Source organism: Microbacterium sp. M28 (genome assembly GCF_025836995.1).
Lineage (GTDB): Bacteria > Actinomycetota > Actinomycetes > Actinomycetales > Microbacteriaceae > Microbacterium.
This window is the reverse complement of sequence record NZ_CP107546.1, coordinates 1-56,060: the sequence shown is the minus strand read 5'-3', so window position 1 is coordinate 56,060 and position 56,060 is coordinate 1. Positions and strand designations below refer to the sequence as shown.

Annotated in this window: 57 protein-coding genes and 3 tRNA genes (1 of these 60 running past the window's edge); 27 read left to right on the top strand and 33 right to left on the bottom strand. The window is 68.5% G+C overall.

Going from position 1 to position 56,060, the window contains the following annotated elements; translation table 11 throughout:
- Window positions 1-279 carry the beginning of a pyruvate dehydrogenase (acetyl-transferring) E1 component subunit alpha gene (pdhA, locus tag OED01_RS00300; RefSeq protein ID WP_264156397.1) on the bottom strand. 849 nt of this gene lie to the left of the window's left edge, so 279 of the gene's 1,128 nt are visible here — the first part of the coding sequence; the start codon lies at window positions 277-279; its stop codon lies beyond the left edge, outside the window.
- Between the two features lie 164 nt (window positions 280-443).
- Window positions 444-1,511, bottom strand: a complete 1,068-nt coding sequence (locus tag OED01_RS00295; protein WP_264156396.1) for a histidinol-phosphate transaminase — start codon at window positions 1,509-1,511, stop codon at window positions 444-446.
- Window positions 1,512-1,635: 124 nt separating this feature from the next.
- Between OED01_RS00295 and OED01_RS00290 the strand changes: the two genes are divergently transcribed.
- Window positions 1,636-3,138, top strand: coding sequence for a hypothetical protein (locus tag OED01_RS00290; RefSeq protein WP_264156395.1), 1,503 nt, complete (start codon window positions 1,636-1,638; stop codon window positions 3,136-3,138).
- A gap of 188 nt (window positions 3,139-3,326) precedes the next feature.
- Here the strand turns inward: OED01_RS00290 and OED01_RS00285 are convergent, their stop codons facing one another.
- Window positions 3,327-4,385 carry a LacI family DNA-binding transcriptional regulator gene (locus OED01_RS00285; protein WP_264156394.1) on the bottom strand — a complete coding sequence of 353 codons (1,059 nt, stop codon included), beginning with the start codon at window positions 4,383-4,385 and terminating at the stop codon, window positions 3,327-3,329.
- Between the two features lie 59 nt (window positions 4,386-4,444).
- Here OED01_RS00285 and OED01_RS00280 point away from each other — a divergent pair, with 59 nt between their 5' ends.
- From OED01_RS00280 to OED01_RS00255, 6 genes are all read left to right on the top strand, one after another.
- Window positions 4,445-5,671, top strand: a complete 1,227-nt coding sequence (locus OED01_RS00280) for an MFS transporter (RefSeq protein ID WP_264156393.1) — start codon at window positions 4,445-4,447, stop codon at window positions 5,669-5,671.
- 103 nt (window positions 5,672-5,774) lie between these two features.
- Window positions 5,775-6,803, top strand: coding sequence for a LacI family DNA-binding transcriptional regulator (locus OED01_RS00275; protein WP_264156392.1), 1,029 nt, complete (start codon window positions 5,775-5,777; stop codon window positions 6,801-6,803).
- Window positions 6,804-6,842: 39 nt separating this feature from the next.
- Window positions 6,843-8,216: a serine hydrolase domain-containing protein gene (locus OED01_RS00270; RefSeq protein WP_264156391.1), complete on the top strand. Its 1,374-nt coding sequence runs from the start codon at window positions 6,843-6,845 to the stop codon at window positions 8,214-8,216.
- A gap of 20 nt (window positions 8,217-8,236) precedes the next feature.
- A complete protein-coding gene (nucS, locus tag OED01_RS00265) occupies window positions 8,237-8,932 on the top strand; it encodes an endonuclease NucS (RefSeq protein ID WP_264156390.1) in 696 nt (231 codons plus the stop codon).
- 124 nt (window positions 8,933-9,056) lie between these two features.
- Complete coding sequence (locus OED01_RS00260; protein ID WP_264156389.1) at window positions 9,057-10,019, top strand: DUF389 domain-containing protein; 963 nt, start codon at window positions 9,057-9,059, stop codon at window positions 10,017-10,019.
- A 23-nt stretch (window positions 10,020-10,042) separates the two neighbouring features.
- On the top strand, window positions 10,043-10,714 hold the full coding sequence (locus OED01_RS00255; RefSeq protein WP_264156388.1) for an HAD hydrolase-like protein: 672 nt from the start codon (window positions 10,043-10,045) through the stop codon (window positions 10,712-10,714).
- Between the two features lie 81 nt (window positions 10,715-10,795).
- On the opposite strand, the gene OED01_RS00250 is transcribed toward OED01_RS00255, so the two are convergent.
- Complete coding sequence (locus OED01_RS00250) at window positions 10,796-11,002, bottom strand: cold-shock protein (RefSeq protein WP_046014597.1); 207 nt, start codon at window positions 11,000-11,002, stop codon at window positions 10,796-10,798.
- Window positions 11,003-11,684: 682 nt separating this feature from the next.
- Between OED01_RS00250 and OED01_RS00245 the strand changes: the two genes are divergently transcribed.
- Entirely contained in the window at window positions 11,685-11,858 is a 174-nt protein-coding gene (locus OED01_RS00245) for a CsbD family protein (protein WP_264156387.1), read from the top strand.
- A 22-nt stretch (window positions 11,859-11,880) separates the two neighbouring features.
- Entirely contained in the window at window positions 11,881-12,960 is a 1,080-nt protein-coding gene (locus OED01_RS00240) for a carboxylate-amine ligase (RefSeq protein WP_264156386.1), read from the top strand.
- A gap of 1 nt (window position 12,961) precedes the next feature.
- On the opposite strand, the gene OED01_RS00235 is transcribed toward OED01_RS00240, so the two are convergent.
- Window positions 12,962-13,525: a small multidrug efflux protein gene (locus OED01_RS00235; RefSeq protein WP_264156385.1), complete on the bottom strand. Its 564-nt coding sequence runs from the start codon at window positions 13,523-13,525 to the stop codon at window positions 12,962-12,964.
- A 156-nt stretch (window positions 13,526-13,681) separates the two neighbouring features.
- Between OED01_RS00235 and OED01_RS00230 the strand changes: the two genes are divergently transcribed.
- Window positions 13,682-14,887, top strand: a complete 1,206-nt coding sequence (locus tag OED01_RS00230) for a sensor histidine kinase (RefSeq protein WP_264156384.1) — start codon at window positions 13,682-13,684, stop codon at window positions 14,885-14,887.
- The gene (locus OED01_RS00225; protein ID WP_264156383.1) at window positions 14,884-15,486 is read left to right on the top strand and encodes a response regulator transcription factor; all 603 of its coding nucleotides are present in this window, start codon (window positions 14,884-14,886) and stop codon (window positions 15,484-15,486) included. Before OED01_RS00230 ends, OED01_RS00225 begins: the two co-directional genes overlap by 4 nt.
- 72 nt (window positions 15,487-15,558) lie before the next feature.
- Here OED01_RS00225 and OED01_RS00220 read toward each other — a convergent pair whose 3' ends face one another.
- From OED01_RS00220 to OED01_RS00190, 7 genes are all read right to left on the bottom strand, one after another.
- Window positions 15,559-17,631: a heavy metal translocating P-type ATPase gene (locus tag OED01_RS00220; RefSeq protein WP_413231595.1), complete on the bottom strand. Its 2,073-nt coding sequence runs from the start codon at window positions 17,629-17,631 to the stop codon at window positions 15,559-15,561.
- Window positions 17,632-17,711: 80 nt separating this feature from the next.
- Complete coding sequence (locus OED01_RS00215) at window positions 17,712-17,969, bottom strand: YHS domain-containing protein (protein WP_264156381.1); 258 nt, start codon at window positions 17,967-17,969, stop codon at window positions 17,712-17,714.
- A 46-nt stretch (window positions 17,970-18,015) separates the two neighbouring features.
- Window positions 18,016-20,274: a heavy metal translocating P-type ATPase gene (locus OED01_RS00210; RefSeq protein ID WP_264156380.1), complete on the bottom strand. Its 2,259-nt coding sequence runs from the start codon at window positions 20,272-20,274 to the stop codon at window positions 18,016-18,018.
- 94 nt (window positions 20,275-20,368) lie between these two features.
- Complete coding sequence (locus tag OED01_RS00205) at window positions 20,369-21,325, bottom strand: heavy-metal-associated domain-containing protein (protein ID WP_264156379.1); 957 nt, start codon at window positions 21,323-21,325, stop codon at window positions 20,369-20,371.
- Window positions 21,325-21,534, bottom strand: coding sequence for a heavy-metal-associated domain-containing protein (locus tag OED01_RS00200; protein ID WP_264156378.1), 210 nt, complete (start codon window positions 21,532-21,534; stop codon window positions 21,325-21,327). The genes OED01_RS00205 and OED01_RS00200 overlap by 1 nt, the downstream gene beginning before the upstream one ends.
- A 146-nt stretch (window positions 21,535-21,680) precedes the next feature.
- Window positions 21,681-22,067 carry a hypothetical protein gene (locus OED01_RS00195; protein ID WP_264156377.1) on the bottom strand — a complete coding sequence of 129 codons (387 nt, stop codon included), beginning with the start codon at window positions 22,065-22,067 and terminating at the stop codon, window positions 21,681-21,683.
- Window positions 22,068-22,177: 110 nt separating this feature from the next.
- A tRNA-Leu gene (locus tag OED01_RS00190) sits at window positions 22,178-22,264 on the bottom strand.
- A 320-nt stretch (window positions 22,265-22,584) separates the two neighbouring features.
- Between OED01_RS00190 and OED01_RS00185 the strand changes: the two genes are divergently transcribed.
- The 7 genes from OED01_RS00185 to pknB are packed head-to-tail and all read left to right on the top strand — an operon-like array spanning window position 22,585 to window position 31,435.
- Complete coding sequence (locus OED01_RS00185) at window positions 22,585-23,301, top strand: FhaA domain-containing protein (protein WP_264156376.1); 717 nt, start codon at window positions 22,585-22,587, stop codon at window positions 23,299-23,301.
- Window positions 23,298-23,831 (top strand): FHA domain-containing protein FhaB/FipA, encoded by a 534-nt coding sequence (locus OED01_RS00180; RefSeq protein WP_264156375.1) that lies wholly within the window; start codon window positions 23,298-23,300, stop codon window positions 23,829-23,831. Before OED01_RS00185 ends, OED01_RS00180 begins: the two co-directional genes overlap by 4 nt.
- Window positions 23,832-23,838: 7 nt before the next feature.
- On the top strand, window positions 23,839-25,137 hold the full coding sequence (locus OED01_RS00175; RefSeq protein ID WP_264156374.1) for a PP2C family protein-serine/threonine phosphatase: 1,299 nt from the start codon (window positions 23,839-23,841) through the stop codon (window positions 25,135-25,137).
- Window positions 25,134-26,519, top strand: coding sequence for an FtsW/RodA/SpoVE family cell cycle protein (locus OED01_RS00170; RefSeq protein WP_264156373.1), 1,386 nt, complete (start codon window positions 25,134-25,136; stop codon window positions 26,517-26,519). Before OED01_RS00175 ends, OED01_RS00170 begins: the two co-directional genes overlap by 4 nt.
- Window positions 26,516-27,979 carry a peptidoglycan D,D-transpeptidase FtsI family protein gene (locus OED01_RS00165; protein ID WP_264156372.1) on the top strand — a complete coding sequence of 488 codons (1,464 nt, stop codon included), beginning with the start codon at window positions 26,516-26,518 and terminating at the stop codon, window positions 27,977-27,979. Before OED01_RS00170 ends, OED01_RS00165 begins: the two co-directional genes overlap by 4 nt.
- Window positions 27,976-29,718: a protein kinase domain-containing protein gene (locus OED01_RS00160; protein ID WP_264156371.1), complete on the top strand. Its 1,743-nt coding sequence runs from the start codon at window positions 27,976-27,978 to the stop codon at window positions 29,716-29,718. Before OED01_RS00165 ends, OED01_RS00160 begins: the two co-directional genes overlap by 4 nt.
- A gap of 40 nt (window positions 29,719-29,758) precedes the next feature.
- Window positions 29,759-31,435: a Stk1 family PASTA domain-containing Ser/Thr kinase gene (pknB, locus tag OED01_RS00155; RefSeq protein ID WP_264156370.1), complete on the top strand. Its 1,677-nt coding sequence runs from the start codon at window positions 29,759-29,761 to the stop codon at window positions 31,433-31,435.
- Here pknB and OED01_RS00150 read toward each other — a convergent pair.
- From OED01_RS00150 to OED01_RS00140, 3 genes are read right to left on the bottom strand one after another with little or no spacing between them, the layout of a single operon-like run.
- Window positions 31,417-32,067, bottom strand: coding sequence for an anthranilate synthase component II (locus OED01_RS00150; protein ID WP_264156369.1), 651 nt, complete (start codon window positions 32,065-32,067; stop codon window positions 31,417-31,419). The genes pknB and OED01_RS00150 overlap by 19 nt on opposite strands.
- Window positions 32,064-32,219 (bottom strand): hypothetical protein, encoded by a 156-nt coding sequence (locus tag OED01_RS00145; RefSeq protein ID WP_264156368.1) that lies wholly within the window; start codon window positions 32,217-32,219, stop codon window positions 32,064-32,066. The genes OED01_RS00150 and OED01_RS00145 overlap by 4 nt, the downstream gene beginning before the upstream one ends.
- Window positions 32,220-32,229: 10 nt before the next feature.
- Complete coding sequence (locus tag OED01_RS00140) at window positions 32,230-33,012, bottom strand: class E sortase (RefSeq protein ID WP_264156367.1); 783 nt, start codon at window positions 33,010-33,012, stop codon at window positions 32,230-32,232.
- An 80-nt stretch (window positions 33,013-33,092) separates the two neighbouring features.
- On the opposite strand from OED01_RS00140, the gene OED01_RS00135 reads away from it, so the two are divergent.
- Window positions 33,093-33,332 carry a cell division protein CrgA gene (locus OED01_RS00135; RefSeq protein ID WP_264156366.1) on the top strand — a complete coding sequence of 80 codons (240 nt, stop codon included), beginning with the start codon at window positions 33,093-33,095 and terminating at the stop codon, window positions 33,330-33,332.
- A gap of 144 nt (window positions 33,333-33,476) precedes the next feature.
- On the opposite strand, the gene OED01_RS00130 is transcribed toward OED01_RS00135, so the two are convergent.
- Complete coding sequence (locus OED01_RS00130; protein WP_264156365.1) at window positions 33,477-34,370, bottom strand: rhomboid family intramembrane serine protease; 894 nt, start codon at window positions 34,368-34,370, stop codon at window positions 33,477-33,479.
- Between the two features lie 22 nt (window positions 34,371-34,392).
- Entirely contained in the window at window positions 34,393-34,950 is a 558-nt protein-coding gene (locus tag OED01_RS00125; protein ID WP_264156364.1) for a peptidylprolyl isomerase, read from the bottom strand.
- A gap of 160 nt (window positions 34,951-35,110) precedes the next feature.
- Here OED01_RS00125 and OED01_RS00120 point away from each other — a divergent pair, with 160 nt between their 5' ends.
- Both OED01_RS00120 and OED01_RS00115 read left to right on the top strand, forming a co-directional pair.
- Complete coding sequence (locus OED01_RS00120) at window positions 35,111-35,596, top strand: DNA helicase (protein ID WP_264156363.1); 486 nt, start codon at window positions 35,111-35,113, stop codon at window positions 35,594-35,596.
- Window positions 35,593-36,075: an aminoacyl-tRNA deacylase gene (locus OED01_RS00115; RefSeq protein WP_264156362.1), complete on the top strand. Its 483-nt coding sequence runs from the start codon at window positions 35,593-35,595 to the stop codon at window positions 36,073-36,075. The genes OED01_RS00120 and OED01_RS00115 overlap by 4 nt, the downstream gene beginning before the upstream one ends.
- A 4-nt stretch (window positions 36,076-36,079) precedes the next feature.
- Here the strand turns inward: OED01_RS00115 and OED01_RS00110 are convergent, their stop codons facing one another.
- A complete protein-coding gene (locus tag OED01_RS00110) occupies window positions 36,080-36,502 on the bottom strand; it encodes an NUDIX hydrolase (protein ID WP_264156361.1) in 423 nt (140 codons plus the stop codon).
- A gap of 58 nt (window positions 36,503-36,560) precedes the next feature.
- On the opposite strand from OED01_RS00110, the gene OED01_RS00105 reads away from it, so the two are divergent.
- The 3 genes from OED01_RS00105 to OED01_RS00095 all read left to right on the top strand — a co-directional run bounded on the left by OED01_RS00105 (window position 36,561) and on the right by OED01_RS00095 (window position 38,656).
- Complete coding sequence (locus OED01_RS00105; RefSeq protein WP_264156360.1) at window positions 36,561-36,791, top strand: tautomerase family protein; 231 nt, start codon at window positions 36,561-36,563, stop codon at window positions 36,789-36,791.
- Between the two features lie 103 nt (window positions 36,792-36,894).
- Window positions 36,895-37,338, top strand: a complete 444-nt coding sequence (locus OED01_RS00100) for an iron chaperone (RefSeq protein ID WP_264156359.1) — start codon at window positions 36,895-36,897, stop codon at window positions 37,336-37,338.
- Window positions 37,339-37,576: 238 nt separating this feature from the next.
- A complete protein-coding gene (locus tag OED01_RS00095; RefSeq protein ID WP_264156358.1) occupies window positions 37,577-38,656 on the top strand; it encodes a 3-deoxy-7-phosphoheptulonate synthase in 1,080 nt (359 codons plus the stop codon).
- Between the two features lie 168 nt (window positions 38,657-38,824).
- Here OED01_RS00095 and OED01_RS00090 read toward each other — a convergent pair whose 3' ends face one another.
- Window positions 38,825-39,100, bottom strand: coding sequence for a hypothetical protein (locus OED01_RS00090; RefSeq protein WP_264156357.1), 276 nt, complete (start codon window positions 39,098-39,100; stop codon window positions 38,825-38,827).
- Between the two features lie 66 nt (window positions 39,101-39,166).
- On the opposite strand from OED01_RS00090, the gene OED01_RS00085 reads away from it, so the two are divergent.
- Window positions 39,167-39,655 carry a GNAT family N-acetyltransferase gene (locus tag OED01_RS00085; protein WP_264156356.1) on the top strand — a complete coding sequence of 163 codons (489 nt, stop codon included), beginning with the start codon at window positions 39,167-39,169 and terminating at the stop codon, window positions 39,653-39,655.
- 216 nt (window positions 39,656-39,871) lie between these two features.
- Window positions 39,872-40,282, top strand: a complete 411-nt coding sequence (locus OED01_RS00080; RefSeq protein ID WP_264156355.1) for a hypothetical protein — start codon at window positions 39,872-39,874, stop codon at window positions 40,280-40,282.
- Here the strand turns inward: OED01_RS00080 and OED01_RS00075 are convergent.
- Entirely contained in the window at window positions 40,279-40,809 is a 531-nt protein-coding gene (locus OED01_RS00075) for a dihydrofolate reductase family protein (protein ID WP_264156354.1), read from the bottom strand. The two genes, OED01_RS00080 and OED01_RS00075, sit on opposite strands and share 4 nt — an antisense overlap.
- A gap of 117 nt (window positions 40,810-40,926) precedes the next feature.
- Here OED01_RS00075 and OED01_RS00070 point away from each other — a divergent pair, with 117 nt between their 5' ends.
- Window positions 40,927-41,568, top strand: coding sequence for a TetR/AcrR family transcriptional regulator (locus tag OED01_RS00070; protein WP_264156353.1), 642 nt, complete (start codon window positions 40,927-40,929; stop codon window positions 41,566-41,568).
- Between the two features lie 21 nt (window positions 41,569-41,589).
- Here the strand turns inward: OED01_RS00070 and OED01_RS00065 are convergent.
- The 13 genes from OED01_RS00065 to dnaA all read right to left on the bottom strand — a co-directional run bounded on the left by OED01_RS00065 (window position 41,590) and on the right by dnaA (window position 55,960).
- A tRNA-Ala gene (locus OED01_RS00065) sits at window positions 41,590-41,662 on the bottom strand.
- Window positions 41,663-41,689: 27 nt separating this feature from the next.
- Window positions 41,690-41,763: transfer RNA gene (locus OED01_RS00060), tRNA-Ile, on the bottom strand.
- A gap of 53 nt (window positions 41,764-41,816) precedes the next feature.
- Window positions 41,817-42,758, bottom strand: a complete 942-nt coding sequence (locus tag OED01_RS00055) for a DUF4097 family beta strand repeat-containing protein (protein ID WP_264156352.1) — start codon at window positions 42,756-42,758, stop codon at window positions 41,817-41,819.
- A complete protein-coding gene (locus OED01_RS00050; RefSeq protein WP_264156351.1) occupies window positions 42,755-43,438 on the bottom strand; it encodes a LuxR C-terminal-related transcriptional regulator in 684 nt (227 codons plus the stop codon). Before OED01_RS00050 ends, OED01_RS00055 begins: the two co-directional genes overlap by 4 nt.
- Window positions 43,426-44,691 carry a sensor histidine kinase gene (locus OED01_RS00045; protein WP_264156350.1) on the bottom strand — a complete coding sequence of 422 codons (1,266 nt, stop codon included), beginning with the start codon at window positions 44,689-44,691 and terminating at the stop codon, window positions 43,426-43,428. Before OED01_RS00045 ends, OED01_RS00050 begins: the two co-directional genes overlap by 13 nt.
- Window positions 44,692-44,842: 151 nt before the next feature.
- On the bottom strand, window positions 44,843-45,247 hold the full coding sequence (locus tag OED01_RS00040) for a DUF3566 domain-containing protein (RefSeq protein ID WP_264156349.1): 405 nt from the start codon (window positions 45,245-45,247) through the stop codon (window positions 44,843-44,845).
- 5 nt (window positions 45,248-45,252) lie between these two features.
- Window positions 45,253-47,802, bottom strand: coding sequence for a DNA gyrase subunit A (gene gyrA / locus OED01_RS00035; protein WP_264156348.1), 2,550 nt, complete (start codon window positions 47,800-47,802; stop codon window positions 45,253-45,255).
- Window positions 47,803-47,859: 57 nt separating this feature from the next.
- Entirely contained in the window at window positions 47,860-49,929 is a 2,070-nt protein-coding gene (gyrB, locus tag OED01_RS00030; protein WP_264156347.1) for a DNA topoisomerase (ATP-hydrolyzing) subunit B, read from the bottom strand.
- A 118-nt stretch (window positions 49,930-50,047) separates the two neighbouring features.
- Window positions 50,048-50,551, bottom strand: a complete 504-nt coding sequence (locus tag OED01_RS00025; protein ID WP_264156346.1) for a DciA family protein — start codon at window positions 50,549-50,551, stop codon at window positions 50,048-50,050.
- The gene (recF, locus tag OED01_RS00020; protein WP_264156345.1) at window positions 50,548-51,762 is read right to left on the bottom strand and encodes a DNA replication/repair protein RecF; all 1,215 of its coding nucleotides are present in this window, start codon (window positions 51,760-51,762) and stop codon (window positions 50,548-50,550) included. Before recF ends, OED01_RS00025 begins: the two co-directional genes overlap by 4 nt.
- A gap of 380 nt (window positions 51,763-52,142) precedes the next feature.
- Window positions 52,143-52,607: a GNAT family N-acetyltransferase gene (locus tag OED01_RS00015; protein WP_264156344.1), complete on the bottom strand. Its 465-nt coding sequence runs from the start codon at window positions 52,605-52,607 to the stop codon at window positions 52,143-52,145.
- A gap of 2 nt (window positions 52,608-52,609) precedes the next feature.
- Window positions 52,610-53,752, bottom strand: a complete 1,143-nt coding sequence (gene dnaN / locus OED01_RS00010) for a DNA polymerase III subunit beta (protein WP_264156343.1) — start codon at window positions 53,750-53,752, stop codon at window positions 52,610-52,612.
- A gap of 816 nt (window positions 53,753-54,568) precedes the next feature.
- Complete coding sequence (gene dnaA, locus OED01_RS00005; protein WP_264156342.1) at window positions 54,569-55,960, bottom strand: chromosomal replication initiator protein DnaA; 1,392 nt, start codon at window positions 55,958-55,960, stop codon at window positions 54,569-54,571.
- Window positions 55,961-56,060: the final 100 nt, after the last annotated feature.

The following is a 56,060-nucleotide window of genomic DNA, read 5'->3' as shown; positions in this document are numbered from 1 at the left end:
CGGGAAGATCGTGTCCTGCGTGCGGGCGGCGCGGGCGGAGCCGACCTGTGCGGCCTCCTGGCCGCGGCTCGGCGGCCAGAGCGCGAGCTGTCCCTGACGCTGCAGGTTCGTGGCCTGGGTGTCGATGGCGCGGATGACGACCATGTCGCGGTAGAACTGCTCGAGCTCCGCGTCGCTGATCGCGTCGATCAGCGACAGGTACGGCTCGGCGGCGGCGCTCGGTGCGAAGCTGCCGTCCGCCTCGAGGACGCGGACGAGAGGGGTCTCAGATGAGGTCACCCGCCCCACGCTACCCGCGCTCGCATGCCCCGTCACGCATAGCTAGGGGGTCCTTGTTTCTGCCTGGAATACGCAGAATCACCGCCGCGAGACGTGGGTTGCGACGTGACACTTGGCTGGGCTGACTACGTCTCACGGCACAAACCAAGTCGCGGTCAGGGACGTCAGCGGACGGATGCCGCGAGGGCCAGCACGCGCTCGACGGACGCGTCTTCCCCGACCGAGATCCGGATGCCGTCGCCGGAGAACGGCCGCACGATCAGGTCGGCCTCGACGAACGCCGCCGCGACCTGGTCGGTCCGCTCGCCGGTGGGCAGCCAGACGAAGTTGCCCTGGGCATCCGGCACGTCCCAGCCCTGTGCACGCAGACCGTCGCGCAGACGCGTGCGGCGCTCGACGATCACGGCGACGCGCTCGCGCAGTTCGGTCTCGGCATCCAGGCTCGCGATCGCGGCCCGCTCGGCCGCCGAGGTGACGGACAGCGGGATGCCGGTGCTGCGCGCCGCATCCAGAACCCGCGGGTGACCGATCGCGTAGCCGATGCGGAGCCCGGCGAGGCCGAACGCCTTCGAGAACGTCCGCAGCACCACGACGTTGGGGTGCGTCTCGAAGACGCGCTCGGCCAGGCCGTCCACGGCGCCGGGCGCCGTGACGAACTCGGCGTACGCCTCGTCGAGGATGATGAGGACGTCGGAGGGGACGCGTGCGACGAATGCCGCGAACTCGCTGCTGGTGACGATCGGGCCCGTGGGGTTGTTCGGGGTGCAGACGATGATCGCTCGGGTGCGGTCGGTGACGGCATCCGCCATCGCGTCGAGGTCGTGGGTCGCGTCGGCGCGCAGCGGCACGGGCACCGACATGGCGCCGGCGATCAGCGGGATGCCGGGGTACGCCTCGAACGAACGCCAGGCGTAGATCACCTCATCGCCGGCGGATGCCGCGGCCACCACGAGCTGATACAGGATCGACACGGAACCGGCTGCGACGTGCACGGCATCGGGCTCGACGCCGTACCGCTCCCCCAGCCGGTCGCGGAGGGCGCCGGCGGAGGCATCAGGGTAGCGGTTGACGGGGACCGTGCTCTGCATCGCCGCGACGACGGACGGCAGCGGGTCGAACGGGTTCTCGTTGCTGGAGAGCTTGAACGCGTCGGCGCCGGCCTGCTTCCCCTGCCTATACGGCGGAAGAGCGGCGATCTCTGGGCGGATGCGGGGCAGCTGGGGCTCGGTCACGCTCTGAAGTCTACGAGCGACGCGAGAGTCCGAGTGGTCCCACTTGGACTTGGTGCGCCCGTCGCGCACACCCGCCCGGTCTGATCGGACGGCCTGCACAGGGCCGCATGCGAGAGTTGATGCCGTGAAACACGGATGGGTGCGCGAACTCCTCGGCTGGCTGAGTGCGGCGGCGATCGCGGTGATCGTCACGGGGCAGGTCGCGTCGACCGCCCGGGCCGACCTGCTGCTGAGGGACGGCGACTCGCTGGTCGTGCCGATGTTCGTTCGCTCGATCCTGGAGGGCCAGGGCTGGGACTGGGCGATGTCGACGGTCCTGTTCCTGCCGGAGTCCGCGATGTTCGCGCTGCTGCGGCTCGCTCTGCCGATCGGCATCGACGCACTGCTGCTCGTGAACGCGGTCGTCAACGTCCTCGCCCTGTACGGCGCCGTGCGGCTCGTCGCGGGTCGCCGCGGCCCTGAGAGGGCGCCGGTCGCGTGGTCGGTGACGGCTGTCGCCGCGTTCGGCGTGATCGCCGTCACCGAGCTGAGCGCGTCGCGTGAATCGTTGGAGCTGGCATCGCTGCTGCTCACCACCACGTACTACTCCGCCACGGTGATCGCGGTGATCTGCTCGATCGGCATCGCGCGACGCGTGTGCGATCGCCCTGGTCGCCGACGAGGCATGCTGATCGTGCTCGGCGTCGTGGCCGCGCTGACGACGCTCTCCAACCCGCTGTATCTGGTCTGGGCGACTGTGCCCATCGGCGTCGTCCTGGGGTTCGCGGCTCTGCGCGCGAACGACCGTCCCCGCATGCTCGCGCTGCTCTGGTGGCTCGTGGGCGGCACGATCGTGGGCCTCCTCGGTCGTATTCCGCTCACGGCATGGATCGAGAACTCCGGTCTCGGGTACGCGAAACCGCAGCTCTGGCCCGAGTCGGCGGCGTACTACGGAGGCCTGGTCGTCGAGCGGCTGTCGACGCCGCTGGGCTGGGTCGGTGCGGTCGTCATCGCCGGCCTTCTGGTGCTCGCCGTTCGCCGCACCGTGCGGGCGTCGACACGAGGGCAGCGCCTGGTCGCGGCATCCGCCTGGATGCTGCCGCTGCTGGTCGTGATCGGCGCGATCGCGCTCGGCACCAACGCGGCGCGCTATCTTGAGCCGGTCGTGTTCGCTCCGCTTCTCGCCCTCGTCGCCGACCCGAAGACGCTGCGCCTCCTCTCCCCCGCCATGGCGCGGATCGCGACCGCGATCGTCGCGGTCCTCCTGCTCGTCGGGGCCGGCCTCAGCGTCCCCCGGATCGTCCACGCCGCGACGGCGCCCGACGAAGACCTCGCCTGCGTCGTCTCCTGGATCGACGAGTCGGATCAGGTCGGCGCCGGTCAGTTCTGGACAGCGCGGCTGCCGAAGTTGCATCTCGAGGACCCCTCGCAGCTCGTGCAGGTCGACCATCGCCTCAACGGCTACTCGTGGCTCGTGAACCGTCGCGATTTCGACAGCACGGCGGTGAGCTTCCTCCTCGCCGACGACCAGACCGTGAATTGGCAGCTGTCGCTCGGGGCCATGCAGGTCGACGTCGTCGAATGCGGTCGCTACGTGATCTACGACCTCGCCCCCGAGGAGGTCCCGCTCGGGTTCCCGCACTCCTGACGGAGCATCCGCGGATGCCAGCAGGGGGCGCAATCGGCCGCATCCGCACCGCTGAGGCGACCACGTGCGCCACCTGCACCTCGTCCGGCACGCAGCGCACCTCCGCAGGAATCGCGATCGGCCGCGTCACGCCCGCCGAAGCGACCAATCGCGCCACCCCGCGAGCCGTTTCGATGCCCGACGCGGGTTCAGCGCGCGGCGGGCATCGCCGTCGTCGTGCCGACGCGGAAGCGGCAGGTCAGGTGCTGTGATGCCGCACCCTCGCCGCGCAGCATCCGGGTGACCTGCTCCCCCGCCGCCCGACCCTTCTGAGTCGCCGGTTGGACGGACGTCGTGAGGATGTGCGGCCCGAGCCCGTCGACCGTGACTCCGTCGAAACCGGTGACCGAGATGTCCTGCGGCACCCGCAGGCCGCGCTCCTCGGCGGCGCGGATGACGCCGGCGGCCAACAGATCGCTCTGCGCGAGCACGGCGGTCGGGCGCGACTCGGGGCCGGCGAGCAGAGCGCGGCCGGCGATGAGCCCCTCATCGATCGAACTGTGCGCCGCCGAGACGGCCGGGGCGTCGGGGAACACCTCGCGCACGCCGTCGAGTCGGTCGATGGTGACCTCGACGGTCGCCGACGCGAGGCGCTCCGGCGTCACCGGTCCGCGTCCGTGCGAACTGTCCAGCGGCAGCGTGAGCACTGCGACGTCGCGATGCCCGAGGCCGTGGACGTGTCGCGCGACGTCGCGCGCGGCATCCCGGTTATCAAGTGTGATCTGGGGAATTCCCTCCCCCGCATCGCCTTCGATGACGACGACCGGGATGCCGCGGCCGCGTACGATCTCGACCGAGGCCATCGTCCGACCGGACCACCCGATCAGCACGACGGCGTCGACCGGAGCATTGGTCAGGTTGGCGGCCGCGGCCGTCGCGTCCTCCCGGAGCAGCAGCACGGCGGCGCCGAGTTCCGCGAGCCCGTCGGTGATGCCGTCCATCATGGCGATCGTCACCGGATCCAGGAAGACGGTCCGCAGCGGACCCTCAAGCACCACAGCGACGATGCCGCTGCGTCCGGTGCGCAGCGATGCGGCGCGGGGATCGGGTCCCGCATAGCCGAGGGAGGCCGCGGCGGCCAGCACCTTCTCGCGCGTGGCCTGAGCCACCTGGGCCTTGCCGCTGAACACCACGGATGCCGTGGACGGCGCGACCCCGGCGGCGCGTGCGACATCGGCGATCGTCGCGCGACGGGGGGCAGGGTCCATGCTTCGAGGATATATGGACCGCGTTTCCACCGCTCGAATCGATTCGATACGCTGGAGCCATGGATGCCGAACTGATCCGGTCGCAGTACGTGCGGTGGCGCAATGCGATCTTCGCGATCTTCCTCGCCAGCGGTGTGTCGATCGCGACCTGGGCGGCCCGCGTCCCGGACATCAAGGTCGCGCTCGACATCGACAACGCCCAGATCGGTCTGCTCCTGCTCGGCATGGGCATCGCCTCGATCCTCGGCATCTCCACGAGTCCCGCTGTGATGGCGCGCACGGGTGCGCGCCGCGGCATGCTGGGCCTGTTGATCATGCTGTCGGTCGGCATCGCACTCGTCGGCCTCGGTACGACCGTGCTCGGTTCGTTCCCCGTGGTCATCGTCGGGCTCGCGCTGTTCGGCTTCGGCAACGGATGCCTCGACGTCATGATGAACGTCGAAGCCACCGCCATCGAGCAGCACGCGGGAAAGACCATCCTGCCGCTGTTCCACGCGTTCTTCAGCTTCGGCACCGTGATCGGCGCCGGCGTGGCCTGGGCGGCGGCCAGCCTGCACGTGACCGTCGCACCGCACGCGGGCCTGGTGGCGGCGCTGATCCTCATCACCGCCTTCGTCAGCATCGCGAACGTGCCGAACCGCGAGGAGACCCTCGATCCCGCCGAGCCGGGGGAGAAGCCGCACTGGCGCGAGCGGATGCACGTCGCACTGTCCGCCTGGCGCGAGCCGCGCACCTATGTCCTCGGCGTCGTGATGCTCGGCATGGCCTTCGCGGAGGGCGGCGCGAACGACTGGCTCGCGCTCGGCGTGAGCGAAGATCACGGTGCCGGGCCCGGCACCGGAGCGGCCGCTCTCACCGTCTTCTCTGTCGCCATGACAACAGTGCGCGTCTTCGGCGGCCCGCTCGTCGACCGCTTCGGCCGGGTGGCCGTGCTGCGCGTGCTCGCCGTGTCGGCCACGGCCGGCATCGTGCTGTTCATCCTGGCGCCGACGCTGCCGCTGGTCTTCGTGGGCGCAGCGCTCTGGGGGATCGGCGCCTCCCTCGGCTTCCCGCTCGGGATGTCGGCTGCCGCGGATGACCCGGCCAAGGCCGCCGCCCGCGTGAGTGCCGCGGCGACGATCGGCTACGCCGCGTTCCTGTGCGGCCCGCCGATCCTGGGTCTGATCAGCGAACAGATCGGGTTGCTGAACACGCTGTACATCCTGGCCGTCCTGGTCGCGGCATCCGGCCTGGCATCGGGCGCGGCCCGTCCGCTGACCGATGCCGAGAAGACTCCGGTGCGCTGACCTCGACGGCCCTCCCGGCGAAACTTTCGACTTCCGGTCGACCACTGGTCCGCACGGACTCGCGAAATCCGACTACGCTTGCCGATAGTTTCGAAGGAGCGACATGGTCAAAGCGCGTGCGACGATCGCCGACATCGCCGCGGAGGTGGGCGTCTCCGTCCCGACCGTGTCGAAGGTGCTCAACGGCCGCGCCGACGTCGCGGAGGCGACCCGCATCCGGGTGGAGCAGGCGCTGTCGCGTCACGAGTACCGCAAACCGGTCAGCTCGCGTCCGACGGGCTCGCGGGCGAGCGCACCGCGTCTGCTCGATCTCGTGTTCCACGAGGGCGACAACCTCTGGGCGCAGGAGATCATCAACGGCGTCGAGCGCATCTCGGGACCGGAGCGCGTCGGCGTCGTGCTCTCGGGTCTCGGCGGACAGCATCGGCCCCCGCAGGAGTGGATCGACGACGTGATGGCCCGCCGGCCGCTCGGGGTGCTTCTCGTGCTCTCCGGGCTCGACGCGACCCAGCGCCATCAGCTCCACTCGCGGGCGATCCCGTTCGTCGTCCTCGACACGCAGGGCAACCCGCCGACGGATGTGCCGACGGTCGGCTCGAACAACTGGAACGGCGGGTTCGTCGCGACGCAGCACCTCATCGGACTGGGTCATCGCCGCATCGGAGTGATCATGGGCCCCTCCGACGTGCTGTGCTCGCGGGCCAGGGTGGACGGATTCCGCAGCGCGCATGACGACGCGGGTCTTCCGTTCGACCCGGCGCTCGTCCGCTGGGGCGAGTTCACCCCCGGCTCCGGATTCCATCATGCGAGGGAGATGCTGGCGGGACCCGCTCGGCCGACCGCCATCTTCGCGGGGTCCGATGACGTCGCGATCGGCATCGCCCGCGCCGCACGGGAGCACGGCCTGCGCATCCCCGAGGATCTCTCGGTCGTCGGCTACGACAACCTGCCGATCACCGAGTGGATGAGCCCGCCGCTGACGACCGTCAACCAGCCGTTGCGCGAGATGGGCAGCCTGGCCGCGCAGATGCTGCTCACCCTCGCCGAGGGCCGTACGCCCAGTTCCACGCGCGTGGATCTGATGACCGAACTCGTCGTGCGAGATTCCACCGCACCCCCTGCCACCGTCTGACCACCGCCACCCCGCCATCGTCCGAGAACTGGAGCGAAGATGCCCGCCGAGACCACCTCCGTCGCCACCGCCCTGCCCACCGCAGCCCCGGAGGCGCACGGCCTGCGCACCGCGGAGTTGCGCCGTCTGATCGACGAGCTCGAGGCCGGCGGTCTCGACCCGCATGCGCTGCTGATCGCCCGCCACGGCCACGTGCTGTTCCGGGGTACCTGGGCGCCGTGGGATGCCGAGACCCCCGCACTGGTCTATTCGGTCTCCAAGACGTTCACGGCCATCGCGATCGGTTTCCTGGCGGACGACGGGCTGATCGATGTCGACGCGCCCGTGGATCGCTACCTCGATGAGCCGAACCCGCACGGCATCACCGTGAAGCACCTCCTGACGATGAACACCGGGCACAGCCGCGAGCAGACGACGGAGCTGCCGTTCTCGGTCCGGTCACTGCTCACGATCCCCGGGGACTTCGCACCAGGCACCCATTTCGCCTACAACTCGCCGGCCAGCTTCACGCTCTCGGCGATCGTCACGGCCGTCAGCGGGGAATCTCTCTCCGACTTCCTGCGGCCGCGGCTGCTCGATCCGCTCGGCATCGGACCCCGATGGTGGATACCGCTCGACGGCCTCGACCAGGGCTTCTCCGGCCTGCACCTGACGGTCGAGGACCTGACCAGACTCACGATCTGCCTCGCGGACGGCGGCCGCTTCGGGGGTCGCCAGGTCGTCCCCGTCTCGTTTGTCCAGGATGCGGTCGAGCCGTGGTCGGACACCCGCGACCCCGCGGATCCGGAATCCGAGCTCGGCGACTGGGGACGCGGCTACGGCTACCAGCTCTGGCTCAGCCGCCGAGGCTACCGCCTGGACGGCGCCTACGGACAGTTCGGCGTCGTCGTCCCCGAGCGCGGCATCGCGATCGCCTATCAGGGCGCGACCACCGAGGCCCACCGCACGCTCGATGCGCTGCTGCGCCTCGTCGACGCATTCTCCGATTCCCCGGTCGAGGGGGAGAGCGTCGAACTCGGCGCGGAGGGCCTGGACTCATGGTCCGCGCGCGACCTGCTCGCGTCGACGGATCCGGTCGAGAATGCTGAGGGCTGGACGCTCGACGACGCGGGCACCGATCGGTGGCGGCTCACGATCCCGGATGCTGGGGCGATCGATGTCGGGCCTGACGCGTGGACGCGCGCGACGCTCGGGGCCGGCGACGCGTCGCTCCTGGTGGCCGGGCGCGGCGAGCGCCGGACCGACGGATCCGTACTCGTGCATGTGGTCGTGCCGTCATCCCCTCATCGAGTGATCCTCGTGCGCGACGACGCCGGTCTGCAGGTGCGGTGGCACACGACCCCGCTGTGGCGTCCGATCATCGACACGCTCCACCTGCCCGAGCGGGTCGCCAGACGGACTCCGACGCCGTGAGGACGAAGTAGGCTCGACGGGTGCGTCTCGTCATCGCCCGCTGCTCGGTCGACTACACCGGTCGGCTCAATGCCCATCTCCCGCTCGCCACGCGCCTGCTGGTGCACAAGGGCGACGGCAGCCTGCTCGTGCACTCCGACGGCGGCAGCTACAAACCGCTGAACTGGATGAGCCCGCCCTGCTCGCTGGCGACCGAGGAACCGGGGGAGGAGGAGTCCTCCGCCGGTGTCGTGGAGGTCTGGCGAGTGACCCACAAGAAGACCGGTGACGCCCTGCGCGTGCAGATCTACGAGATCCTGCACGACACGAACCACGACCTCGGCATCGACCCCGGCCTGCAGAAGGACGGCGTCGAGGCCGACCTGCAGCGTCTGCTCGCCGAGCAGGTCGAGCTGGTCAGCGAAGGCGCCACGCTGGTCCGCCGCGAGTACCCCACGGCGATCGGCCCCGTCGACCTGATGGTGCGCGATGCCGCAGGCGCCGCGATCGCGGTCGAGATCAAGCGCCGCGGCGACATCGACGGCGTCGAGCAGCTCACGCGCTACCTCGAGCTGCTGGGACGCGACCCGCACCTCGCTCCCGTGCAGGGCGTCTTCGCCGCGCAGGAGATCAAGCCGCAGGCGAGGGTCCTCGCGGAGGACCGCGGCATCCGCTGCCTGGTGCTCGACTACGAGGCCATGAAGGGCATCGAATCGGGCGTCCCCCGGCTGTTCTGACGGCGCGCGCTCGCCCGGATCGGATGAGACGAGCGAGCTGCCCGCGCCCACAGGTGGGATGATTCCGCGGTCGGAGTGGGACTCCGCTACCCCGCGGGAGGGGCCTGTGAACACACTGGCGGCGATGCGCGATGCGGTCTTCTTCGAAGGACCGGAGGCCGGGAGGCGGTACTCGCGCTTCTGGCTGCTGATCGTCCTGGCGAGCATCATCGCCGCGGCAGGCCTGGTCGCAGACTCGACCGCGACCGTGATCGGCGCGATGATCGTCGCACCGCTCATGACCCCGATCCTCGGCGTGGTCCTCGCGACCGTCCTCGGCAGCCGTCACAACCTCGCCCGCTGCTGGACGCTCGTGATCCTGGGGGCGCTGTCAGCCGTGGCGATCGGCTACCTCGTGGGTCTCGTCGTCCCGTCGCCGATCATCGCGCTGAACAACTCGCAGGTCTCGGGGCGTATCGCCCCGCATCTGATCGACCTGCTCGCCGCGCTCGCGACCGGCGTCGTCGGTGCGGTGGCCCTCGTGCGCAAGGACATCTCGGACACGCTGCCCGGCGTGGCGATCGCGATCTCACTCGTGCCCCCGCTGAGCGTCGTGGGTCTGACGCTCGAGTCCGGCGCGTGGTCGGAGGCCGGCGGGGCACTTCTGCTGTTCGCGACCAACGTGGCGGCGATCCTCGGCTCCGGCATCATCGTCCTCGCTCCCTTCCGCGGCAGATGGCAGGGGCTGGCCGACGAGGATGCCGTCGGCCAGGCGCGCCCCTACCGATCGCTGATCTCGATCATCGTCTCGCTCGCGATCATCGCGATCCCGCTCGCCACGACGTCGGTGCGCTTCTCGACCGACGCCCTCATGGAAGCCCGCATCCGCCAGGCCGCCGAGCCATGGGCGGAGGATGCGGACTGGCAGATCGACGGACTCACCGTGAGCGGGGGAGAGGCCGAGATCACGCTCACGGGTGCTCCGCCGATGCCCGACACCGCCGACCTCGAACAGGCGCTGCGCGCCGCCGGTGTCTCGCCGTCCGATGTCGACGTCGAGTTCGTGCCCGCGTACCGCATCGAGCTGGGCGACGAGCCGGCGCAGTGACGCCGCGCCTCTAGGCTGGAGGCATGCCCCATTCCCTGTATACCTGTGTGCTGTGGGATGTCGATGGCACCATCGCCGACGCGACACCAGGCATCTTCCCGCGGCTCCTGGAAGTGCTGGCGACATTCGGGCAGCCGGCACCGGATCCGGCGTCGCTGTCGCGCTGGGTGGGTCCGCCGATGTACGAGTCGTTCCAGACGCTCGCGGGGCTGAGCGCGCTGCAGGCCGAGGACGCGCTGACCCGCTATCGCGAACTCGCCGCCCGTGACGGCTACGCCGCGTCCGTCGACATCTACCCCGGGGTCGCGGATGTCATCCGCGCCGTCGCGGCGGCGGGTGTCCCCCAGGCGACCGCCAGCACCAAGCCCGAGAACCAGGTGCGCGCGATCCTCGAGCACAACGAACTGCTCGGCCTCTTCACCGCGATCTCCGGCGCCCGCAGCGGCACCATCGGACGCAGCGACAGCAAGGCGGACGTGCTCGGGTGGGCGCTGGAGCGTCTGCAGGCGGCAGGTGCCGACGTCTCGAAGCCGGTGCTCATCGGCGACCGGCACCACGATGTCGAGGGCGCGGCCGTCTACGGCATCCCCGTCATCTTCGCGGAGTGGGGTTTCGGCGAAGAATCCGAAGGCGACGCGGCCGCGTTCCGCGCGGCCGACACCGCCGCCCTGCAGGCTCTCCTGCTCACGGACTGACCGCACCGGGCCCCGAAAGCACAGAACTCCCCGCCGGATGCGCGGATCCGCGCCCCGGTGGGGAGTTCTGTGAGAATCGCCTCAGAGGGGGCGAATGTTCTCGGCCTGCAGGCCCTTGGGACCCTGCGCCACATCGAACTCGACGCGCTGGTTCTCGTCGAGCGAGCGGTAGCCGGATGACTCGATGGCGGAGTAGTGCGCGAACACGTCGGCGCCTCCGTCGTCGGGGGAGATGAAGCCGAAGCCCTTCTCCGAGTTGAACCACTTGACCGTGCCCTGGGTGCTCATGTACTGCCGTTCTGCTGAATCAAAGCGTCGACGCAGGGGTGCCCCGACACGGCTAACGCTAGTGGAGCCGGGCGCCGGCGGAAACGGGCAGGCCGAAGAAGGTAACCCAAATGTTGCATGCGCGACTTGCGCAGGACGCGCGCGAGCCCCCTCGGCAAATGGTGTGGCCCTCACCGCGGGGGGAGCGATGAGGGCCAGAAGACGACCGGAGGGTGCGTCGGATACAGCCTAACCCGATTTCGGGAATCTTGTCCCCCATTTGGGGGACAAATCTCGAAAATCGTGGGATGATGACTCGATACGACACTCTCGCACAGCAACGGCAACCGACCTGAACGAGAACGTCGAACGCATGTGTGGATCGTCGGCTCTGGGGAGAACCGGCCGTCTCGTGGGGTAGACGGTGCGATCGTTCCCGTTGCACATGCACCTTCACCATCGGGGGAGGATGGACGGCCGCGTTCCCGGTCTCAGACCGGCCTCGCGGTCGATGAAGGTCGGGAGGCCCATCGGGTCGCAGGTTTCGGGAGGGGCACGGGCGCACAGCACGGATCTGACATCCGTCGCCCGCCTCCCCCGCAACCGCGCCGGATCCGCTAACGCCTGGCGCCCGTGCCGTCAACCCCGTCGACCCTTCCGGCCTGTTCACGCAGAGTAGGTGCTCCGAACGAAGGAGGATGACATGGGCATCGATGACAAGGCGAAGAACGCCGCCGAGAAGGTCGCCGGACACGTCAAGGAGACTGCCGGAAAGGTCACCGACAACGAGAAGCTCGAAGCCGAGGGCCGTGCGCAGCAGGCGAAGGCCGACGTCAAGCAGGCGGGCGAGAACGTCAAGGACGCGGTCAAGGAGTAATCCCGAAGAAGGGGATGCTGCCATGACCCGCTTCGGGGTCGAGGAAGAGTACTTCTTCCTCGACCCCGACTCTCTCGCCCCCACGGCTTCGGGCCGTGGCATGAAGCGCGTGCTGTCGGATGCCGGAGTCCCCGGGACCTTCAGCAGCGAGTTCCTCACCTGCCAGCTGGAGTACGCCACGTCCCCCCTGAACACGCTCGACGAGGCCCGCACCCAGTTGATGCTGGCGAGGGCAGCGGCCGCCGAGATCGCAGCGGGCGAGGACAGCATCCTCGGACCGGTCGGAACACCGTTCGGCACAGGGGATGGGCATGTGTCGCCCTCGGCCCGCTACCGGGAGATCGCCCGCTGGCTGGCCGACATCGCCGGCGGCCACCACGTCTGCGGGTGCCACGTGCATGTCGAGATCGAAGACGACGAGGCGCGAGTTCGAGCGCTGAACAGATTGCGCCCCTGGCTTCCGGTCCTGCTCGCGCTCGGGGGCAACGCCCCGTTCTGGCACGCCCGCATCACCGGATTCCGCAGCTGGCGGACGGTTCTGATGCGTCGACTGCCGACCATGGGATGCCCGCCGCTGTTCCGCGACCACGAGCACTATCGTCGGCATCTCGACCAGCTCATCCGCCTGCGCGCCTCGCCGGACGCGGCATCCCTGGCGTGGGCGGCGCGCCTGTCGGATCACTATCCGACGGTCGAGACGCGGGTGTTCGACACGCAGCTCGACCCGGAGGACACTCTTCTTCTGGTGGCGCTGACCCGAGCCATCCTGACCACCGAGGACCTCACAGTCCTCCCGCTCGACGCCGACCTCGTCGACGGCGCGCTCTGGATGGCGGCCAGGGAGGGAATGAACGCGGCCCTCATCGACCCTGTGACGGGGGAGGTTTCCAGCGCCCGGATGCTGCTGCAGGATCTGCTGCTGCTCGTCGGGCCCCAGCTCGAGCAGGCGGGGGATGTCGCGTTCGTCCATGATCGGATCGCGTTCATGCGAGCCGAGGGCACAGGAGCGGAGCGCCAGCTCGCGGCCCTGCGCTCAGGCGGAGTGCCCGGCCTCGCCGCGCTCGTGGGCGGCAGGACCGGGCACTCGACACACGCGGCGTGACTCACGCGACCGCGTTGATGACCCCCGTCAGGATCAGCGTGATGAGGGTCGTCCATCCGACGATCGCCACGGCCTGCCAGATCAGGATGCGTGCCTTGCCGATTCCGGCAGCGGCGAGCATCGTCGCCGTGAAGTGCGTGGGCAGCAGCAGAGGTCCGAGAAGGCTCACCCCGGGGACGCCATAGCGCTCGAACGCCCGCTGGAACTTCGCCGCCCGCGCCGCCTTGCGCTCGCTTCCGTCCGTCACCGCAGTCGACGGAGCGGCCTCGAGGGTCGACCCCGATCCGACCGCGACCACCTCGCGGGCTTCGACCTTGGCGCGGTGCCGGGACACCACGGCATCCCTGGCTCCGGAGCTGAGCAGCACCAGGATCGCCACGCACACGAAGTTGCCGACGATGCCGGCGACGGCTGCCACGACGGGAGGGATGCCGCCGATGATGCCGATCGCTGCGGCACCCTCGCCCTCAATGAACGGGACGGCGCCCGCGGCCGCCACGATGAGCGGCTGGACGAACTCGGGAACCTGGGCGACGAGGTCCTGGAAGGTTTCGATGAGGCTCATGACGTTCTCCTGTCTCGGGCCGCAGCGGCGGTCCCGCTCGGCATGACACCAGTCCATCGCCTCGCTCGGCGATGCAGAAGTGTGCGGCTGTCATCGGGTTCCGGGCAGTGCGCACCCCGAACGGGTGACAACTGTCATGGCCGTAATGTGGTGCGCATGACGACTCCGAGCACACCCCGCACGGATGCCGGAACCGCAGCCACCAGCGCCCGACGCCTCGCCAGGGGGATCTCGGCGACGTGGTGGTACACGGTGTCCGCGGTGATCTTCCTCGAGTTCATGCTCGTGCTCCTGGCGACGGCAACCGTCGTCGAGGCAGGTCTCGGATCAGCGGCCGTCGCCGTCATCGGCATCGGCGGGCTGCTGTGGTGGGCCGCGACGCTCCTGCTGCTGGTCCAGTACCGGCACAGGGACGACGCCGCGGGTACGGGCCCCTGGCAACGCATCGCCCTTCCGCTGGCGATCGCGGTGGCCTACGCCACGGCGGCCGGGCTGGCCTCGGGGCTGTGGATCGTGGCCGGGTTCGCGGTCTTCCAGCCGCTCGTCCTGCTCAACTGGCCGCGCGGTGTGCGGCTGCGGCTGGTCATCGCCGTCACCGCGGTGCTGATCGGACTGTGGATCCTGGACCGCAACGCCGGGACGCTGGAACCGATCACCGAGTCCAGTGGGTGGATGCTCGCCGTCTTCTCGATCCTGCTGCCCTCGATGTCGGTCCTGTCGCTGTGGTGGTGGGACGTGCTGATCACGCTCGACCGCGCCCGCGCCGCCGAATCGCGGCTCGGCGCCACGCAGGAGCGTCTGCGCGTCGCGACCGACGTGCACGATCTGCAGGGCCACCACCTGCAGGTCATCGCCCTGCAGCTCGAACTCGCGGAAAGACTGATGGCGAAGGATCCCGCCGCCGCGCTCGATCAGATCCGGCTCGCGAGAACCAGTGTGGACGAGGCTCGGCAGGGCACCCGCGACCTCGCGCTGCGCTTCCGCTCCGTGCCGCTGCGCGATGAGATCGCGAACGCGGTCGATCTGCTGCGGGCAGCCGGCACGCCGGCCGAGTCGGCGGTGGATGCCGCGGCCGACGCCGCTCCGGCATCCGTCCTGGGGCCGGTGATCCGCGAGACCACCACCAACGTCCTGCGCCACGGCGGGGGCAAATGGGCCCGTCTGTCTTTGACGCGCGTCGCCGGTGCGTGGCGGTACGAGATCGCCAACGACGTCGGAGCATCCTCCTCCGATGCCGATGACACCGGTTCGGGGCTGGACGGGATCGCCCGACGAGCCGCCGAAGCGGGCGGAACCGTGGAGATCGACCGCGGACGCGGCGAGTTCACCGTCGTCGTGACCGTGCCGGAGGGGGAGCGGTGATCCGGGTGCTCGTGGCCGACGACGAGGCGATGATCCGATCGGCTCTCGCCGCGCTGCTGAACCTCGAGGACGACATCGAGATCGTGGCGGAGTGCGCGAACGGCACGGAGGCGGTGGCGGAAGCGCTCCGCCTCGCGCCGGACATCTGCCTGCTGGACCTGGAGATGCCGGGGCTGGACGGCGTCGAGGTCGCCGAGCGTCTGTCGCGTTCCGCGACAGCGCGGTGCATCGTCGTGACCCGGCATGCCCGGCCAGGTGTGCTGCGGCGCGCGCTGGCCTCCGGGGTCGCGGGATTCCTGCCGAAGTCCCGCGGCGCCGGCGAGGTCGCCGAGGTGATCCGGCGCGTGGCGGCCGGTGCGCGCTACGTCGATCCGGAGGTGGCGGCCGACGCGCTGAGCGACGAGCGCTCTCCGCTGACCGACCGCGAACTCGACGTGCTGAGGGCCGGTCGCCGCGGCGAGACGACGGGTCAGATCGCGCGGTCGCTGTCGCTCGCCCCTGGAACGGTGCGCAATCACATCTCCGCCGTGCTCGGCAAGCTGCATGTCGCCACGCGACAGCAGGCCGTGCTGCTCGCGGAGGAGCGCGGCTGGATCTGACCCGTCCGGGCGTCCGGGTCCGGTCGCTGCCGTTCCCGGCATCCGTCCCTCGGTCAGAAGCCCGGGCCCGGGTCAGCGGTCGAGGACCGCGCGGGTGGACGCCTCCGGTCGCAGGTCCAGTCGACGCAGCAGCTGCGCGTTCAACGCCACGACGATCGTCGACAGCGACATGAGGATCGCGCCCACGGACATCGGCAGCACGAACCCGATCGGCGCGAGGACGCCGGCGGCGAGCGGGACGGACAGCAGGTTGTACCCGGCTGCCCACCAGAGGTTCTGCTTCATCTTGCGGTACGCGGCTCGGGACAGCTCGATCACGGAGAGCACCGACCGAGGATCGTCGCTGGCGAGTATCACCCCGGCCGAGGCGATCGCGACATCCGTGCCGGCGCCGATCGCGAGTCCGACGTCGGTCTGAGCCAGTGCAGGGGCGTCGTTGACGCCGTCGCCGACCATCGCGACCTTGCGGCCCTCGCGCTGCAGCTTCTGCACGGTCGCCGCCTTGTCCTCCGGGCGCACGCCCGCGAAGAACCGGTCGACGCCGAGTTCGTCCGCGACCGAGCGGGCGACGGCCTCGGCATCCCCGGTGATCATGACGACCTGGATCCCGAGCGCATGCAGCGCGTCGACTGCATCCCGCGATTCGGGGCGCACCTCGTCCGCGAGCTTGAGCGCTCCGACCACGACGCCGTCACGCAGGACGTGCAGGATGATCGCGCCGTCCGCGCGCCACGTGTCGGCGACGGAGAGTTCGGCGGCGCCTTCCTCGGTGAGCAGGTGCGGACCGCCGACGCGGACGACAGAACCCGAGACCGTCGCCGTCACGCCGACCGCGGGGGAGGAAGTGAAATCCGTGCTCGCGGGAACACGGAGCCCTCGTTCGGCGGCGCTGCGGACGATCGCCTTCGCGAGCGGATGCTCGCTGTCGGCCTCCGCGGCCGCGGCGAGCGCGAGCACATCATCTTCGTCATCGCCGTCGATGACGAAGACCTCGCTCACCACCGGCTCACCCTTGGTCAGGGTTCCGGTCTTGTCGAACAGGACCGTGTCGACGGTGCGCATGCTCTCGAGCGCCAGGCGGTCCTTGACGAGCACCCCGCCGCGCGCGGCCCGCTCGGTCGCGATCGAGACGACCAGCGGGATGGCGAGTCCGAGCGCGTGGGGGCAGGCGATCACGAGGACCGTGATGGTGCGGATCACGGCTTCGTCCGGCATCCCGACCAGCGTCCAGATGACAGCCGTGAGGATGCCGGCGCCCAGCGCGAACCAGAACAGCCAGCCCGCTGCGGTGTCGGCCAGGCGCTGCGCCCGTGAGGACGAGTTCTGCGCCTCGGTCACCAGCCGCTGGATGCCGGCGAGCGCCGTGTCCTCGCCCGTCGCCGTCACCTCGACCCGCAGGCCGGAGTCTGTGGCCACCGTGCCCGCTGTCACGTCGTCGCCGACGCCGCGGGTCACGGTGCGGGACTCGCCGGTGATCATCGACTCGTCCATCGCAGCGCGGCCGTCGACGATGCGGCCGTCGGCCGGGATGCTTCCGCCCGGCCGGACCACGACCACGTCGCCGACCGCGAGATCGGTGGGGGAGACGACGACGACCTCGCCGCCTTCGACGCGCTCTGCCTCGTCCGGGAGGAGCGCTGCGAGCGAGTCGAGAGCCGAGGTCGTCTGAGCCAGCGAGCGCATCTCGATCCAGTGGCCGAGGAGCATGATGACGATCAGCAGCGCGAGCTCCCACCAGAAGTCGAGCTCGTGGTGCAGGATGCCGAGGGTCGCGCCCCAGGATGCGAGGAATGCCACCGTGATGGCCAGGCCGATCAGGAGCATCATGCCCGGTTTGCGGGCGCGCAGTTCGCTGACGGCGCCGGTGAGGAACGGTCGCCCGCCCCATACGTACATCACCGTGCCGAGGATCGGTGAGACCCAGGCCAGACCGGGGATGTCGGGGAGGGTGTAGCCGAGGATCATCGCGAACATCCCGGACAGGGCGACGGTCGGCACGGCCAGGATCAGCATGATCCAGAACAGCTTCCGGAACTGGGCGACGTGATCCCCGTGCCCGCCGTGTCCGGAGTGGTCCGCGTGCCCGGAGTGCTCGTCGTGCCCCGCGTGCCCACCATGCCCTTCGTGCTCGTTCATGTCCCGCATGATGCATCCCTTCCGACTCTCGTGCTCCTCCGACGGCCGGGTCGTGCGGTGCTCCAAGAGCCCCGCACGACCGACTCAGTTCACGCCGCCGCGACGTACTTCGCGGGGTCCGCGTCGAATTTCGGCGCGCACCCGGCGCAGCAGAAGTAGTACCGCTCGCCTTCATGGTCTCGGTAGAGACCGGCGGCTTCGGCATCCGACTTCGCGACGCTTCCGCCCATGACGACGCACACGGCGACGTCGATCGCGCTCGAGGCGAGCAGATCCTTGCGGCCCGCCGCATCGACGGTGGCGCTTCCGCCGACGCTGCAGCAGGATCCGGCTGATGTCTCGGACATGGGGTGTTCCTCTCGGTGGTGTGGATCGGCGATGGTCGCCGCGGGGTCAGGCATCCGTCGCCTGGCTGCGGAAGGACCGCAGACGCAGACTGTTGCCGACGACGAACACGCTGGAGAACGCCATGGCGGCTCCGGCGAGCATGGGATTGAGCAGGCCGAGCGCCGCGAGCGGGATCGCCGCGACGTTGTAGGCGAAGGCCCAGAACAGATTGCCCTTGATGGTGCCGAGCGTGCGGCGCGACAGGCGGATCGCGTCGGCCGCGCTTCGGAGATCACCGCGGACCAGCGTGATGTCGCTCGCTTCGATCGCGACGTCGGTGCCGGTTCCCATCGCGAGGCCCAGGTCGGCCTGTGCGAGGGCCGCGGCGTCGTTGACGCCGTCTCCGACCATCGCCACGACCTTCCCCTCCGCCTGCAGTCGGGTGACGACGTCGACCTTGTCGGCGGGCAGCACCTCGGCGATCACGGTGTCGATGCCGACCTCGGCCGCGATCTGCTCGGCGGCGGCGCGGTTGTCGCCGGTGAGCAGGATCGGCGTGAGACCGAGGGCCTTCAGCTGGGCGATCGCCCGGGCGCTGGTGGGCTTGACGGCATCCGACACCACGAGGATGCCGCGGGCCTGACCGTCCCAGCCGACGGCGATGGCCGTGCGACCCTGCCGTTCGGCCTCGCTCTTCGCGGCCGACAGCGCGGCGGGGAGGGGCTGCGCCCAGTCCGCCAGCAGCGATTCGCGGCCGACGAGCACCCCGTGCCGTTCGACGACGCCCTGCACGCCCTTGCCCTCGATGTTGGTGAAGTCCTCGGGGACGGGGAGCGTGCCGAGCTCCTGGGTGGCTGCCTTCGCGATTGCCTGCGCGATCGGGTGCTCCGAGGCATCCTCCAGCGCTCCGGCGAGGCGCAGCAGATCGGCGCGATCCACGCCGTCGGCGGTGTGCACGTCGACGAGCGTCATGCGACCGGTCGTGACCGTGCCCGTCTTGTCGAGCACGATCGTGTCGACCTTGCGCGTGGACTCGAGGACCTCGGGGCCCTTGATGAGGATGCCCATCTGCGCCCCGCGACCGGTGCCGACCAGCAGAGCGGTCGGGGTTGCCAGTCCGAGCGCGCACGGGCACGCGATGATCAGGACCGCGACGGCGGCGGTGAAGGCGGCGGACGCGGGGAATCCTGCACCCAGCCAGGCGCCGAGCGTCACCACGGCGATCGCGATGACGATCGGCACGAAGATCCCGGACACCTTGTCTGCAAGACGCTGCACGTCGGCCTTGCCGGACTGCGCGTCCTCGACGAGCTTCGCCATCTGCGCGAGCTGGGTGTCGGCGCCGACGCGGGTGGTGCGGACGACGAGACGGCCGCCGGCGTTCACGGTCGCGCCGGTGACGGCATCCCCTGGACCGACCTCGACGGGAACGGACTCGCCCGTCAGCATGGAGGCGTCGACGGCGGAGGTTCCGGAGACGACGATTCCGTCGGTGGCGATCTTCTCGCCCGGCCGCACGATGAATTCGTCGCCCACCGTCAAGTCCGTGATCGGGATGCGGGTCTCGACGCCGTTTCGCAACACGGCGACGTCCTTCGCGCCGAGTTCGAGCAGGGCGCGCAGCGCCGCTCCGGCCTGACGCTTCGAGCGCTTCTCGAAGTAGCGCCCGGCGAGGATGAACGTCGTCACCCCGGCGCCGACCTCGAGGTAGATGTTGGCGGCGCCGTCGCTCGGAGCCACGGTCAGCTCGAACGCGTGCGTCATGCCCGGAACACCGGCGGTTCCGAGGAACAGCGCATACAGCGACCACGCGAACGCCGCGATCGTGCCCATCGAGATGAGCGTGTCCATCGTGGCCGCGCCGTGACGGAGGTTCGTCCACGCCGCCTTGTGGAACGGCCAGGCACCCCACACGATCACCGGGGCCGCGAGCGTGAGCGACAGCCACTGCCAGTACGGGAACTGCAGCGCCGGGATCATCGCCATCGCGATGACCGGCACCGTCAGCACGGCGGACACGATCAGTCGGTTGCGCAGGCCTGTGAGCTCGGCATCCGGAGCGTCCTCGTCGTCGGCCTCGCGGCTGTCGGAGGGCGGAGTGGGGAGCTCGGCGGTGTAGCCGGTCTTCTCGACCTCCGCGATGAGCAGCGCCGTGTCGAAGCCGGCGGGGGCCGTGACCTTCGCCTTCTCGGTCGCGTAGTTCACGGTGGCCGTCACGCCGTCGAGCCGGTTGAGCTTCTTCTCGATGCGCATGGCGCACGAGGCGCACGTCATGCCGCCGATCTCCAGCTCGACGCTGGCGACGTCGCTTGTCGTGTCGCTCATGTGTGTCTCCTCAGGATCGGTTCGCGAGAAATCACTCCCCGCGCGAGAAACCACTCCAGTGGTGGTTTCTCGTTTCGCAAGTGGTTTCTCGGTGTCAGTGTCCGCCGTGGTCGCCGCCGCCGTCGGACCCGTGGTCCTCTGCGGCATCGGATGCCGCGGCATCCAGGACGAACTGCGCGGTGTGGACCTGCCCGTCGACCTGGAAGTCCAGGTAGAGCAGGTAGCGCCCGGCCGACGGGACGCCGGCGGTGAAGTCGACGGTGGGGCCGGCCGTGTCGCCTGGCTGCGGCTCGTCGCCGTGCGCGTGGACGTGCAGGTAGGCGAGGTCGCCGTCGCGGAGGGCGACGAGGTGACCGAACGCGCCCAGGTACGGCTCGAGCGTCGTGACGGGTTCGCCGTCGCGGGTCACCTCGACGCTGAGTCCGCTGTCGGCACCGGCGACCAGGTCGCCTGTGATCGCGACGTCGAAGCCGTCGACGGATGCGGCCCGGATGACCTCGGTCGCCGGGCTGGGGGTCAGGATGCCGGCGACGTCGACCGTGCGCGACAGGGTCGCGGCTGTGCCGTCGGAGACGAAGTCGGCGTAGACCCGGTAGGTGCCTGCGGCATCCCAGGTCCATGGGAGCGACCAGACGCCGGTCGCGGCATCCAGTTCGGGGTGCACGTGGCGGTACTGCGTCCCGTCGTTGCGCACCACGATCAGGTGCAGCTGCTTGCCGTGGGCGGTGTCGTAGGTCGTGACCGCCTCGCCGTCCGCGGTGAGGATGCGGAACGCGAGCTCGCCGTCGGCGCCTGCGGCCGCTGGGGCGGCGATGGGGGCGAGGGTGAATCCGGATGCCGACATCGTCACGCCGGTCACCTCCTGTTCGTTCTGTTCTGTGGCTGCGGGTTCCTGCTGCTCGACTGCGTGGCCGGGGTCTTCCGCATGGCTCGCCTGACTCCACGCGGCGACCGTGCTGTCGGGCACGATCGCGCCGGCGGCCACGTAGGCGGCGCCGAACGCGACCACGAGGCCCGCGCCGTAGAGACCCAGGCGGCCTGCGGTGTTCATCAGGCGCGCACCGCGGCGTAGCCGGCCTCGTCGACGGCGGCGATGACGGCCGCATCGTCCACGGGGGCGTCGCTGGTGACGACGAGCCTGCCGTCGGAGGCGCTGACCTCGATGCCGCTGACGCCGGCGACCTGGCCGACCTCTTCGCGGACCGACATCTCGCAGTGGCTGCACGTCATTCCGGTGACCTGGTATTCGGTGGTGCTCATGGTTCTTCCTCTCGTCTCGCTCGGAGTACCCAGGAGGGGTATACGACTGATGCAACCCTATACCCATGGGGGGTATTCCCGTCAAGGCGCAGGACTGCGGAACGGCGGACGCGAGAGGCGCGAACCGCGACGGGAGAGGGTGATCGTCAGGCCCGCGCGGGGAGCGCGCGCAGGGCGATCGCCTGGCTGGTCGCGAAGAGCGCGATGTCGATCGCGATCGCCACGATCGCAGCGATGACGAGCACCGTCGCGGCGGCGATGGAGGTGAAAGCGACGGCGACCGCCGCCAGGAGGTTGGCGATCATCACCAGCCGCAGGGCGAAGCGCAGGGGAAGTCGAGCGAGCATCCAGAGGATGCTTCCGGCCCAGACGACCACCGTGATCCCGACCGCCGCGATCAGGGGTTGCGGAAGCGCCACGCCTTCGGCGATCTGCGCCGAGAACAGGGCGACGCCCACCCCCAGAAGCGCGCAGTACGCGGCATCGATGCGAAGGCTCCATCGGCCCAGCTGCCGCCCGTCGATCCGCATCATCGCCTCCCGTGCTTCGTTGTATGGAGGCTACCGGTGGGACAACAACGGCCGACAAAAAAGTCCTGAGCCGCGACTCGTTCGAAAACGAAGTCGTGACTCAGGACCTGTGGTGGTGCGCGAGGGGGGACTTGAACCCCCACGTCCTTGCGAACACTGGCACCTGAAGCCAGCGCGTCTACCTATTCCGCCACTCGCGCGAGTGTCTCGTTCCGAAGAACTCAACTTCCCGAGGATATCACGCGTTTCGCGGGTCGGTGAAACCGCGGTCATCTCCGCCGCGCGACGTGGCCGCCCCGCCCGACGAGACGTACTCTGCGCGGTGAGACTTCGCTTACTGAGCCAAGTCTCACCCCGCAAACCAAGTCTCACGGCCCACGCGCATCCCCCACGCGGCCCGCACGACGCCCGGCTCGCGCGGCCCGCCGCCGCCACATCGCCGCAAATCCGCGGCACGAAGGCGTTCACTCAGGACACCTGACTACGATGGCCGTACCAGTCGGCATGCCAGAGGAGCCCCGTGGGACTACTTGACAGCTTTGAGAAGGGTCTCGAGCGCGCTGTGAACAGCGCGTTCGCGAAGACCTTCCGCAGCGGCATCCAGCCGGTGGAGATCGCCTCCGCCTTGCGGCGCGAAGCCGACACGAAGGCCGCGATCGTCAGTCGTGACCGCATCATCGCGCCCAACAGTTACCTCGTGCGCCTCAGCCCCGACGACGCCGAGCGGATGCAGTCGGTCGGCAGCCCCCTCATCGACGAACTGCTCGCCCTCGTCACCAAGCACGGCAAGACCCAGGGCTACAGCTTCGCCGGCCCCCTCTCCATCGCCCTCGAGGCCGACGAGAAGGTCGCCACCGGCACGGTCCGGGTGAACTCCTCGACGATCGAGGGACGCGTCACCTGGCAGGCCGTCGTCGACGTCGACGGTCGCCGGCACTCGATCTCCCGGTCGCGCACGGTCATCGGCCGCGGCAGCGACGCCGACATCACGATCTCGGATGCCGGTTCGAGCCGCCGCCATGCGGAGATCCTCTGGGACGGCGAGCGCGCCATGATGCGCGATCTCGGATCGACGAACGGCACCAAGGTCAACGGGGACAAGGTCCGCGAAGCGCGCCTCGATTCCGACACCACGATCACGATCGGCCGCACCGACCTCGTCTTCCGGGTCGTTCCGGTGGCCTCGCCGCAGCGCAGGGACGACGACGCGACGCGTGCCTTCGGGGTGACGCCGTGAGTGAACTCGTCCTCGTCCTGCTGCGCGTGGGCTTCCTCGTCCTGCTGTGGTTCTTCGTGTTCGGCGTCGTGTACTCGCTGCGCGCCGACCTCTTCGGCGTCCGCGCGCGCAAGCTCCCCGCCGAGGCCACGGCGGCACCGGCGGCCTCATCGACCCCGGCCTCCACGCCGGCATCCGGCATCTCGGCGAAGGCGTCCGCACCGGCGGCCAAGCCCGGCTCCCCGGCGACCGCGACCAGCGCCACGCGCCTCGTCATCACCTCCGGCCCGAAGGCGGGCCTGGAGATCCCCCTCGGCAGCGAGCCCATGACGATCGGCCGCTCGAGCGAATCCGGGCTCGTGATCCGCGACGACTACACCTCCAGCCACCACGCGCGTCTGATGCTGCGCGGCGGCACCTGGACCATCCAGGATCTCGACTCGACGAACGGCACGTACCTCGACGGCAAGCGCCTCAGCGGCGGCCCTGCCGTGATCGGCATCGGCATCCCCGTCAAGGTGGGCGCCACGACCTTCGAACTGCGAGCCTGAGCGCGGCATGGTCTTCGAGGGCTCGAGCGCCGCGATCTCCCACACCGGGAAGGTCCGCTCCAACAACCAGGACTCCGGTTACGCCGGAGCCAACCTGTTCGCCGTCGCCGACGGCATGGGCGGCCACGCGGGTGGCGATGTCGCGTCGAGCATCGCGATCCAGCGCCTCGCACCGCTGGACACCACGTACCCGACGACCGACGACGCGCAGGCATCCCTCCAGGCGGCGACGACGACCGCCGCGGGCGATCTGATCCGCGCTGCCAAGGACCGTCCGGAGCTCGCAGGCCTGGGCACCACGGTCAGCGCGATCATCATGGTCGACGAGTACGCCGTCATCGGTCACATCGGCGATTCGCGCATCTATCTCTTCCGCGACGACGAGCTCACGCAGATCACCGCAGACCACACGTTCGTCCAGCGCCTCGTCGACTCGGGCCGCATCACGCCGGAGGAGGCGCGCTACCACCCGCGGCGCTCCGTCCTCATGCGCGTGCTCAGCGACATGGACAACGACCCGGAGCTCGACATGTTCGTCATGCCGACGCTCCCCGGTGACCGCTGGCTGCTCTGTTCAGACGGGCTCTCCGGCGTGGTCGACGAGCTGCACATCGCGAAGGTCATGCGCCAGGGCCTCGCCCCCGGTCGCACCGCGGACACCCTGCTCAAGCAGGCGCTGGACGGCGGAGCGCCGGACAACGTCACGATCGTGCTGGTGGACGTGGGAGGACAGCATCCACTCTCCTCCGGTACGGCGACCATCGTCGGCTCGGCATCGAACCCCTCAGGCATCCTGGTCCCCGCTGCCCGCGCGAGTCGCAGCAGCTGGCTGCACCCGGTTCGGCAGGCGGCGAACGAACCGACCCACTTCGAACCGGCCGCCGACTACCTCGAAGAGCTCATCGAAGAGGACAAGCGCCGGGCGAAGCGCCGACGCGCCGGATGGATCAGCGCGCTCGTCATCGCCCTGCTGGCGCTGATCGGCGCGGGGTTCCTCGCCTACAACTGGACGCAGACCCGCTACTTCGTCGGTGCCGACGAGGACAGCGTCGTGATCTTCCAGGGCGTGCAGCAGAACATCGGCCCGATCACGCTGTCGTCGCCGATCGAGGACACCGACATCCTGCTCGCCGACCTGCCGCCGTACCAGCGGGCCTCGGTCGAGCGCACGATCAACGCCCGGTCCCTCGCGGATGCCGAGGCCATCGTCCTGCGCCTGCAGGCCGGAGCCGACGCCGTCAAGGAGGACGAGGCGCGGACCACGCCGATGCCGACTCCGCTGCCCACGGAAGAGGGGGCGCCATGAGCACCGACGTCGCCGCAGACACCGCGGTCATCAAGGCGCTGAAGAAGATGCGGCTGCCCCAGACGCAGCGCAACCGCGAATTCTGGCTGCTGCTGTTCGCGTGCGCGCTCAGCGGCGCAGCCCTCGCCCTGGTGCAGCTCGGCGCTCTCGGCACGATCGACCCCATGATCCTGTTCATCGGCGGCGGACTCGCGGTGCTGGTGTTCGCCCTGCACATCGTGCTGCGCATCGTCGCGTCGGACGCCGACCCGTTCGTCGTCCCGATCGCGACGCTGCTCACCGGGCTCGGCATCGCCATGATCTACCGGATCGACCTGGCCAAGAACCTCACCGGCTGGGATGCGTACTCGTCCAAGCAGCTGGCGTGGACGGCGATCTCCCTCGCCGGCGCGATCGCGCTGGTCATCGCGCTGCGCAACTACCGCGTGCTGTTCCGCTACACGTACCTGTTCGGCCTCGCCGGAATCGTGCTGCTGCTGCTGCCGTTCGTCCCCGGGCTGCGCGTCACGACCGCGAACGCCGACGTGTGGGTGTCGCTCGGCGGCTTCATCTCCTTCCAGCCCGGTGAGCTCGCCAAGCTGTGCCTGGCGATCTTCTTCGCCGGATACCTCGTGCGCACGCGGGAGAGCCTGACGTCGGTCGGCACGCGCTTCCTCGGCATCACGTGGCCCCGAGCCCGCGAACTCGGCCCCGTGATCGTCGTGTGGCTGATCTCGCTGGGCATCATCGTCTTCCAGCGCGACCTCGGCACCGGTGTGCTGATCTTCGGCATGTTCATCGCGATGCTCTACGTCGCCACCGGCAAGACGAGCTGGGTCGTGATCGGCCTCGCCCTCGTCGCGGTCGGCGTCTTCCTCGCCACCCAGATCCTCAGCTACGTGCGCGGTCGCTTCACCAACTGGCTGTATGCGTTCGACCCGAGCATCGTCGACCCGCAGGGCGCCGGATTCCAGCTGCAGCAGGGCATCTTCGGTCTCGCCCAGGGCGGGCTCATCGGAACCGGACTCGGCATGGGCCGCCCGCAGGTGACGCCGCTGGCGCACAGCGACTACATCATCCCGAGCCTCGGGGAGGAGCTCGGGCTGGTGGGCATCTTCGCGATCCTCTGCCTGTACATGGTCTTCATCAGTCGCGGCATCCGCATCGGCATGGCCGGCCAGGACGACTTCGGCAAGCTCCTCGCGACCGGCCTGTCGTTCACGATCGCGCTGCAGGTGTTCATCATGGTCGGCGGCGTCACGCGGCTCATCCCACTGACGGGCCTCACGACCCCCTTCCTGGCCGCCGGCGGATCGTCTCTGATCGCCAACTGGCTCATCGTCGCGCTGCTGCTGCGCATCTCCGACGGTGTGCGCCGTCAGCCGAGGGTGGTGATCGGATGACCAAGGAACTGCGCCGCCTCAGCATCATCATGCTCGCGATGTTCCTGTCGCTGTTCATCGCGACCAGCTGGATCCAGGTCGTCGAGGCCGATGCCCTGGCCCAGAACCCGAACAACAGGCGCACCCTGCTGAACGGATACGAGATCCAGCGCGGCTCGATCATCGCCTCGGGGACGCCGATCGCCTACTCGACACCGACCGATGACAACTATGCGTTCCAGCGCAACTACACGGATGCCGCGATGTGGGCGCCCGTCACCGGGTACTTCAATCCCGCGCTCTCCGGCACCGGCATCAGCGGCATCGAGAAGGCGATGAACGCCGAGCTCTCCGGCACGGGAGCCGGCGCGTTCTTCGCCGAGATCGAGCGCATCGTCTCCGGACAGCCGCAGACCGGCTTCAGCGTGGAACTGACGCTGGATGCCGAGGTGCAGCGGGTCGCCTATGAGGCCCTGGACGGGCTGCAGGGCGCCGTCGTGGCGATCGAACCGTCGACGGGCCGTGTGCTGGCCCTCGCGTCGTCGCCGAGCTACGACACGAACCTGCTCGCCGTACACGACGTCGCCGCGGTCAACGAGACCTACGAGCAGTTGCGCGATTCCGCCGACAACCCGCTCTACAACAGGGCCATCGCGGGCAACCTCAACCCTCCTGGGTCGACCTTCAAGGTCGTCGTCGCCTCCGCGGCCTTCGCCACCGGAGAGTGGACCCCCGAGTCGACACTGCCGAACCCCGCGCGATACACGTTGCCTGGGACCAGCACGCAGATCTCCAACGCAGGTGGCGGGACCTGCGGCGCCGGCGCCACGGTCACGATCGCGGACGCCCTGCGGCTGAGCTGCAACATCCCGATGGCGCAGCTGGCCGTCGCGATCGGCGATGACGCGATCCGCGAGACGGCGGAGGCGTACGGGTTCGACCGGTCCTTCGACATCCCGCTGACCTCGACGGCGTCCACCTACCCGCGCGGGCTCAGCGATGACCAGACCGCGCTCACCGGTTTCGGCCAGGGCGATGTCCGTGCCACGCCGCTGCAGATGGCCATGGTGTCGGCAGGGCTGGCCAACGACGGCGTCGTGATGAACCCGCGGATGGTGGATGCCGTGATCGGCACCGATCTGTCGGTGCAGCGGGCGTATGAGAACACCGAGTTCGGCCGCGCCGTCGAAGCGTCCGTCGCGCAGTCCGTGAGCGACGCGATGGTCGCGAGTGTCGCGTCCGGAGCCGCGTCTAATGCGAGAATAGACGGAGTCGATGTCGCCGGTAAGACGGGTACGGCGGAGAACGGTGACACAGAGCCGTACACGCTGTGGTTCACAGGTTTCGCCCCGGCGGATGATCCGCAGGTGGCGGTGGCAGTCGTCGTCGAAGACGGCGGTGGTAAGGGTCAGTCCGGATCCGGCAATTCAGTTGCCGCTCCGATTGCGAAGAAGGTCATTGAGGCGGTGCTGAGCAAATGAGGCCGACGCAGGGTGTGTCGTTCGGTGGACGGTACGAGCTCCAGTCGCGAATCGCGATCGGCGGCATGGGCGAGGTCTGGGAGGCGACCGATCATGTGATCGGCCGAACAGTCGCCATCAAGATCCTCAAGGACGAGTACATGGGGGATCCGGGCTTCCTCGAGCGCTTCCGCGCCGAGGCCCGGCACGCCGCACTCGTCAACCACGAGGGCATCGCCAGCGTGTTCGACTACGGCGAGGAGAACGGCAGCGCCTACCTCGTCATGGAGTTGGTGCCCGGCGAGGCGCTCTCCACCGTCCTCGAGCGCGACGGCGCCCTGAGCGCGGACAAGACGCTGGACATCGTCGCGCAGACCGCTGCTGCGCTGCAGGCCGCGCACGCCGCCGGCCTCGTGCACCGCGACATCAAGCCGGGCAACCTGCTGATCACGCCGGACGGGCGCGTCAAGATCACCGACTTCGGCATCGCCCGCATCGCCGACCAGGTGCCGCTGACGGCGACCGGTCAGGTGATGGGCACGGTGCAGTACCTGTCGCCCGAGCAGGCGTCCGGCCACCCGGCATCCCCTGCGACCGACATCTACTCGCTCGGCATCGTGGCGTACGAGTCCCTGGCGGGCAAGCGTCCGTTCACCGGCGAGTCCCAGGTCGCGATCGCGATGGCGCAGATCAACGAGCAGCCGCCGCCGCTGCCGCCGACCGTGCCGATCCCCGTGCAGAACCTCGTGATGGCGATGATCACGAAGAAGCCGGCCGACCGGCCGAGCTCGGCCGCGACCGTCGCTCGCGCGGCTCAGGCACTGCGCCGCGGCGATCTGAACTCCGCGGCGATCGCCGTGCCGGCGATCGCCACCGGCGGCGTCGCCGATGACGCGACCCGCATGATGGACGCCTCGGGCGACGACGCGACACGCATCCTCACGACGACCGCCGCCCTCGAGACGGACGACGCCGTCGAAGAGGAGAAGAAGAAGAAGCGCAGCCCGTGGACGTGGCCGCTGATCGCGCTCATCGTGATCCTGCTGCTCGCCGTCGGCGGCACCATCATCGCGCTGCTCTCCGGCGACCCGGAGGAGAAGCCCACGACGCCTCCGCCGACCACGCAGTCGCAGACGCCGACCCCCGACCCCACGCCGACGGAGGACCCGCGCGTCAACGTCGGCGAGCTCGGTCTGGTCGGCATGACCTGCGACCAGGCCGTCACCGCGGCGGATGCCGCAGGGCTCGATGCCAGCTGCGTCACCGGCAGCACGCCTGCTTCCTCGCCGGAGCAGAAGGGCACCGTGCAGAGCGTCGAGCCCGGCGGAATGGTCGAACCTGGCACCGCGCTGACACTGACGCTGTTCGGCGATGTCATCACCGTGAGCCCGCCGAGCTCCGCGCCGACCCTCGGCGGCGAGGCGGTCGCCGGTGCGAAGGTCATGCTGAACTGGACGAACTACACCTGCCCGTCCGGTGTGCCGGCGCTGAGCGCGTACGAGGTCACCATCACGAACGCGACGTTCGCCGACGGCACGACGACCCGCAGCTTCACGCCAGCCGAGCGCAGCGCCGAGATCACGATCGGTGCGGACAAGGCCGGACAGAACGTCACGGCGACGTACCAGGCGTTCTGCGGCGGCGACCGGCCAACCGGGAGCTCCCCCCAGCTGACCGCACCGATCCAGCCCGCGGCGACCGAGCTTCCGGGTGCGGACGTCGATGGCGCGGTAGACGCGGGCGGCGACGCCGAAGGGTAGCCTGGTGAGCAGTCAGCCGGTGTCTAACAGGGGGTCGTCCGTGTCCACAGAGCAACGTGTCCTCGCGGGACGTTACCGCGTCGACGAGCTCATCGGCCACGGTGGCATGGCGAAGGTCTACCGCGGGCACGATCTGACGCTGGGCCGCGAGGTCGCGATCAAGATCCTCGATCCCGAGCTCGCGCGCGACACGGCGTTCCGCACGCGGTTCCGGCTGGAGGCGCAGTCCGCGTCGCGGATGTCCCATCCCTCGATCGTGCGCGTGTTCGATGCCGGCGAGGACGACTCGGCGGCGCAACCCGTCCCGTACATCGTGATGGAGCTCGTCCAGGGCACGCTGCTGAAGACGATCATCTCCAACGGCCCCGTCCCGGCGGCGGATGCCGTGCGCTACGTCGACGGCATCCTGGAAGCCCTGGAGTACTCGCACAAGGCCGGTGTCATCCACCGCGACATCAAGCCGGGCAACGTCATGGTGACGCCCAAGGGCTCGATCAAGGTCATGGACTTCGGCATCGCCCGCGCGGTCTCCGATTCGTCGTCGACGGTCGCCGAGACGACGCAGATCATCGGCACGGCCGCATACTTCTCGCCCGAGCAGGCCAAGGGCGAACCCGTCGACGCCCGCACCGACCTGTACTCGACCGGTGTGGTCCTGTACGAGCTGCTGACCGGACGCCAGCCGTTCCGCGGCGACTCGCCGGTCGCCGTCGCGTACCAGCACGTCAGCGAGACCCCGGCTCCGCCGACAGACGTCAACGAGCTGTCCCCCGCGGCCCTCGATCCGATCGTGCTGCGCGCCCTGGCGAAGGACCCGTATCAGCGGTATCCGGATGCCGCGAGCTTCCGCACCGCGCTGGACACCGCCTTCGGCGGCAAGGCGCCGAGCAAGAAGCAGATCGGCGCCCTGACGAGCGAACTGTACGGCCCCAGCCCTCGGGCTGCGCAGGAGACGGCTCGCACGCTGCGCCAGCTCTCCAGCGACACCACCATGGCGCGCACGCAGGCCGGTCCGCCGGTGGCCTGGATCTGGGCCGGCGTCGCGCTGCTCGCCGTGCTGCTGGCGTCCGTGCTGTTCTGGGTCGTCACCGTTCAGGGGCCCAGTGTGCAGACCTCGTCGCGCACCGTCCCCGAGCTGAGCGGCTTCACGGTCGCCGCGGCGACGGAGGAGCTCGACGATCTCGGACTCACCACGAGGCTCGTGGAGGAGACGTCCGCGAGCATCGCCGAGGGCAACGTCACACGAACCGACCCGACCGAGGGCACGACGGTGGAACCGGGTACCGAGATCACGGTCTACGTCTCCAGCGGCGCCGAGATGGTCGTCGTCCCGCGCCTGGTCACCATGTCGCAGGCCGACGCGCAGAAATCGCTGGAGGACGCCGGGCTCCAACTGGGCACGATCCGGCGCGTCAACGACAAGGACCAGGCGGCGGGGATCGTGCTCGAGGCCAGCGAAGAGGAGAACGCCGAGGTGGCACCGGGGACGATCGTCGACCTCGTCGTCGCCAGCGGCTCGGTCACCCTGCGCGACCTCAGCGGCTTCACGCTGGATGCCGCGACGGAGGAGCTCGAAGGCCTCGGCCTCACCGCCGTCCCGACCGCGGACACCAGCTGCCCCGCGGTGAACCCGCCGACGGTGACCTCGATGTCTCTGGCCCCCGGCGACGTGCCGGTGCACTCCACGGTCGAGCTGCGTTACTGCACCGGCTCGTAGTCTCCGAGCGGGCTGAGGCGCGCGGCGCGAGTCACGGCATCCGGATCGCCCACCGACGAGAGCCAGTTCGCCAGCAGCCGGTAGCCCCCCGCGGTCAGCACGCTCTCGGGATGGAACTGCACGCCGAGGATCGGAAGATCGCGGTGCGCGACAGCCATGACCGTCCCGTGCTCGGCACGGGCGGTCACCCCGAGTTCCGCCGGGAGCTCCGACTCGGCGAGGGCGAGCGAGTGGTAGCGACCGGCGGCGAACGGCGACGGGATGCCGTGGAACAGCGCCGAGCCGTCGTGCGCGACCTGTGACACCATGCCGTGCATCAGCTCGGGCGCCTCGGAGACCTCGGTGCCGAACGCCGCACCGATCGCCTGGTGCCCGAGGCAGACGCCGAGCACCGGCATCCGCCGACCGGCGGCTTCACCGACGACGGCGACCGAGGCGCCGGCATCCCGGGGCCGGCCGGGTCCGGGGGAGAGCAGCACCGCATCGATCCCCGACAGCAGCGAATCCATTCCGGCGTCGTCGATCGCATCCGCCTCGACGACGGTCGTGACGGCGCCGAGTTCGTGCAGATAGCCGATCAGCGTGTGCACGAAGCTGTCGTGGTTGTCGACCACGAGCACCCGCACGGTCATTCCAGGTCGACCTCGCCTGGGGTGATGATCGGCGCGATCCACGGGAAGACGTAGAAGAACAGCCCGTAGAGGATCGCGGCGACCGCGACGAGGAGGATGAGCACCCGCAGCCACCACGGCCCGGGGAGGATGCGCCAGAGAGCTGCATACATCAGGGGCTCCTTAGAGGGACGGCGGGGCGACTTCGACGGGCGCCAGCGATTCGGGTGGACCCTCGGCACGCGGCTGGAAGCCCTCGAACACACCGTAGGCGACGATGCGTTCGGCGAGCGAGTACAGCGGCGAGCACGCGGTGAGGGTGATGTAGCGTTCGCCGGTCTGGACGCCGGGCATCTGCGGCACGTCCAGCAGCACGTCGACCTGCGTGGGCGTCACGTACTCGAGCGTGCGGAAGCGATAGGTGTACCAGCCCTCCGGCGTCTCGACGACGATCGCGTCACCGGTCCTGAGCTTGTCGATCTTGTTGAACGGCTTGCCCCAGGTGGTGCGGTGCCCGGCGAGGGAGAAGTTGCCGACCTCACCCGGCATCTTCGACTGCTCGTAGAGTCCGATGCCGATCTTGTCGAGCGTGACCGCGCGACTGGTGCCGCCGGCGATGGCGACGTTGTAGTCGCCGCCGAACCGAGGGATGAGCATCCGCGCGAACTCCTCGCCGTCACCGGGATGCGGCAGGATCGGCGGCTCGTACAACGTCTCACCGGTGTCGTCGGTGATCACCGGAGGCGGCTCGGGGGCGGGCGCGCTGGCCCATTCCTCGGAGACGGCGGCGCCCTCGGCGTTGTGCTGCGCGCTGATGATGATGTCACCGATCCACATCTGCCACGCGACGAAGAGCATGACCAGGACACCCGCCGTGAGCAGGAGTTCGCCGAGCACGCTCGTGAACGTCGCGCGCTGACGCGGACGTCGGGCGCGACGCTTCTCGGGCACGACGGATGCTGTCACAGGCGCGATCCTATCCGCTCGACGTGTGCGTCGGCCCGATGGCTCGGGCGATCGCAGGACACATGGGTAGAATGGCCCCCATGGCACGAGACCGTAAGAGCGAAGAACCCGTCGTCGAGCGCGCTGAAGGCGAGCAGGCGCCCAACGCCGTGTGGTTCAAGCCCGTCATGATCGGCTTCATGCTGCTGGGCCTCGCCTGGATCCTCGTCTTCTACATCTCCGGCATGCAGTGGCCGATCCCCGGCATCCAGTCCTGGAACCTCGCGATCGGTCTCGGCATCGCGCTGATCGGCTTCCTGATGACCACGCGCTGGCGCTGACACCCCACGTCTTGTGCGAAGAACCCCCTCACGGCATCCGTGAGGGGGTTCTTCCGTTGGCGCCGACGGAGAGTTATCCACAGGCTCATCCACAGGGTGGGGAGAATTACACCGGTGTTATTCACACCCTGTGCACACGGCAGATCAGGCGAGCAGGACCGCTGGGGGGACGAACGCCAGCAGCGCGACGAGCACGAGACCGAGCGCGACGAGCCACAGGATCTGCCACACCCGTTGGTCACGGCGACGGGTTCGGGTGAAGATGAGCGCCACGAGCAGTCCCACGACCGCCCCGCCGATGTGCGCCTGCCAGGCGATGTTGAAGCCGGGGATGAATCCGATCACCAGGTTGAGGCCGATGATCACCAGGATGCCGGTGATGTTCGCGCCCATATGCCGACCGATGATGATCAGCGCGCCGAACAGGCCGAACACGGCGCCGGAGGCGCCGACGACCGACTGCAGCGGGTCGATGCATGCCACGGCGACCGAGCCGCCGACCGCGCTGAGCACATAGAGCGTCAGGAATCGCCAGCGCCCCAGCATCGGCTCCAGGGTGCGTCCGATCACCCAGAGCGAGAGCATGTTGAAGCCGATGTGCCAGATGCTGCTGCTGTGCACCAGGGCCGCAGTGAGCACGCGCCACGGTTCGAAGACGCCGCCGTTGAGATCGGGGTACAGATAGACCGCGTTGAAGAGCAGGGCGCCTTGGATGCTCGCGCCGATACCGGGAATCAGGGTCAGTAGCCAGATGAACGCCGTGACGGCGATGATCGCGTAGGTGACGATCGGCTTGCCGGTGGCCGGCGCCAGGATCGAGCGGCCGCCGTTCCAGCGGCGATCAGCCTTCTTCTGGGCGGGAGTGCGGTTCTGCTTCTGCTCCTTGAGGCACTCGGGGCAGATCACGCCGACAGCGGCCTGCGTCTGGCACTCGGGGCAGATGGTGCGCAGGCAGCGCTGGCAGAGCACGAAGCTCTGCCGATCCGGATGCCGATAGCAGAAGTTGTCACGATTGCTCGTGAATTCGGTGTTCGTCATCCGGATCGGCGCGTACGGTCGGTCAGGCCGCGACGATGTCGATCGACTGCAGCACGACGGGCTCGATCGGACGGTCGCCGGCGGCGGTCGGGACGGCGGAGATCGCGTCGACCACGGCGCGCGAGGCGTCGTCGGCGACCTCGCCGAAGATCGTGTGCTTGCCCATCAGCCAGGTGGTCGGGTCCGTCGTGATGAAGAACTGCGAGCCGTTGGTGCCCTCGAGCTCACCGGTGATCGCGTTGCGACGCAGGCCCGCGTTCGCCATGGCGAGCATGTAGGGCTCGTTGAAGTTCAGTTCCGGGTGGATCTCGTCATTGAAGTTGTAGCCGGGGCCGCCGACGCCCTGACCGAGCGGGTCGCCGCCCTGGATCATGAAGTTCGGGATGATGCGGTGGAAGATGACGTCCTTGTAGAGGGGACCCTCGCCGGGCTTGCCGGTGGCGGGGTGGGTCCAGTCCCGGGAACCGTCGGCGAGGCCGACGAAGTTCGCGACGGTCTTCGGGGCGTGGTCGCCGAAGAGGTTGACGACGATGTCGCCGTGGTTGGTGTGCAGGGTTGCGACGTGCGAAGCGTGAGGCATTCCTCCATTCTCGCAGAGCGACGCGACGAATGGCCTGGATGGCCCGCCTGATCGCTTAGCGCGATCGAAGGGTCCTGGCAAGGGTGGCCACAATCTCTGCCCGCATCCAGTCATGTCTGGCATGATGGGGAACCCGTACTCCAATGGACAGGAGAGCATCGTGAGCCTCAGCCGAAAGCGGAAGAAGGAACTGCGCCGTCTGCAGAATGACGCGAACAAGCTGTGGGAGACCCAGCAGGTGCTCGTCGGACAGGCCGCGGACGTCGCTCGTGAGGCCGGCCGCCAGCTCGGCAAGCTCAACAGCGAACAGGTCGTGCCTGTCGTCCAGGACGCCTACAAGCGCCGGGTCGCTCCGGTCGTAGACCAGAGCGTGCGCTTCGGCAAGCACGTCATGGACGACAAGCTCGTTCCCGTCGTCGGCGGCGTGGTCGGCTCGGCCCTCTCCGCGTGGGACATCGCCAACGCGAAGCGTCACGGCGTCACCATCGTCCCCGCGAAGAAGAGCGGCCCTGGTCTGGGCTCGGTCGTCGCGATCGTCCTCGGTGCCGCCGCCGCGATCGGCGTCCTGTACGCCGCATGGCAGGCCCTGCGCGCCGACGACGAGCTGTGGGTCGCGGACGACCCGCTGTCCGCGCCGAACGCGTGACCGACCCGCACTCCAGGGTCAAGGATGCTGCGGCCGCCCGTGGTCTCGAGATCGAGATCCGCGAGCGGCCGCAGGCACGCAGTCTCCACGAAGCCGCAGAGATCCTCGGCATTCAACCCTCCGGGATCGTGAAGACGCTCGTCGTCAAACGATCCGATGACACGTACCTGTTCGCGCTGGTCCCCGGCGGCCGGTCGATCTCGTGGCCGAAGCTGCGCGCGGTGGTCGGGGTCAACAAGCTGCGTCTGCCAGAACCGGAGCTCGCCCTCGCGGCGACCGGCTACGAGCGCGGTACGATCGTCCCGATCGGCAGCACCACGGACTGGCCCGTCTTCGCCGACGCGTCCATCGTCGGCCAGCGCGTCGCCATGGGCGCCGGTGCCCACGGATACAGCCTGTTCGTCGACGCCGATGCCCTGATCGCCGCCTACGGCGCGACGGTCGCCGACATCTCCGAGCCGGAGAAGCCGCGCAGCTGACCGGCTAGAGGATGCCGGCCATCCGCAGCGCGATGTCGACGAGCTTGACCCGCTGGAGCTCCGCTACCGCTGGCACGTCGAACCATCCGGCCATGTCGGTCGAACCGTCCCGTTCGAAACGCAGGCGTCCGCCGGTGACACGGGCGCGATACAGGATCCGCAGGGTGTGCAGCGGGACGTCGGCCTTGTGCACACGGCGACCGGCCGGGATCACGCGGGAATGGATGCCGAGCAGCTCGCCCACCTGCACGGTGTAGCCGGTCTCCTCGCGCAGCTCGCGCCGCACCGCGTCCTCCGGGTCCTCCCCGGCCTCGAGGCCCCCGCCGGGCATCGTCCAGGCCGCGCGACGGCCTTCGGTCCATCGGGCGAGGAGGATCCGGTCATCGTCATCGGTGACGACCGCGTAGGCGGCGACTCTCAGGTCCATCCACTCACAGTAGCGGTCGGCGCATGGCCGGTCGGCCCTGGTGTCCTAGGCTTCTGCCATGCCGAACATCAGAGTCGAACTTCTGCCTGGCCGTTCCGTCGATCAGCGCCGCGCCTTCGCCGAAGCGGTCACGGATGCCGCGGTCGACGCCCTCGGCGCGCGACGCCAGGACGTGCGCATCATGTTCGAGGAGGTCGCCGCCGACTTCGTCGCGAACGGCGGCGTTCTCGCCAGCGAGGACGACTCGCGGGCGGCGCAGGTCTCCAAGGTGACGTCCTCGTTCTCCTGAACGCGTCCTGGTCCGATGCGTCCCGCGCATCGATCAGGAATGGAGAAGCGCCCCGCCATCGGCATCCATAGGCTGATCTCACAACCAGCCCGAGGAGGAACCGATGTCCGAGACGAAGAACTTCACCGGCGAAGAACGCGAGGCCATGAAGGCCGCGGCGGCCGAGAAGAAGACCGCGCGTTCGCGCGCGAAGAAGACGCCGGAGGAGCGCCGCGCCGAGGGCGAGGCCGAGGTGCTGGCGAAGATCGCAGAGCTCGCCGAGCCCGATCGGACTCTCGCCACGAAGCTGCACGAGCTGGTCGGCGAGAACGCCCCGCACCTGGTGCCGCGCACGTACTACGGCATGCCGGCGTGGGGCAAGGACGGCAAGGTGCTGTGCTTCTTCCAGCCCGCGACGAAGTTCAAAGTCCGGTACGCGACGTTCGGCTTCGAGACCATCGCGAATCTCGACGAGGGCACCGTGTGGCCGACGTCGTACGCCGTGACCGACCTCACGGATGCCGACCTCGCATTCCTGGCGGAGCGGATCCGGCTCGCGGCGAGTTGATGTCCTCGCGCGGCGGCGTCTGCGACGTCGCCGCGCGGAGCACCCGCGATCATGAGGTAGTGTCATGTCCATGACATCCCGTTGGTATGCGTATTTCGAGTCGGCTCTGGAGGGGCCGGCGCTGAGTTAGCGCGTACCGACACCTTCAGAGCCGACAAGCCAGAGCATTCGCTCTGGCTTTCGCCGTTTCGGCGGGCTCTGCATCGGGTCCGCCCTCGACAGGACAGGACCCCTGCACATGAAAGACGCAGCCACGATCGACGCCACCGCGGATCTCCATGTCGCGGCCTTCACCACGATCCCCGCACCCGCGGAGATCGCCGCCGAGTTGCCGGTCGGCGATGAACGCGCGGCGCTCGTCTCGCGGACCCGCGACGCGATCCGCGCCATCATGGCCGGCGAGGATGACCGCCTGCTGGTCATCGCCGGCCCGTGCTCGATCCACGACCCCGTTGCCGGACTCGAGTACGCCGGTCGGCTGACGCGCGAAGCGGAGCGGCACCGCGACGATCTGCTGATCGTGATGCGCACCTACTTCGAGAAGCCCCGCACGACCGTCGGTTGGAAGGGCCTCATCAACGACCCGCACCTCGACGGCAGTCACGACATCGAGACCGGGCTGCGGCAGGCGCGTGCGTTCCTGCGCGACGTGACGGCGCTCGGGATGCCGTGCGCGACCGAGTTCCTGGAGCCGATCAGCCCGCAGTACACGGCCGACCTCGTCTCGTGGGGAGCGATCGGGGCCCGGACGACCGAGAGCCAGATCCACCGTCAACTCGCGAGCGGACTGTCGATGCCGATCGGCTTCAAGAACGGGACGGACGGCGGGCTCCAGGTCGCTCTGGATGCCGCGGCCGCCGCATCCTCGCCGCAGGCGTTCCTCGGGATCGGCGCCGACGGGCGGGCGAGCCTCGTGACGACGACGGGCAACCCGGACACCTCGGTGATCCTGCGCGGCGGTGCGGATGGGCCGAACTACTCGGGCGACCACGTCGCGCACGCCTCTTCGCGGCTGGAGGCCGCGGGCCTGACGGCTCGGCTGATCATCGACGCGAGCCACGGCAACAGCGGCAAGGATCACGTGCGTCAGGCGGAGGTCACTCGGGAGCTCGCCGCACAGATCGCGTCCGACGGCTCCGCAATCGCGGGCGTCATGGTGGAGAGCAACCTCGTCGCCGGCGCGCAGAAGCTGGATGTGACGCAGGGTCCCGGCGGACTGGTGCGCGGACAGAGCGTGACGGATGCGTGCATGGGGTGGGACACGACCGCCGACGTGCTCGCCGGTCTGGCGGCGGCGGCGCGGGCGCGGCGCGGCTGACGGCGGCGAACAGGTCGCAGACGTTGGCACCCAGGGGCCGTCGGCCTTGGACCCGGTCGCAGATTCTGTCGCTTCGCGGCCGCGAAAGCGGCGCAGTCTGCGACCCGGAATCCGCACACCGGGTCAGAACGGCGGATTCTGCGACCCAGCCTCCGCCGTCGACCGGCGTCAGGTGCGGAGTACGTTGAGCAGTTGCCAGCCCTCGGGCACCTTTGCCTCGAGCGCGGCCATGTCCTCCGCCTCGACCCGGGTGACCTGGTCGCGGCGGGCGAAGGTTCCGACCGCCTGGAGGATGGCCGCTCCCTTGATCATCTCGACCGGAGCGGAGACGAGGTCGAAACCGTCGGGACGCTGCGCCGCCAGCTGGGTCTGGACTCCTGCGAGGTCAGCGGCTTCCACCGCGACGGAGCGGGTTTCCACGGGACGCATGAGACCGATCAGCACTCTTCGATCCTACGAGGTGGCTGGTGCCGCCCCCGACCGCACGGCAGACTGGGCGCGGAGGCGAACATGCACGACGGATCCGAGGTGACGATCGCCTTCGCCGGTGCGCCGGATGCCGAGGTGCTCACGCAACTGCAGATCGACTTCGGCGACGAGTTCGACGAGCCGGAGCCGCCGTTCGACATCCTGCTTCCCCGCTTCCGGCGATTCCTCGCCGATCCGGCCGGTTTCGCCCTGATCGCCTCGTCGAACGGGAGCGCGATCGGCTACGCGCTCATCGCGCTGCGACCGGCCGTCTACAACGAGGGCGGACACGTCGCGACTCTCGACGAGCTCTACGTGCGACCGGAGCGTCGATCCGAGGGGATCGGCGCGGTGCTGCTCGCGCGGGCCGTCGCGGAATCCCGCCGCAGGGGAGCCGGCGAGATGCATATCAATGTCGACTCGGGCGATACGGACGCGCGCCGCTTCTACGAGCGGCACGGTTTCCGCAACAGCCTCCCCGGCATCGACGAACCGGTGCTCTGGTACTTCGCCGAATGGGACGACGACTGATCGGGATGCCTGTTCGGCTACTGTTCACGGTGTACGGACCAACCCGGCTCGGGTTGATGAGCCCGGAGGAGTCCAAGAATGCTCAATGCGTCTCGAAGAAGCGCGTCGCTCGTGGTCCTGCTGGGGATGGTGGCGACATCCGTCGCCTGCGCTCCTATCCCGACACCGCCTGCCGCCGTCGGAGATGACCATCCCGGCTCCTGCAAACCACCTGAGTTGACCTGGCCCACCGACTTCCTCGAGGCGCTGCCCAGTGAGGGCGGCGTGGGTGGAAGCGTCGTCGGCCTGCGTCTCGAGTACATCGACGAGGGATGGGTCTGGCGGATCAGAGCCGCCTCCGGTCGAGACGACGTGTTCGGCGACCCGGTCGACGATCCGAGCGCAGGTCAGGAGTCGCTCCTCGACGTGAGGACCCTGGAAGTCATCGCGAAGCACGACGTCGAACTCACCGAGCCCGAACGGGACGCCGGCACCGACGCCCTGAGCGCGGCGATGCAGTCCGGTGAGACGTGGCCGAGCCCGCTGATCATCGAGATGACACGCATCACGGAGGACGGATCCTCGGTCTGGGAGATCACGACCTGCGACACCGGAACGAATGAGCACTCCGTGATGATCGTGCCCTAGCTCAACACCCTGTAGCGGAGGTGCACCTCGCTCGCGAACGCAGCGGTCTCCAGGCGCTCGAGACGAAGCTGTCTCTCCAACCCGGCGAAGAGCGGGATACCTTCACCCAGCACGACCGGCACGACATGGAGCCGAAGCTCATCCACGAGCCCGAGGGCGAGGCACTGCCTTGCCACTCGCCCGCCCAGGAGGCTCACCCACTTCTCACCCGCATCCGCGCGGGCCCGACGGACGGCTTCCTCGATGTCGTCCACGACGAACGTGAATCGTGTCCCGTCGCGTTCCACCGTCTCCTGCTCGTTGTGCGTCATCAGATACACGGGAACCTTCAGGTATCCGCCGTACGGGATCTCGCCGTCCTCGATCGTGCGGGTCTTGTTCGCGCCGCCGATGATGGCTCCGATGCCGGAGCAGATGCTCTCCACGATCTGCTCGTCCTCCGGGGCCACGGGGAACCCGTTCATCCAGTCCATCCCGCCGTCCGGGTCCGCCATGAACCCGTCCAAGGAGACTGTCGCGTGAATCATCACCTTCGCCATGTCCTTCCCCTCTCGTCGAGGTGAGTCCGGCGACTCACCATGTCGGCAATCTATTCGTCGCATTGAGGTGAGTCAAGTGGCTCACCTCAATGCGATAATGGAGCCATGACCCGCAAGCTGTCGGAGTATCACCAGCAGATCGCAGCGGACAATCGGGCTGCGATCCTCCGAGCGGCGGCGCGGCCGTTCCTGGAGAACGGCTACGACCGCACCTCGCTCGCCGAGGTCGCCAGGCAGGCCGGCGTATCGAGGGCCACGCTGTTCAAGCAGTTCCCCACCAAGGCGGAGCTGTTCGAAGCGACGGTGCTCGCAACGGGAAGTGTCCCGGACGCCGAACAGGTCGCACCGGATCCGGATGACTTCTTCGGTGGGCTCGTGATCCTCGGGAGCGCCTACGTGCGACTGCTCGATCGACCGGGCATGGCTGACTTGATGCGCATCGTCATCGCAGAGTCTCCCCGCTTCCCCGAACTTCGCGAGCGGACCTTCGACTTCGGCACGCTCCCCGTGCTCGCGGCACTGCGGACGTTCCTCGTCGGTGCTCGCGACGTGGGAACAGCCCGGGTCGAGGATGCCGACGTCATCTCCGCCCAGTTCCTCGGGATGATCGCGACCACCGTGTTCTGGCCGCGACTGGTCCACGGCGGATGGGCGCTCGCGGAGAGCGAGAAAGCGCACGTGGTCGAACAGGCCGCCGAGACCATCGCCGCACGGTGCACGCCGGAAACAGAGAACCGGCCGGACTGAGTGTCCGACCGGTTCTGACTGTGGAGCCTAGGAGATTCGAACTCCTGACATCCTGCTTGCAAAGCAGGCGCTCTACCAACTGAGCTAAGGCCCCGTGAGGGTGTTCAGTTGGAGTGTGGAGTGGGGCTACCAGGACTTGAACCTGGGACCTCTTCATTATCAGTGAAGCGCTCTAACCGCCTGAGCTATAGCCCCGTCAACCTCCAAGAGATTACCCGAGATTGACGAAAAAACCGAATCGAGGCCGGTCAGTCCCCCGCACGCAGCGTCGCCGACCCGGCCGACACCTTCGCATCGATCGTGCTGGATGCCGTGGTGGACGTCTCGACACGGTTGTCGAAGGATCCGGCGCTGACCTCCTGCGTCACGTTGTACACGTCATCCGGCACGGTGAGCTCGAGCGATCCGGCGCTCACCTCGAACGTGATCATGTCCGGAGTGGTGCCGGTGAACTCGGCCGTCAGCCGTCCGGCGGCGATGCCCAGGTCGGCTTCGCTGACGTCCGCGAGCTCGATCTCGGCCCGACCGGCGCTGATGTCGGCATCCACCGAGGTGGCGGATCCCTCCAGCGTCAGCGCACCGGCACCGACGTGCAGATCCACTTCGCCGAACTCCCCGGAGGCCTCGAGGCTGCCGGCACCGAGATCCAGGTCGAGGTCGAGGCCGGCGCGCTGCAGGCTCTCGGGCAGGGTCAGCACGACCCGCTCGTCGTCGCCGAACCAACCGCCGAACCACCATCCGAAGGTCCGGTTCGGGCTGTGGACGATGAGCTCGTCGTCGTCCCGCTCGAGCGTCCACGTGGCGCCGCTGCCGCCGTCGACGCGGAGCTCGGCCTCGTCGACGTCGCCGAACTGGACACTGACGTCACTGGCGCCCACCTCCATCTCCAGCGACTGGATGCCGGTGACGTCGGTCGTCGAGACCGAGTCGCTCCGGCTCAGCTGGCTGCCGGCCGCGAAGGCTGCGGTGGTGCCGGACCCGAGCAGGGCGACGCCGCCGATCACGGCGAGGACGATGCCGATCGGGCGTCCCGGCCCGGAGGCCGGTCGCGCCGATCCCGTCGGCGGCTGAGCCGTACCGCCCGCGGACGGCGCGGATGCCGCGGTCGGCGCCGGGTTCACGGGCGCTCCCTGATTCGACGGGGGAGGAGTCAGCGGGATCTCGTGCCCGCCGTTGTCATTCGTGCTCATCGTGCCGCTCCTGTCTGTCCGGCGGCAGGGCCGCCGTTGTTCTCGATGTGGGCGAGTGCCGCCAGCACCCGCCGGTTGCCCGATTCGTCCTGCTCGAATCCGAGCTTCTGGAAGATCGATGTGATGTGCTTCTCGACGCTGGCCTCGGAGAGGAACAGGAGCCCGGCGATCGCCTGGTTCGACTTCCCCTCCGCGATCAGCGCGAGGACGGTGCGTTCGCGTTCGGTGAGCCGCAGCATCCGGTCGTCCTTGTTGCGCCGGGTGAGCAGCTGCGCGACCACTTCGGGGTCGAGCACGGTCGCGCCGTCCGCGATCCGTTCGACGGATGCCACGAACTCCGAGACGTCCGCGACCCGGTCCTTCAGCAGGTAGCCGAGCGGGCCGCCCTGCGCGGCGATCAGATCGCTCGCATAACGTTCCTCGACGTACTGCGACAGCACGAGGATCGGCAGCTGCGGCTGACGGGCCCTGATGCCGAGCGCCGCGCGGATCCCCTCGTCCGTGAAGGTCGGAGGCAGACGCACGTCGAGGATGCACAGCTCGGGTGCCTGCTCGCTGACGGCGTCATCCAGACCGACCGTGTCGGGGAGTGCCGCGACCACCTCGTGGCCGGCGTCCTCGAGGAGCCGGACGAGACCTTCGCGCAGCAGGACGGAGTCCTCACAGATCAGGATGCGCATGGCACGCTCACCTCCAGGCTGGTCGGACCGCCCTGCGGGCTGTCGAGTCGGAACGTGCCGCCGGCGGCGAGCACGCGGTTGGAGATGCCGTCGAGGCCACCGCCGGGCTGGATCTGCGCCCCGCCCATGCCGTTGTCCTCGACCCGCGCCCACAGCACGCCGTTCTCGCGACGGCGCACGATCACGCGGCAGTCACTGGCCCTGGAGTGCTTGGCCGCATTCGTCAGGGATTCGGCGATCGCGAAATAGACGGCCGCCTCGGCCTCTCTGCTGCACCGCCCGTCCATACGGACGTCCAGGTGCACGGGGATGTGCGACCGGCCGGCGAGGGCGGACAGAGCGGCGTCCAGGCCGCGGTCGTCCAGGACGGATGCGTGGATGCCGCGGGCGAGCTGACGCAGTTCGGTGATGGCCGCCTTGGTGGAGGTGTGCGCCTCGGAGATCAGCTCCTTGGCCTTCGCGGGGTCCTCGTCGATCTTCTGCTGGGCGAGACCCAGCGTCATCCCGACCGAGACGAGGCGGGGCTGGACGCCGTCGTGGAGATCGCGCTCGATGCGGGTGCGTTCGACGTCGGCGGCGCGCACGGCGCCCTCCCGCTGCGCGCTCGTGGTGCGCACCTGCTCGGTGAGTTCGGCCTCGCGGCTCGGAACCACCAGCGCCCGGGTGAGCACCCGGTGCAGCAGTGCGAGTCCGACGATCGCGCCGGCGGAGATCACGACACCCAGGATGCCGACCAGAGGCGCCCAGGCGACCAGGATCTCGCTGCCGTAGGGGCCGTCGACCGTGCCGTCCAGAGTCAGGGGCGCGAACGCCGTGATCGCCGACCAGATCATTCCCCAGAACAGGCGCAGGATCAGCGCACCGGCGATGCACGCGAGCATGAAGTTGACCAGCGCCCGCCACATCGGTCCGTCCACGGCCTGTCGGCCGAGCGAGCGCAGCCAGCCGCCGAAACCGGGGGTGGTGCGACGCCGCCACCGCAGCGCGGGAAGGTCGAGATCGTAGAGGCTGCTGACGCGCATGACCTCGAACCAGGCGACGCCGAACATCGCGTAGACGAGCCCGACCAGGAAGATCAGGCCGATGCCGAAGGCGAACACGAGAGCGACACCGGCACCGAGCAGTCCGCTCAGGATGCCGATGACACCCGAGCCGACCACGCCGAGCGCGGTGAGCTGGAGGATTGTGAAGAGCAATCGCACCGGCGGCCGCTCCGCGACCGGCGCTGCGGGGCTTGCAGTCTGATTCGTCATGCCCATAACGCTACGGTTCCGCGCTCTCGCGGGATACCGAGGCATCCGGACACCTCGCTTCGGGTTTTCCCTACTCCGCCACGGCCGGCGACTGAGGCGGAGACGACGGAAGGCGGATGCCGAAGCATCCGCCTTCCGTCGAGAACCTGCGTCAGTTCGAGGTGAAGCCGACCAGCAGACCGCCGGTGACCTTGACCGCGAGGTTGTAGATACCCGCGATGACAGCGCCGAGCACCGTGAACACGATGAGGTTCAGGATCGACACGACTGCGGCGAAGGCCATGACCTGCGGCAGGCCGACCGTCTCGGAGAGGGAGAACGCGCCGTCGGTGAAGCTGCCGAGGATGTCATCGACCTGCGCGATGACGCCGGTCGCCTGCAGCACCATGTACACCAGGAAGAACGAGACCATCGTCACGACCGCGAACGCGATCGCGCCGAGGAACGCCAGCTTCACGGCGGACCAGAAGTCGACGTAGACCAGGCGCAGGCGAACCTGCTTGCCCCCGGACTTGCGCGTCGACTTCTTCGCCAGCTTGTCGGCTACTGTGCTCATGCGTCTTAGCTTTCCTCAGAAGTCTGTGTGTTGTCGGAGTCGGGGGAATCGGCATCCGCCGCGGCTTCTTCCTCGGCGAGGCCCCGCTCTCCGTTGCGGGCGATGGCGAGGATGCGATCATCTCCGGACGTTCGCGCGAACACCACACCCATGGTGTCGCGGCCCTTCGCCGGGACCTCGGCCACGGCAGAGCGTACCACCTTGCCGCTGGACATAACCACCAGGACCTCGTCGTCGTCCGCGACCATCAGACCACCGGCCAGGGTGCCCCGATCGTCGTTGAGCTTCGCGACCTTGATGCCATATCCGCCGCGTCCCTGGACGCGGTACTCCTCGATCGCGGTGCGCTTGGCGTACCCGCCGTCGGTCACCACGAACACGAACTGACCAGGGGAGGCCACGGATGCCGAGAGCAGGCTGTCGCCCTCTCGGAACTTCATGCCCTTCACGCCGGCGGTCGCGCGCCCCATCGGACGCAGCGCCTCGTCGGTCGCGCTGAAGCGCACCGACATGCCCCGTCGGCTGATGAGGAGGATGTCGTCGGACCTGTCGACCAGCAGCGCGCCGACGAGTTCGTCCTCCTCGTTCAGACGGATCGCGATGACACCGCCCTGACGGTTCGTGTCGTAGTCGCCCAGGCGGCTCTTCTTGACCAGTCCGTCCCTGGTCGCCAGGACCAGGTAGTCGGCGACGGCGTAGTCGCGGATGTCGAGGATCTGAGCGATACCCTCGTCCGGCTGCAGCGCGAGCAGATTCGCGACGTGCGTGCCCTTCGCGTCACGGCCGGCCTCCGGCACCTCGTAGGTCTTCGTCCGGTAGACGCGTCCCTTGTCGGTGAAGAACAGCAGCCAGTGGTGCGTCGTCGTGACGAAGAAGTGCTCGACGATGTCATCGGCGCGCAGCTGCGCGCCCTTGATGCCCTTGCCGCCGCGGTGCTGCGACCGGTAGTTGTCGCTGCGCGTGCGCTTGATGTAGCCGTCGCGGGTGACGGTGACGACCATCTCCTCTTCGGCGATGAGGTCCTCCATGGACACGTCGCCGTCGAAGCCGTGCAGGATGTGCGTGCGACGCTCGTCGCCGAAGCGGTCGACGATGCCGACGAGCTCTTCGCGGATGATGGCGCGCTGACGCATCGGGTCGGCGAGGATCGCGTTGTAGTCGGCGATCTTCGCCTCGAGCTCGGTCGCCTCGTCGATGATCTTCTGACGCTCGAGCGCGGCGAGTCGCCGCAGCTGCATCTGCAGGATCGCGTCGGCCTGGATCTCGTCGATGTCGAGGAGCTTCTGCAGACCCTCATTCGCGTCCTGCGCCGTGGGCGACCGGCGGATGAGCGCGATGACCTCGTCGAGCGCGTCGAGCGCCTTGAGGTAGCCGCGCAGGATGTGCATCCGCTCCTCGGCCTTGCGCAGGCGGAACGTGGTTCGGCGAACGATGACGTGGATCTGGTGGTCGATCCAGTGCATCACGAAACCGTCGAGCGCGAGCGTGCGCGGCACGCCGTCGACGATCGCGAGCATGTTGGCGCCGAAGTTGTCCTGCAGCTGGGTGTGCTTGTACAGGTTGTTCAGCACGACCTTCGCGACGGCATCCCGCTTGAGGACGACGACGAGGCGCTGGCCGGTGCGGTCGCTGGTCTCGTCGCGGATGTCGGCGATGCCGGTGATCTTGCCCTCGCGGACGAGATCGCCGATCTTGACGGCGAGGTTGTCGGGGTTGACCTGGTAGGGCAGCTCCGTGATCACGAGGCACGTGCGGCCCTGGATCTCCTCGACGTTGACGACCGCGCGCATCGTGATCGAGCCGCGACCGGTGCGGTACGCCTCGTGAATGCCCTTCGTGCCGAGGATCTGCGCGCCGGTCGGGAAATCAGGACCGGGGATGCGCTGGATCAGGCCGTCCAGCAGCTCTTCGCGCGAGACATCCGGGTTGTCCATGGCCCAGAGCGCGGCGTCGGCGACCTCGCGGAGGTTGTGCGGCGGGATGTTGGTCGCCATGCCGACCGCGATGCCGACGGAACCGTTGACGAGGAGGTTCGGGAACCGCGACGGCAGGACCGTCGGCTCCTGGGTCTGACCGTCGTAGTTCGGCTGGAAGTCGACGGTCTCCTCTTCGATGTCGCGCACCATCTCGAGCGCGAGCGGAGCCATCTTCGTCTCGGTGTAACGAGGGGCTGCGGCGCCCATGTTGCCGGGGGAGCCGAAGTTTCCCTGGCCGAGCGCGAGCGGGTAGCGCAGCGCCCACGGCTGAACGAGACGCACGAGGGTGTCGTAGATCGCGGTGTCGCCGTGCGGGTGGTACTGCCCCATGACCTCGCCGACGACGCGCGCGCACTTCGAGTACGACTTATCGGGGCGGAACCCGCCGTCGTACATGCCGTAGATCACGCGGCGGTGCACCGGCTTGAGGCCGTCGCGCACGTCGGGCAGCGCGCGGCCGACGATGACGGCCATCGCGTAGTCGAGGTAGCTGCGCTGCATCTCCGACTGCAGATCGACCTGGTCGATCTTGCCGTGGTCGTGCCCGGCGCTGATGTCGGGGCGTTCTTCGTCAGTCATATGTGTCTCTTCTCAGGGTGCTGAGCTTGTCGGATCCGGATGCCGGCCGGTGCTCTGCTAGATGTCGAGGAAGCGGACGTCCTTGGCGTTGCGCTGGATGAAGTTGCGTCGCGACTCGACGTCCTCCCCCATCAGCACGCTGAAGATCTCGTCGGCGGCAGCGGCGTCATCGATGGTCACCTGCTGCAGCGTCCGTGTCGAGTGGTCCATCGTGGTCTCCCACAGCTCCTTGGCGTTCATCTCACCGAGACCCTTGTAGCGCTGGATCCCCTCCTTGGGGATGCGCTTGCCGTTGTCGAGGCCGTGCTTGAGCAGCGCGTCGCGCTCTTCGTCGGAGTAGACGTACTCGTGCGGCTGGTTCGACCACTTGAGGCGGTAGAGCGGCGGCATCGCGAGATACACGAAGCCCGCCTCGATGAGCCCGCGCATGTAGCGGAACAACAGCGTCAGCAGCAGCGTGGTGATGTGCTGGCCGTCGACATCGGCATCCGCCATCAGCACGATCTTGTGATAGCGCGCCTTCTCGATGTCGAAGTCCTCGCCGATGCCCGTGCCGAAGGCCTGGATCATCGCCTGGACCTCGCGGTTCGCGAGAGCCTTGTCTATCCGGGCGCGCTCGACGTTGAGGATCTTGCCGCGCAGCGCCAGGATCGCCTGGGTGTGCGGGTCGCGACCCTGCACCGCCGAACCGCCGGCGGAGTCGCCCTCGACGAGGAAGATCTCGCTGATCGACGGGTCCTTGCTCGTGCAGTCCTTGAGCTTGTCCGGCATCGCAGCGGACTCGAACACGCTCTTGCGACGGGCCGTCTCGCGCGCCTTGCGGGCAGCCAGGCGCGCGGTCGCTGCGTCGATCGCCTTGCGGATGATGTTCTTGGCCTGGACGGGGTTGCGGTCGAACCAGTCACCGAGCTGGTCGCCGACGACCTTCTGCACGAATGCCTTGGCCTCGGTGTTGCCGAGCTTGGTCTTCGTCTGACCCTCGAACTGCGGCTCGGAGAGCTTGACCGAGATCACGGCCGTCAGCCCCTCGCGCACATCGTCGCCCGAGAGGTTCTCGTCCTTCTCCTTGAGGATGTTGTTCGCACGCGCGTACTTGTTCACCAGCGTGGTCAGCGCGGCGCGGAAGCCCTCTTCGTGGGTGCCGCCCTCGTGCGTGTTGATGACGTTCGCGTAGGTGAACACGCTCTCGGTGTACGACGTCGTCCACTGCATCGCGATCTCGACCGAGATCTTGCGAACGGTGTCCTCGGCGGAGAAATCGATGATCTCGTCGTTGACGACCTCGGCGTGACGGACCTTGTTCAGGTACTCGACGTAGTCGACGAGTCCGCGCTCGTAGTGGAACACGTCCGCGCGCTGCTTGGTGACGGTCTGGCCGTCGACCTCGGTCTCGTAGGTCGCGCCCTCGCGCTCGTCGCTCAGCTCGATGCGCAGCCCCTTGTTCAGGAACGCCATCTGCTGGAACCGGGTGCGCAGCGTCTCGTACTCGAACTCGATGCCTTCGGTGAAGATCTCGGCATCCGGCCAGAACGTGATGCTCGTTCCGGTCTCGGTGGTCGCTTCGCCCTTCTCGAGCTGCTGCTGGGGCACACCGCCGTCGGCGAAGCTGTGCCGCCAGACGAAGCCCTTCTGCTTGACCTCGACGTCGAAACGGGTGGACAGCGCGTTCACGACGGACGAGCCGACGCCGTGCAGACCACCGGAGACGGCGTACGCGCCGCCGCCGAACTTCCCGCCGGCGTGCAGGATCGTCAGCACGACCTCGACCGTGGACTTGGTCGGGTCGGAGGAGTGCGGATCGACGGGGATGCCGCGGCCGTTGTCGACGACACGGACACCGCCGTCGGCGAGCAGCGTGACGACGATGGTGTCGGCGTGACCGGCCATGGCCTCGTCGACGGAGTTGTCGACGATCTCCTGGACCAGGTGGTGCAGGCCTCGGGGACCGGTGGACCCGATGTACATACCGGGGCGCTTGCGCACCGCCTCGAGTCCTTCGAGGATCTGGATGGAGTCGGCGCCGTACTCGGCTTCGATCTTCGCGGAGGAGCCGGCGGAGCTCGCCTGCGCGTCGGGGGTGCCCCCGGTCGTCGATTCCGTCTCGTCAGCGGGGGATTCAGGCGTCATCAGAGGGCAGTCTCCACATCGATCTTGTGAAGTCCAGTCTACCTGTACTCGAAGCGGTTCATCGCGCTGAAAGGCCGTGTGTGGCCCTCAAATCGATCGGGATGCCTCTCGTGGTGTCCTACCCGTAGGTATCGCGCGGGCCCCGCCCTGGGACGGCTCTCGGGCCCCATTTCCAAGAGGGAACGTCCGGGCCGATGAAACGGAGGTTCTCCACACCCGCAGCCGGATACCTCCTGCCGATCTCGGTGAGGATCGTCCCGCGCATGTACTGCAGGTTCTTCGCCCAGGCCGTCGAATCGCACTTCACGGTGAGCATCCCGTTCTCCAGCGACACCGGATCGGAGTGCTTCGCGGTGTCCGCTCCGGCCAGATCCGCCCACTGCCTGACCAGGTCCTCGCGGGCCATCGTCGACTCCCAGCCGGCCTCCTTGGTGAGGACGTCGAGGACGGCGCCCAGCGATCCTGGGTCGCGTCCCGGAGTGAACGGCGCGTTTTCGTCGTCATCGGCGATGCGTCGCTTGCGCTTCCAGTTCTTCGAGCTGGGCTTCAAGCCGCGCAGGCGCAGGTACGTCGCGACGGTCTCGGGGATCTCTGCTGCCGTATGCGTGATGTGCTCGGTCATGCGTCGCTCCCCTCGTCTGTCTGGTCGGATGCCTCAGCGGAACTGCTGGTGTTCGCATCGGCGCGGTCGTCGATGATGGTGCCGGCGTCGATGCGCACGACATGGCGGTGCAGCACCTCAGGGATATCCTCCTCGACCGCGGCCGTCACCACCACCTGCTCGTAACCGCTGGTCAGGGTCGCGAGCCGGCGGCGTCGGTCCGCGTCGAGCTCGGCGAACACGTCATCCAGGATCAGCACCGGATCGCCGGCCGGCGATTCGCTGCGCAGGAGCTCGGCCGAGGCGAGGCGCAGTGCGAGAGCCACCGACCAGGATTCACCGTGGGATGCGTACCCCTTCACCGGAAGCGAACGCACCCGCATCAGCAGGTCGTCGCGGTGCGGGCCGACCAGGGTGAGCCCCCGATCGAGTTCCTGAGTGCGCTTGGCGAGCAGAGCCGCGCGGAACGTCTCGGCGATGTCCGCGCGCTCGAGCGCGACGGTCTCCGCCGGTTCGCCCTCTTCAGGGTCGCCGCCTCGGACGGACAGCGCCCACTCGAGCTCCGGGCGGTGATCGGCGCCGGCGATCGCCGAGTACGCCTCCGCCAACGGAGCCTGAAGATCGGCGGCCAAGCGCTGCCGCGCGACGATGATCTCGCTGCCGAGAGCGACGAGCTTGTCATCCCAGACCTCGAGGGTCGTGAGCGCTTCGCCTCGGATGCCGCGGGCGCGGGCGGATTTCAGCAGCGCCGTGCGCTGCTTGAGCACCCGGTCGTAGTCGCCGAGGACACCAGCCATGCGCGGAGCCCGCTGGATGAGCAGCTGATCGGCGAACCGGCGCCGTGCGGACGGGTCGCCCCGGACGATCTGCAGATCCTCCGGCGCGAACAGCACGACGTGTGCGTAGCGCGGAAGCTCGCTCGTCTTCACGGGTGATCCGTTGATGCGCGCCTTGTTGGAGCCCTGTCTGTTCAGCTGAACCTCGATGAGGACACGACGCTCGCCGACCGAGAGCCGGGCGCGGATGATCGCGAACTCGTGCCCGTCGCGGACCATCGGCGCATCGGCGGAGACGCGATGCGACCCCAGCGTCGCGAGGAACACGATCGCCTCGGCGAGATTGGTCTTGCCCTGACCGTTGCGGCCGACGAGGACGTTCGGACCGCGATGAAGGGTCAGATCAGCGGTCGCGTAATTGCGAAAATCGACCAGGTTCAGGTGCTCCACAATCACGGGAGTCAGCCTAGTCGGGGTGTCGGACAGCGGATGGCGGGCGGATGCCGGGGAGGATGCCGGATGTCGGGATCGGTGCCGGAAGGGTGCCGGGCTGCGGGATGCTCCGTTCGCTCGCGGAGGGTCCCTCCCGCTTCGCGGGTCCCTCCCGAGGCTCGCTCTCGGAGCATCCCTCCGCCCTCACGAAGCGACGGGAACGGTGGACTCCCGTTCTGGAAAGAGAGAGGGGAGGGAGGGGAGGGGGAGGAGGGAGGGGCAGCGTCGGCTTCGCCGACGGCTGCGCGGGGCGCGCGAAGATCGCTCGTTGAGCGAGGACGGCGGAGCCGACCGAGTCGAAACGTGGTCACTGCTGAGCGGCACCGGATGACGATCGGTTGCACTCAGGCAGAGCGGTGACGGAGATCCAGCTCGTAGAAGGCCTTCTCGGCGTCGCGGTGGGTCTCGCTGAAGCCAGCCTTGAGGAGCACGCGCTGCGAGGGGAGATTCGTGAGATCGGTGTCGGCGATGATGCGCCGGGCACCGTGCTCGGCGGCGATGCGAACAGCGTGCATGACGGCATCCGATGCCAATCCTCTGCCGCGAGCGGCGGGGATCAGGCCGTAGCCGATCCCGACCGTTCCGGTCTCATCCGGCGGACCGAAGAACCCCAGGCCGCCGACCGCGAGTCCGTCCTGATCGCGGACCAGGTAGAGCGTGAAGACCGGATGCGGGTTCGGCTGCTGTGCGAGCATCCGCAACGGCACCAGTTCGTCCTCGAACGGATACTCGGCGTGCCAGGCATCGCCGACCTTCTCGTCACGCGCGATGATGCGTGCCGCGACCTCCGGGGAGATCCGCTCCAGCACGATCAGCGCAGCAGCAGGTTCGGCTGAAGCAGGTACTTGTACGAGTCGTTGCCTGCCTGGTCGACCGACGTCTGGCTGGTCACCAGGATCGGGCTGAGCTTGTTGGCGTTGTCGCTCGAGGTGAACGTGACGCGCACGAACTCGCTCTTGACCGCACCGAGCGCCTCGACCAGGTACTGCGGGTTCAGTCCGAGCGTGACCTCGTCACCACCGGAGAGGTGCGCGTCGACGGACTCGGATGCCCGAGCCTGCTCGCTGCCCGAAGCATCCATCGTCACGCTGTCGCTCGAGAACGTGAAGCGCAGCGGAGCTGCGCGATCGAGCACGAGCGATACGCGGCGAACGGCTTCGATGAGGTCAGCCGTGTTGACGACCGCGTAGTGATCGGTCTGCTCGGGGAACAACCTGCGGACGGGCGGGAAATTGCCCTTGATCAGGAGAGAAGTGACCGTCTTGTTTCCGGCGGTGAAGGCGATGATCTCGCGATCGCCCTCGCCGGAGAACGCGATCTCGATGTTCCCGGCGTGCGCGAAGGTCTTGCCGACCTCCTGCAGGGTCCGCGCGGGGACGAGTGCCGTCTGGTCGGCCGAGGTGCCATCCCACGGGACGTCTCGGAGCGAGACGCGGTACCGGTCGGTCGCGACCAGGCTGAGGCTGTGACCGGAGACCTCGAGCTGGACACCGGTCAGGACAGGCGTCACGTCGTCGCGGGATGCCGCGAAACCGACCTGTGCGATCGCCGTGCCGAAGTCCTCGGCCGGAACGACACCGGATGAGCCTGAAACCTCGGGGATCGAGGGATATTCCTCAACCGGCATCGCTGCGAGTGTGAAGCGTGCGGATCCACAGGTGACGGCGATCCCGCCGTCCTCCTCGACCGCGATCTCGATGGGTGCGTTCGGGAGCCTGCTTGCGATGTCGGACAGAAGACGGCCGTGGACGAGGATCGTGCCCGGTGTCTCGACCGTCGCCTCGATGGTCGTCCGTGCGGACGCCTCGTAGTCGAATGCCGAGAGCGTCAGGCCCGCTTCGCCGGCTTCGATGAGCACACCGGCCAGGATCGGCTGCGGATTGCGCTGCGGCAGAAGTTTGACGACGAAGGACACGGCTTCGCTGAAGACATCGCGGTTGACCTGGAACCTCACGGGCGCTCCCTCGTCGTAATTACAAGACCTGCGCAGGCGGGCCCACCGCAGGGCTTCCCATCGTAGCCCCACAGTGCGTCCGACCCCTACGCCCCGGTTTCCACACCTTCGAGGTGATCGGATCGCCATTCATTCGGGTTAACTCCTTAACGGTGTTAACCGCTGTGGATACTGTGGATAACTCGGTGGATAGCAGTCGAGAGTAGGAAACTACACAGCTGTGAGTTGTGGAATCCCTGAGGAAACCGCGGGTTTCGGGATGATCGGGCATCACCGGCGTTCTGGGAGTTATCCACAGGATGACGCGTCCAGCATCGATTCGTCCCGTTAACAACGGGATTCATCCACAAGTTATCCACATGTGCAAACGGGCATATCCGAGGGCGGCGCGGCGTGTCAAGTGCCGAGTTCTGCATGCGGGAGGTAGAGGGCGGGCCCGTCGTCCGGTCGTCGACGCCGGTGTGGGCGCCGGGTGTCGGCGCCCGGGTGTCGGCGCCGGGTGTGGGGATGCCGCTTCGCTCGCAGAGCGGGGACCCTCCCGCTTCGCGGGCCCCTCCCGATGCTCGCTCCGCGGCATCCACACCCTCATCGGGGTATGACCGGTGGTCCGACCGCGTCGGGGGAAGGGAAGGGAAGGTGAGGGGAGGGCAGCGTCGACTTCGTCGACGGCTGCGCCGGATAGGGAGGCGAGGGAGGTGGGTCGCTTCGTCGAGGCGATCGCGTGAAGGGTCGAGCGGCATTCTCTTCGCTCGTTGAGCGAGCGGAGCGAGTCGAAACGGGTGAACGCGCTGAGCAGCGACCCGTCAGCACCTGGAGTCAGCGGCGGCCGAGCTGAGTGGTGATCTCGGTCACCTGGTTGTAGATGGAGCGACGCTCCTTCATGAGCTCGCTGATCTTCTTGTACGCGTACATCACCGTCGTGTGGTCGCGGTTGCCGAAGAGCTGGCCGATCTTGGGTAGGGAGAGGTTCGTGCGCTCGCGGCACAGATACATGGCGATCTGCCTGGCCGTGGCGATCTGCTGCGAGCGGCTCGAGCCGTACAGGTCGTCGACCGTCAGCTTGAAGTACTGCGCCGTGGCGGTGATGATGTCCGTCGGCGAGATGATGTTGTCCTCGGCGGTGTCGACGATGTCGCGCAGAACGGTCTGTGCGAGGGCGATGTCGAGCGAGGAACGATTCAGACTCGCGAACGCTGAGACGCGGATGAGTGCGCCCTCGAGCTCACGGATGTTCGACGAAACCACCGTGGCGATGTACTCGAGCACCTCGTCGGGGATGTGGAGCGCTTCGCTCTGCGCCTTCTTGCGGAGGATCGCGATTCGCGTCTCGAGGTCCGGTGCCTGCACGTCGGTGATGAGACCCCACTCGAAGCGGCTGCGCATCCGATCCTCGAAGCCGGTCAGATGCTTGGGCGCCACATCGCTGGTGATCACGACCTGCTTGTTGTGATCGTGCAGCGTGTTGAACGTGTGGAAGAAGGCTTCCTGCGTCTCGGCGCGTCCCTGCAGGAACTGGATGTCGTCGATGAGAAGGATGTCGACGTCGCGATAGCGGGCCTGGAAGGCGGAGCCGCGGTTGTTCGCGATCGAGTTGATGAAGTCGTTCGTGAATTCCTCGCTCGACACGTACCGGACCTTGACTCCGGAATACAGGGACTGCGCGTAGTCGCCGATGGCGTGCAGGAGATGGGTCTTGCCGAGCCCCGAGTCACCATAGATGAACAGAGGGTTGTAGGCCTTGGCCGGCGCCTCGGCGACGGCGACAGCCGCAGCGTGCGCGAAGCGGTTGGACTGGCCGATGACGAAGTTGTCGAACGTGTACTTCGGATTCAGGCGGGACTCATGACGGACCGCGCTCGGCTGCTCCATCGGCGATTCCACGCGGGGCGGATCGATGCGGGCGAAATCCGAGACGGCGATCGGAGCGGTCGGCTGATCGGCGAGCTCATGATTCACCACGACGCGGAACGAGGTGACCTCGCCGCCGGTCTGCGCGAGGCCCTCCATGAGCGGAACCCGCAGACGCTTGTTGATCTGGGCCGCAGTGAGGTCGTTGGGCACATCCAGATACAGCGTCGCGCCCATCACGCCGGCGGGGACGGCGAGCGAGAGGAAGCCCTGCAGCTGCGGGGTGACGCGGTCGTCGTCCGCCAGGACCTCGAGCACCTCGTTCCAGACCGGGACGTCGGGGTGGGCAGGCGAGGACATGGCGCTCCGTGCAGACGAGGATCGGAGAGTCGCCTCGACGGCAGGCCCCCCTGTGGATAACTTCGGATGCCACGGTAGTCACCAGAGCTGTGAACGGCAA

Coding starts and splice junctions, on each gene's coding strand:
- OED01_RS00240 (WP_264156386.1), top strand. CDS start 11,881: ATGACCCGCTTCGGGGTCGAGGAAGAGTACTTCTTCCTCGACCCCGAC.
- OED01_RS00125 (WP_264156364.1), bottom strand. CDS start 34,950: ATGCCTCACGCTTCGCACGTCGCAACCCTGCACACCAACCACGGCGAC.
- OED01_RS00095 (WP_264156358.1), top strand. CDS start 37,577: ATGAAAGACGCAGCCACGATCGACGCCACCGCGGATCTCCATGTCGCG.
- OED01_RS00215 (WP_264156381.1), bottom strand. CDS start 17,969: ATGTCCGAGACATCAGCCGGATCCTGCTGCAGCGTCGGCGGAAGCGCC.
- OED01_RS00165 (WP_264156372.1), top strand. CDS start 26,516: ATGACCAAGGAACTGCGCCGCCTCAGCATCATCATGCTCGCGATGTTC.
- OED01_RS00170 (WP_264156373.1), top strand. CDS start 25,134: ATGAGCACCGACGTCGCCGCAGACACCGCGGTCATCAAGGCGCTGAAG.
- dnaA (WP_264156342.1), bottom strand. CDS start 55,960: ATGTCCTCGCCTGCCCACCCCGACGTCCCGGTCTGGAACGAGGTGCTC.
- OED01_RS00220 (WP_413231595.1), bottom strand. CDS start 17,631: ATGCGGGACATGAACGAGCACGAAGGGCATGGTGGGCACGCGGGGCAC.
- OED01_RS00085 (WP_264156356.1), top strand. CDS start 39,167: ATGCACGACGGATCCGAGGTGACGATCGCCTTCGCCGGTGCGCCGGAT.
- OED01_RS00105 (WP_264156360.1), top strand. CDS start 36,561: ATGCCGAACATCAGAGTCGAACTTCTGCCTGGCCGTTCCGTCGATCAG.
- OED01_RS00210 (WP_264156380.1), bottom strand. CDS start 20,274: ATGAGCGACACGACAAGCGACGTCGCCAGCGTCGAGCTGGAGATCGGC.
- OED01_RS00285 (WP_264156394.1), bottom strand. CDS start 4,385: ATGGACCCTGCCCCCCGTCGCGCGACGATCGCCGATGTCGCACGCGCC.
- OED01_RS00135 (WP_264156366.1), top strand. CDS start 33,093: ATGGCACGAGACCGTAAGAGCGAAGAACCCGTCGTCGAGCGCGCTGAA.
- OED01_RS00075 (WP_264156354.1), bottom strand. CDS start 40,809: ATGATTCACGCGACAGTCTCCTTGGACGGGTTCATGGCGGACCCGGAC.
- OED01_RS00110 (WP_264156361.1), bottom strand. CDS start 36,502: ATGGACCTGAGAGTCGCCGCCTACGCGGTCGTCACCGATGACGATGAC.
- OED01_RS00270 (WP_264156391.1), top strand. CDS start 6,843: ATGCCCGCCGAGACCACCTCCGTCGCCACCGCCCTGCCCACCGCAGCC.
- gyrB (WP_264156347.1), bottom strand. CDS start 49,929: ATGACGCCTGAATCCCCCGCTGACGAGACGGAATCGACGACCGGGGGC.
- OED01_RS00275 (WP_264156392.1), top strand. CDS start 5,775: ATGGTCAAAGCGCGTGCGACGATCGCCGACATCGCCGCGGAGGTGGGC.
- OED01_RS00200 (WP_264156378.1), bottom strand. CDS start 21,534: ATGAGCACCACCGAATACCAGGTCACCGGAATGACGTGCAGCCACTGC.
- OED01_RS00040 (WP_264156349.1), bottom strand. CDS start 45,247: ATGAGCACAGTAGCCGACAAGCTGGCGAAGAAGTCGACGCGCAAGTCC.
- OED01_RS00145 (WP_264156368.1), bottom strand. CDS start 32,219: ATGTATGCAGCTCTCTGGCGCATCCTCCCCGGGCCGTGGTGGCTGCGG.
- OED01_RS00235 (WP_264156385.1), bottom strand. CDS start 13,525: ATGAGCCTCATCGAAACCTTCCAGGACCTCGTCGCCCAGGTTCCCGAG.
- OED01_RS00045 (WP_264156350.1), bottom strand. CDS start 44,691: ATGACGAATCAGACTGCAAGCCCCGCAGCGCCGGTCGCGGAGCGGCCG.
- OED01_RS00050 (WP_264156351.1), bottom strand. CDS start 43,438: ATGCGCATCCTGATCTGTGAGGACTCCGTCCTGCTGCGCGAAGGTCTC.
- OED01_RS00070 (WP_264156353.1), top strand. CDS start 40,927: ATGACCCGCAAGCTGTCGGAGTATCACCAGCAGATCGCAGCGGACAAT.
- OED01_RS00205 (WP_264156379.1), bottom strand. CDS start 21,325: ATGAACACCGCAGGCCGCCTGGGTCTCTACGGCGCGGGCCTCGTGGTC.
- OED01_RS00255 (WP_264156388.1), top strand. CDS start 10,043: ATGCCCCATTCCCTGTATACCTGTGTGCTGTGGGATGTCGATGGCACC.
- OED01_RS00150 (WP_264156369.1), bottom strand. CDS start 32,067: ATGACCGTGCGGGTGCTCGTGGTCGACAACCACGACAGCTTCGTGCAC.
- OED01_RS00245 (WP_264156387.1), top strand. CDS start 11,685: ATGGGCATCGATGACAAGGCGAAGAACGCCGCCGAGAAGGTCGCCGGA.
- OED01_RS00280 (WP_264156393.1), top strand. CDS start 4,445: ATGGATGCCGAACTGATCCGGTCGCAGTACGTGCGGTGGCGCAATGCG.
- OED01_RS00250 (WP_046014597.1), bottom strand. CDS start 11,002: ATGAGCACCCAGGGCACGGTCAAGTGGTTCAACTCGGAGAAGGGCTTC.
- OED01_RS00195 (WP_264156377.1), bottom strand. CDS start 22,067: ATGATGCGGATCGACGGGCGGCAGCTGGGCCGATGGAGCCTTCGCATC.
- OED01_RS00230 (WP_264156384.1), top strand. CDS start 13,682: ATGACGACTCCGAGCACACCCCGCACGGATGCCGGAACCGCAGCCACC.
- OED01_RS00100 (WP_264156359.1), top strand. CDS start 36,895: ATGTCCGAGACGAAGAACTTCACCGGCGAAGAACGCGAGGCCATGAAG.
- OED01_RS00260 (WP_264156389.1), top strand. CDS start 9,057: ATGCGCGATGCGGTCTTCTTCGAAGGACCGGAGGCCGGGAGGCGGTAC.
- OED01_RS00160 (WP_264156371.1), top strand. CDS start 27,976: ATGAGGCCGACGCAGGGTGTGTCGTTCGGTGGACGGTACGAGCTCCAG.
- gyrA (WP_264156348.1), bottom strand. CDS start 47,802: ATGACTGACGAAGAACGCCCCGACATCAGCGCCGGGCACGACCACGGC.
- OED01_RS00025 (WP_264156346.1), bottom strand. CDS start 50,551: ATGACCGAGCACATCACGCATACGGCAGCAGAGATCCCCGAGACCGTC.
- OED01_RS00130 (WP_264156365.1), bottom strand. CDS start 34,370: ATGACGAACACCGAATTCACGAGCAATCGTGACAACTTCTGCTATCGG.
- OED01_RS00055 (WP_264156352.1), bottom strand. CDS start 42,758: ATGAGCACGAATGACAACGGCGGGCACGAGATCCCGCTGACTCCTCCC.
- OED01_RS00175 (WP_264156374.1), top strand. CDS start 23,839: ATGGTCTTCGAGGGCTCGAGCGCCGCGATCTCCCACACCGGGAAGGTC.